Source organism: Citrobacter sp. wls718, from assembly GCF_005280945.1.
GTDB classification, from domain to species: Bacteria; Pseudomonadota; Gammaproteobacteria; order Enterobacterales; family Enterobacteriaceae; genus Citrobacter; species Citrobacter gillenii.
This window is the reverse complement of sequence record NZ_SZWV01000109.1, coordinates 1-49,143: the sequence shown is the minus strand read 5'-3', so window position 1 is coordinate 49,143 and position 49,143 is coordinate 1. Positions and strand designations below refer to the sequence as shown.

Genomic DNA, 49,143 nt, shown 5'->3' with positions numbered 1-49,143 from the left:
TGATAAGCGTAGCGCCATCAGGCGATCAAACGGTTTCTAGCCTGGCGTAGGCGGCAACCAGCCATTTGATCCCCTGCCCCTGGAACGCGACCTGCAAACGACTGTGTTCACCGCTACCTTCCAGGTTGACGATGGTGCCCTCGCCAAATTTGGCGTGACGCACACGCTGACCGAGCTTATAGCCGGTGTCGTTCTCCGCCATCGGCGTACCCATCCGTTGATGACTTACCGGACGGCTGACCGTGGCGCGCAGGCGAACCTCTTCCACGCAGGTCTCTGGTAATTCACCAATAAACCGGGATGGACGGTGGTAAACCTCTTTGCCGTACAGGCGACGCGTTTCGGCGTAGGTCAACGTCAGTTTCTGCATCGCACGGGTAACGCCCACATAGGCCAGGCGGCGTTCCTCTTCGAGGCGCCCACCTTCATCGAGTGACATCTGGCTGGGGAACATGCCCTCTTCCATTCCGACGATAAACACCTGCGGGAACTCCAGACCTTTGGCCGAGTGCAAGGTCATTAGCTGGACCGCATCCTGCCAGGTATCCGCCTGCCCTTCGCCCGCTTCCAGCGCCGCGTGGGAGAGGAACGCCTGTAGCGGCATCAAGTCTTCGTCTTCTTCGTTGTAGCTGAACTGGCGCGTTGCCGTCACCAGTTCCTCTAAGTTTTCGATACGCGTCTGGCCCTTCTCACCTTTTTCCTGCTCGTACATCATGCGCAGGCCGGAGTCTTTTATTACCCGGTCGGTCTGCACGTGCAGCGGCATATCGGCGGTTTCCTGCGCCAGTGCGTCGATAAGTTCCATAAAGCGCTGTAGTGCGCTGGCGGCACGCCCGGCCAGGGCTTTTTCCTGCAGCAGTTCACGACACGCCTGCCACATTGTCAGCTGGCGGTCGCGCGAGGTCTGCCGCACCACGTCCAGCGTACGATCGCCGATACCGCGCGTGGGGGTATTCACCACACGCTCGAACGCGGCGTCGTCGTTACGATTAGCTATCAGACGCAGGTAAGAGAGCGCGTCTTTGATTTCCTGGCGCTCGAAGAAGCGCATTCCACCGTAAATACGGTACGGCATACTAGCCTGCAACAGCGCTTCTTCCAGCACGCGCGACTGGGCGTTGCTGCGATAAAGAATGGCGCACTGTGTCAACTGACCGCCATTGTCTTGCCAGGCTTTGATGCGGTTAACCACAAAACGCGCTTCATCGAGTTCGTTGAACGCGCAATAGAGTGAGATCGGCTCACCGTCGACGCCCTCGGTCCACAGCTTTTTACCCAAACGCCCGTTATTGTTTTCAATCAGGGCGTTAGCCGCGCTAAGGATATTATTGGTCGAGCGGTAGTTCTGCTCCAGACGAATAGTTTCGGCACCGGGGAAGTCGTTGAGGAAGCGCTGGATATTTTCCACCTGCGCCCCGCGCCAACCGTAGATTGACTGATCATCATCGCCGACGATCATCACCTTGCCGGTGTCACCCGCCAGCAGGCGGATCCAGGCGTACTGGATATTGTTCGTATCCTGGAATTCGTCCACCAGGATGTTGGTAAAACGTTCGCGGTAGTGCTGCAGAATGTGCGGTTTGTTGAGCCACAGTTCATGCGCGCGCAGCAGCAGCTCGGCGAAATCCACCAGCCCGGCGCGATCGCACGCTTCCTGGTAGGCCTGGTAAACCTTCTGCCAGGTTTGCTCGACCGGATTGCCGTAGCTCTGCAAATGGTGCGGGCGCAGCCCTTCGTCTTTCTGGCTGTTGATAAACCACATTGCCTGGCGCGCTGGCCACTGCTTCTCATCGAGGTTCATCGCTTTGATCAGACGCTTCAGCAGGCGCAGCTGGTCTTCGCTGTCGAGGATCTGGAAATCCTGCGGCAGGTTGGCATCCATATGGTGCGCACGCAGCAGGCGGTGTGCCAGACCGTGGAAGGTACCGACCCACATACCGCCCTGGCTGGTTCCCATGATTTGACCAATACGGTGGCGCATTTCTGCCGCCGCTTTGTTGGTAAAGGTCACGGCCATAATCGAGTATGGCGAGTTGTTTTCAACCGTCAGTAACCAGGCTATGCGGTGTACCAGCACGCGCGTTTTACCACTCCCCGCGCCTGCGAGAACCAGCATGTTGCTGCGTGGCGCGGCCACAGCCTGGCGCTGTTCGTCATTGAGGCTATCGAGCAGGTAAGAAACGTCCATTGGCACCGCCGGAATCAACAGGGCCCAGCCGGACCCCTGGGAATTTATACAGAGTTGTTGATGATTATATCAGCGAGGTCAGAGATGCCAACTGTGAAATTTCGATATGCGGCAGTAAACGGCTGTCAGCGGTTTGCATCAGGTCGGCATTTTCCGGCTTGATCCAGCAGGCCTGCATGCCACAGCGGATGGCCCCGGCGACATCTGTCGTCAGGTCGTCACCGACGTGCAGGATCTCACCCATGGGCATATTCAGTTTTTCCGCCGCCAGCAAATACATGTCGCTGAACGGTTTTGATCGCCCATCGGGGCCGGCACGCAGTACAAACTCAAAATATTCGCCCAGACCAAACAGCTCCGGCTGCGCGTTACCGTTGGTGATCGCCACCAGCGGCCACTTGCGGGCCAGTACCTTCAACGTGTCATGCGTAGATTGCGGGACGTCGATGCGGCTGCGCCATTTGGCGAAGTTCATCATCGCCGCGTTTGCCCCCATTTTCGCCTCTGCCGCCGACAGGCCAGCCTCCAGCATAGCGCGCTCTACGGCACGATGACGCCATTGGGTGACGTCATGGTAAATATCCGGCTCGGCGTCGCGCACAGCCTGGCGCAGGCGCTGCAGGTCGGTATTTTGTAAGGAGCTCAGCGCCGGGTGATAATTTTGCACAAACGCGAGCGCTTCCTGCTCGGTGCGCGTGATAACGGGACGGTTATCGTAAAGGGTGTCATCAAGGTCAAAGGTGAGCGCAGAAATACGCCCCAAAGGCCGGTAAAAACGCATTATTTCCCCCGTTTGGCGCGCGGATGCGCCGCATCGTACACTGAAGCCAGGTGTTGAAAATCAAGATGGGTATAGATTTGCGTGGTAGAGAGGTTGGCGTGTCCCAACAGCTCTTGTACCCCGCGCAGGTCGCCGCTCGACTCCAGCATATGCGTCGCAAACGAGTGGCGCAGTTTATGGGGATGCACATGGCTATTCAGCCCCTGCTTGATACCCCATTCGGCAAAACGTTTCTGCACGTTACGCGCGGAGATACGTTTGCCCAGTTTTGACAGAAAAAGCGCGTCTTCGTCACTGCCGAAAAGCCCGCGCAGATCCAGCCAGTGTTCAATCCAAGCCACCGCATTGCGGCCAATTGGCAGGCGGCGCTCTTTGCTGCCTTTACCCATCACCCACACTTCGCCGGTGTCGAGATCGAGATGTTTAATATCCAGGCCAACCAGTTCCGACAAACGCAGTCCCGCGCCGTACATCACCTCCAGCATAGCCCGGTCGCGCACGGCGAGGGGATCGTTGAGATCGATATCCAGCAGTCGGTTAACGTCATCCACATCAATATTTTTCGGCAGATGCCGCGGTGCCTTCGGCGCAGAAATACCTTTTGCCGGGTTGGCTTTCAGCTCACCCTGATTCACCAGCCAGTCGAAGAAACTGCGTAAGGCGGAGAGGCGCAATGCCAGGCTCGCCGGTCCCAGACCGTTGCGGCGACTGCGCACAGCAACACTGCGCACCCTTGCAGCATCACATTGTTGCCAGCTTTGCAGGCCGGTTTCTTCGGCTATCGCGATGATGGCATCCAGCTGACGCCGATAATTGAGCAACGTGATGGGACTAAGCTGACGCTCCACGCCCAGATAGCGTAAGAAGCGTGCAACGTCCTGAGAAAGCGGTGAGTCGGTCATACGCGTTCAATCCAGCGCTCCAGCAGTTCCGGCAACATCAGCGAGATTTCCTGCAATAGCTGCGTGCCTTGCCCTTGCTGGTAATGATTAACATCACGGCTGCTGAACAGCATGACGCCAAGGGAACCATCTTGCCCCAACATCGACATGGCTACCGAACCAATCGCTTTCGCCTCCGGCATCATCACCAGCAGTTCCGGGCCATTGAGCGGACCCAGATAGTGCTGTGACTGCCCGAGACGCTGAATACGCAGCGGCTCGAAGGCCTGACGACTTAATGCCAGATGGGTAAACTTTGAAGGGGCGCCAAGCCGCCAGCGATCCGGGAACAGACGAACCGTCGCGCCAGCCAGCCCCAGTTCACGTGCCCAGCGATGAAATCGCATCAGCATATCGTCGAGGCTGCTGGCCGCCGCCAGCCGTCCTTGCAGATTTAACAGGCGATAAAACAGACTTTCGTTGGCGTTAGCCTGTTCCATCAATAGCGTCATGTTCTCTTCAAGCACGTTGATGTGATTACGCGCTCGAGCCATATGCCATTCAACTAAAGAGATCGTACCCCGCACCGGGTGCGGGACGCGCATCGCTTCAACCGCTTGCGCATTACGGATAAAAAACTCAGGGTGACGTTGTAGATATTCGACGACCGCCCGATCGTCAAGCTCCATGAGCGTTTCCTGTAGTTCTTCCCCTGGTTGCTTCATAGATGAATAAATCCGTCGTAGACATGTGCCGCCGGGCCAGTCATATACAACGGATGACCCGGGCCTTTCCAGGCGATATCAAGGCGACCGCCCGGTAGTTCCACGCGCACTTCTTCTGCCAGCAGACCCTGCTGAATACCAACAGCGACAGCAGCGCACGCTCCGCTGCCACAGGCCTGCGTTTCACCCGCCCCACGTTCATAGACGCGCAGCCGGATGTGCTCGCGTTTCACCACTTGCATAAATCCAATATTGGCGCGCTCAGGAAAGCGTTCATGGCTTTCCAGAACCGGTCCCAGCGTTTCCACCGTGGCCGTATCCACATCATCAACCTGAATGACGCAGTGTGGATTCCCCATTGATACCACGCCGCACAATACTGTCTGCTCGGCCGCCCGCATAATATAGGTCTTCTCTGCTTTATTGGCGCGAAAAGGCACCTGCGAGGGTTCAAAATTGGGCTCGCCCATATTGACCCGCACCAGCTCATCATCCGTCACAGTTAATACCATGCGGCCATTCGCCGTACTGACGCGGATATCACGTTTATTGGTCAGCCCTTTCAGGCGTACAAAACGCGCAAAACAACGGGCACCGTTACCGCACTGCGACACTTCGCTACCGTCAGCATTAAAGATACGGTAATGGAAATCCAGCTCCGGATCATACGGAGGCTCAACCACCAGCAGCTGATCAAATCCCACACCAAGATGCCTGTCGGCCAGGCGGCGGATCAGCTCAGGTGAAAAAAAGACATTCTGCGTTACCGCGTCGACGACCATAAAATCGTTGCCAAGGCCATGCATTTTAGAGAATTGCATCGTTCACTCCGTTCACGCGGGTACAGAGACTTCGCTTTAGTAGTTTACCTGGGAAGGCCCATCTCCCGTTGCTCGATCGTTTCGATCGGGCACTGTGGACTGCGATTGCGTTTCAACTGGCTTCGTCGGTGGCGGCGCGGTTTTATCTGCTGGCGGGAAATAGAGTGGACCTTTCAGACCACAGCCCGTCAGGCTGAACAGAGTAAGAAGTACAGCGAGTGCCTGAAACACGTTTTTCATTATGGATTGCCCGTAAAGTTCATACTTTCTGTTTTCTATCATCGCAGGAGAAGACGTAAAAGCAAGAGTTTGGCTAAAACTGCAACGTGAATTCTTTCAGGTTATACTCTCGCCATCATGAAAAAACGGAAAAACACCAATGAACGACAGTGAATTTCACCGCCTTGCCGACACCCTGTGGATGACCATTGAAGAGCGTCTGGACGACTGGGACGGCGACAGCGATATCGACTGTGAGATCAACGGCGGCGTGCTGACCATCAGCTTTGAAAACGGCAGCAAGATTATTATTAACCGTCAGGAGCCGCTGCATCAGGTGTGGCTGGCGACCAAACAGGGTGGCTACCATTTTAACTTGAAAGGTGACGAATGGATTTGCGACCGTAGCGGTGAACGCTTCTGGGATCTGCTGGAGCAGGCTGCAACGCAACAGGCGGGAGAAGCCGTGAGCTTCCGTTGAGGTCTTGTGCCGGATGCGCTTTGCTTATCCGGCCTACCCGTTTCGCGTCAATTGTAGGCCGGATAAGGTGTTTACACCGCCATCCGGCACAATAATCACGAAAAATACTGCTGCAACATCGGCGTGTCATTATCCTGATTAGCCGGCGGGACCGGGTTAATCGGCTGGGTACGGAACGGGATAACCTGCGCGCGACCATCGGTTTTCACAATCTGATAGAACTGCGGCAGATTAAAGTTAATGAAGCTGGAGCCGTAGGTAAAGCGATCGTGCGACGAGGAGTAGAAGCGGCTAACATCGCGAACCAGCTCTTCTTTGCTGCCTTCGCAATGGTGATACACCTCGACCCGATTACTCTCGTCCAGAATGTAGATATTAAAGCCCTGCTCATCACCCGTTTCTTCGAAAAAGAACTGGATGATCCCTTCACTGGCAAAACCATCCACTACAGACGGTAATTTCACGTGATTGGTCTCAACCTGAACGGAAAGACCGTGCAGCTTGTTGTGTGAAATTGCGCCGTAGAATTCAATGGCGTTTTCCAGTTTCTGTACCGACACATTCAAACGCTCAAAGAACAGTCCCCACGTCTGCCCGGCAACGCGCAGCGCTTTGAAGCGACCGGTTTCATGGCGTGTACTGGAAAGGCGCAGCTCAATGCACTCGGACACCAGTTGCTGGACGCGTGTACGGATCAGACCACGTAAATGCTGGCTATAACAGAAGACCTCGACGCTGTCCGGCGGTGCCGCATCTTGATGCATTTTGCCGAGAATCGTTTTTAACGCTTCAATCATCGCCTGCTCGCCGTTGAAGTGCAGCGTACGTACTTCGTTCCACGAGTTGCGGTACAGCAGGTCTACGCTACCGACCAGGCAATTTTGTTCTTCGCCAAAGCTGAAGACGTCCAGCTTACGGAAATCAAAATGCACCACCTGATTGCGGAATGCCGCCGTCGGGTCGTATTCAAGGTTGACGATAATCGCCAGATGGCGAATCTCACACGGGCTGTACAGCGCTTTCGGTGTAGGTGCCGGCAAGCGCAGCGGGAAGTGGTGCGATACGTCAGCGACCATCTCCTGCAGCTTCGGCAGATCGACAATGCCGTTACCCTTAATAAACAAATGCGTACGTGATGTCAGCAGACCGTTAAACCACGCCCACGCCACCAGTTTGTTCAGGTAGCGGTTATATTCCAGCGGCTGATGGCTGATGATCGAATCCATGTTGGGCGCACGGTTGTAGAGATACCAACCTGAACGGTTAGCACGACCCGGCGGCACATGGATAAAGGTCAGATACGGTTCCGAGAGGTCCGGTGAGATCTGCGGGTTCACCAGCGTCACTTTGCCCGGCAGGGCCTCAAACGCAGCGTAAAGCTTACGGGTCAGCACGCCAATGTCCTGCGGGCTGGCGCTGACGCTGAGGTTGTTACGACGCGCGAAGCGGATCAGGTTACGGTAGCTCTGCATCATCGCATCGAGCAGTTCGTTGTGCGCTTCACGAACCTGGTCAATCTTCCAGTTGGCGCGGTTATCCAGCATGGTAAGACGGGCGTCGTCCCAGCCCCACTCTTTCACTAACTGACTTAGCACTTCACGACGCCAGCCCACACAGGCGCGCTCGCGGCTCAGTTTCTCGCACACTTTTAAGTAGAAACATCGACGAACTAAATCGAGGCGCGTCGGATCTTCGATTGCCGTGAGGTACTCGGTCACGCGCTCCAGCATCATGCAGTACGGATCGAGACCAAAAGAGACGATCTCGCCGTCGTGCAGGCGCTGTTTAATGTCTTTCGCCAACAGGCGTGGATTGGGGTATTCCCAGGAATACGCTTCCAACAGCAGCGTTTTCAGCACCGCTTTGTACGGGGAGTCGATACTCTTGTACAACTGCCAAAGGCTGGCGCCAAAGTACTCTTCGGCGGAAAGCGAGCTGAGCCCACCCAGATCCAGCCATTCGTTTGGCGTTAACACCCCCTGTGCGTAGAGCGTCATAACGTAATCGTCGTAATGCTCTTCTTCGTCGCCCGGCACCATATTCCATAGAATACGTTTGCCCGCGAGGCGCACGGCGGTGCGATAAAATTCATCAAGCAACAGGATGTGCTGCGTTGAGCCACAGTCTTCACCACCCAGACTGCCGCTTTCATTGTGACGGAAACGGTTTTCATCAATCAGGAAGAAACTGACTTCCACGCCCAGCGAGGCGGCCCAGCTTTCCAGCAGGCTGCATTTACGCTGCAGCAACTGGCGCTCTTCGCTATCCAGCCAGGATTGATGGCAGACCCAGATATCCAGGTCAGAGGAACAGCTTTGCCCGACTGAAGAGGTGCTGCCCATCGAGTAAACGCCGGTAATCGGCAGCTCACCCTTCGGGGGGTCCTGCGGTGACATGCCGCGGTACAGCTCCAGCTCATTCAGGTAGTGACGTTGGGTTTCATCAGGCGTGTAAAAGCATATGCCTTTGGGAACGTTACCATCGAGGTAACCCGGCATCAGCGGATGGTGGTAGTGCAATAATGTCGGCAGCAGACTGTATACCTGCTGAAAAGCAGGGCCCATGGCAGCAAGCGCGCGATCGACACGCAGTTGATTTATGGCATCCAGTCTCTGTTTCAGAGTCTCAATATAGAGGTACAAGACGTATCGCCTGATTTTGCTATCCGTCATGGTGTCGACTGCTGCAGCGCATGCGCTTACCAACACTCTTCAGCAATTCGGATAAACCGTATGTCAAAAATAACCGTTACCTTTTTTTCTCCGCACTTTTTTTAGGGAGTACAGCCGAAAAAATGGTCTAAAACGTGATCAATTTAACACCTTGCTCATTGACCGTAAAGAAAGATGCGCTACATACAAGTGTAGCACCGTTCGTTGCGTGTAAATTCCTTCATACGGTCGGGAGGTATCTCGTCATTAATCACTGCCAGTGATGATGCAGCGCCTTTTCGTCTCACTACGTTTGAGCGTAACGCTGACATCCCTTTGATAAGGATGTTAGGATGGTTAATGATTGATAATGACGGTAACAAGCATGTTAGACAATGTTTTGAGAATTGCCACACGCCAAAGCCCCCTTGCGCTCTGGCAGGCACATTATGTCAAAGACGCTTTAATGGCAAATCACCCCGGTCTGGTCGTTGAACTGGTCCCTATGGTGACCCGTGGCGACGTGATCCTGGATACTCCGCTGGCGAAAGTCGGGGGGAAAGGTTTATTTGTCAAAGAGCTGGAAGTCGCGCTGTTAGAAAAACGCGCCGATATCGCCGTGCATTCCATGAAGGATGTGCCGGTCGAGTTCCCTGAAGGACTTGGGCTGGTTACTATCTGTGAACGCGAAGATCCACGCGATGCGTTTGTCTCAAATAAATTTAACTCACTGGATGACCTCCCGGAAGGCAGCATCGTTGGGACGTCGAGCCTACGTCGCCAGTGCCAATTGGCGAAGCAGCGCCCGGATCTTGTTATCCGCTCATTGCGTGGCAACGTGGGCACACGCCTGAGCAAACTGGATAACGGCGACTATGACGCCATTATTCTTGCCGTCGCCGGGCTAAAGCGTTTAGGGCTTGAGTCACGCGTCCGGACCGCGCTGCCGCCAGAGGTCTCTCTGCCAGCTGTCGGGCAAGGTGCTGTGGGCATAGAATGTCGACTTGACGATCTACGTACCCAGGCGCTGCTGGCCCCGCTCAACCATGAAGAAACCGCCCTGCGCGTCAAAGCGGAACGCGCCATGAACACCCGCCTGGAAGGGGGCTGTCAGGTGCCTATTGGCAGCTATGCAGAACTCATCAACGGTGAGATTTGGCTACGAGCGCTGGTCGGTGCACCTGACGGGTCGCAGATGGTGTGTGGAGAGCGTCGTGGTGCACCGCAGGATGCCGAACAAATGGGCATTTCCCTGGCGGAAGAACTGTTAGAGAACGGTGCGCGCACCATTCTGGCTGACGTTTATAACGGAGAAGCACCGGCATGAGTATTCTGGTCACCCGCCCGTCTCCCGCAGGGGAAGAGTTAGTGAGCCGTCTGCGCACACTGGGGCAGGTGGCCTGGAGTTTTCCGCTTATCGAGTTTTCGCCCGGTCGGGAACTGGCAACGCTAGCCTCCCGGCTGTCGGCGCTCACGGAAAACGATCTGGTCTTTGCTCTCTCGCAGCATGCCGTCACCTTTGCCGACGCCGAGCTTTCGCAGCAGGGGGCAAACTGGCCCACTCTCCCGCGCTATTTTGCTATCGGTCGCACAACAGCGCTGGCATTGCATACCGTGAGCGGATGCAATATTCACTATCCGCTGGATCGGGAAATCAGCGAAGTCTTGCTACAATTACCTGAATTACAAAATATTGCGGGAAAACGCGCGCTTATTTTACGCGGCAACGGCGGTCGTGAGCTGATAGGCGAAACCTTAACAGCTCGTGGTGCAGATGTTGATTTTTGTGAATGTTATCAACGCAGTGCAAAACATTACGATGGTGCAGAAGAGGCGATGCGCTGGCATTCACGCGGTGTGACGACGGTGGTTATCACCAGCGGAGAGATGCTGCAACAGCTCTGGTCTCTTATTCCGCAGTGGTATCGTGAGCACTGGTTACTACGCTGTCGGCTGCTGGTCGTCAGTGAGCGTCTGGCGCACCTCGCCCGGGAACTGGGCTGGCAAGATATTAAGGTCGCTGATAACGCCGACAACGATGCGCTACTGCGCGCATTACAATAACTCTCATAATGGGATGCCATAATGACGGAACAAGAAAAATCCTCCGCCGTGGTTGAAGAGACCAGGGAGGCCGTGGAAACAACGCCACAGCCAGTCAAAGCAGAAAAAAAGAACCACAACAACACCGCACTGATCCTGAGCGCAGTGGCAATTGCGATTGCACTGGCGGCGGGCGTGGGTCTGTATGGCTGGGCGAAACAGCAGGCAACAACGCAAACAGCAACCAGCGATGCGCTGGCGACTCAGCTCATCGCGCTACAAAAAGCGCAGGAAAGTCAGAAGAGCGAGCTGGAAGGCATTATTAAACAGCAGGCCACACAGCTGGATGAAGCCAGTCGACAGCAGGCCGCGCTGGTCAAACAGCTTGATGAAGTCCAGCAGAAGGTCGCCACCATCTCCGGCAGTGATGCAAAAACCTGGCTGCTGGCACAGGCTGATTTCCTGGTGAAACTGGCCGGACGTAAATTATGGAGCGATCAGGACGTTACGTCTGCGGCAGCGCTGCTGAAAAGCGCCGATGCCAGCCTGGCAGACATGAACGATCCCAGTTTGATTACCGCCCGTCGCGCCATCACCGATGATATCGCCAGCCTGTCTGCGGTTTCACAGGTCGACTACGACGGCATTATCCTCAAGGTAAATCAGCTCTCTAACCAGATTGATAACCTACGCCTGGCGGACAACAACACCGACGATTCACCGATGGATTCCGACAGCAGTGAGCTTTCCAGCTCTATTAGCGAATGGCGCGTCAATCTGCAAAAAAGCTGGCAGAACTTTATGGACAGCTTTATTACCATTCGCCGTCGCGATGAAACTGCCGTTCCGCTACTGGCACCAAATCAGGACGTTTACCTGCGCGAAAATATCCGTTCTCGCCTGTTAGTGGCCGCACAAGCCGTGCCACGTCATCAGGAAGAAACCTATCGCCAGGCGCTGGAGAATGTCTCCACCTGGGTACGCGCCTATTACGACACCGACGATGCAACCACCAAAGCGTTTCTTGATGAAGTGGATCAGCTGAGCCAGCAAAGCATCAGTATGAACGTGCCGGACACGTTGCAGAGCCAGACCATTCTCGAGAAGCTCATGCAAACCCGCGTGCGTAATTTACTGGCACAGCCAACAACCTCTCCAGCCGAGGCTGAAACTGCACCTGCACCTGCACCTGCACCTCAGGCTGACACGCCGGCAACCGCGCCGCAGGGAGAATAATGATGCTAAAAGTATTATTGCTCTTTGTGCTGCTGATCGCCGGGATCGTCGTCGGCCCAATGATCGCCGGTCATCAGGGATACGTGCTGATCCAAACAGACAACTACAACATTGAAACCAGCGTGACGGGTCTGGTGATCATCCTGATCGTCGCCATGGTCATTCTGTTTGCGATTGAATGGCTGCTGCGCCGTATTTTCCGCACCGGTGCGCATACGCGCGGCTGGTTTGTGGGTCGCAAGCGCCGCCGTGCACGTAAGCAGACCGAGCAGGCTCTGCTCAAGCTGGCAGAAGGCGACTATCAGCAGGTTGAAAAACTGATGTCGAAAAATGCCGATCACGCGGAACAGCCGGTAGTCAATTATCTTCTGGCAGCAGAAGCGGCTCAGCAGCGTGGTGATGAAGCTCGCGCTAATCAGCACCTTGAACGTGCAGCTGAACTGGCCGGGAACGATACAATCCCGGTGGACATCACCCGTGTTCGCCTACAGTTGGCCCGCAATGAGGACCACGCCGCGCGCCACAGCGTCGACAAGCTGCTGGAAGTGACGCCGCGTCACCCGGAAGTTCTGCGTCTGGCTGAGCAGGCTTACATTCGCACCGGTGCATGGAGTTCCTTACTGGATATCATTCCTTCTATGGCCAAAGCACGCGTGGGTGATGAAGAACACCGTGCCATGCTGGAACAACAAGCCTGGGTGGGCCTGATGGATCAGGTTCGCGCCGATCAGGGTAGTGAGGGTCTACGCGCATGGTGGAAAAACCAGAACCGTAAAACCCGTCATCAGGTTGCCCTGCAGGTCGCCATGGCTGAGCATCTGATTGAGTGCGACGATCATGATACGGCACAGCAAATCATCATTGAGGGTCTGAAACGCCAGTATGACGACCGCCTGGTACTGCCTATCCCGCGTCTGAAAACCAACAACCCTGAGCAGATAGAAAAAGTGCTGCGCCAGCAGATTAAAGCCGTGGGCGATCGCCCGCTTCTGTGGAGTACGCTTGGTCAGTCGTTGATGAAGCACGGTGAATGGCAGGAGGCAACGATCGCCTTCCGTGCGGCCCTTAAACAGCGTCCGGATGCCTACGACTACGCCTGGCTGGCCGACGCGCTGGACAGACTGCATCAACCGGAAGAAGCCGCCACGATGCGTCGTGATGGCCTGATGCTGACGCTACAGAACAACAATCCTTCGCAGTGATTCCCTCTTGCCCGGTGGCACTTCGCTTACCGGGCAATCGTATACACAAAATCATTCAAGATGCATCAAGACGGCAAGTCTGGGAATCCCCAAGAGCTTACATAAGTAAGTGACTGGGGTGACAAATCTGTCAGGAACAGATTTGAACGCTGTTTGCGGCGGCCCCGTAGGGGTGAGGCCCAGGGATGGGCCGAATAACCCAGGCGTAGCCAACAAAGAGGCAGCTTGAAGGATGACGTGATATGCATAAAAAAACGCCCGCTCTTTTGGAGCAGGCGTTAAACAGGTCTGTATGACAACATAAATGGGTGCTTCACTCAACGTTATGTCCATGGTGTTTGATGAGGCTAACGCGACATCTGTCAGTGGACGATAAGCACCGGAAACGGCTCTGCGTCATTCCTGAGTTTATGAGGCCAGATGGCGAACATAAGAGATGGAATGAGCATCTACACGCATATTATTGCACAAGGCATGCCATGATTGCACTGCAAAAACTAGTTATTCGGACTTTTTAAGACATCAGGTAATTCGGGACATGGCAGCGATATCACACAGGTCTTTCTTTGTGTAAGTGCCTGAAAGAAGAGAAAATCAGAAAACAAAAAACCCCGCCGAAGCGGGGTTCAAAATTGGTCGGCGAGAGAGGATTCGAACCTCCGACCCACTGGTCCCAAACCAGTTGCGCTACCAAGCTGCGCTACTCGCCGTTTTACTGCTTTTTGAATTTTTAGTTCAATTCTTTAAGTCGTGGTGCGAGGGGGGGGACTCGAACCCCCACATCCTAAGGACACTAACACCTGAAGCTAGCGCGTCTACCAATTCCGCCACCTTCGCATTTCACAACTTTAAATTAATGGGGTGGCTAATGGGATTCGAACCCACGACAACTGGAATCACAATCCAGGGCTCTACCAACTGAGCTATAGCCACCACTGCAAATCTTTTACGCGGTATTAAAACCACCGCAGCTCTGGCACCCTACTAAATGGTGCGCCCGACAGGATTCGAACCTGAGACCTCTGCCTCCGGAGGGCAGCGCTCTATCCAGCTGAGCTACGGGCGCTTAGCGCCGTTGCGGGGCTGGATATTACGGAGGTCTCGGTCTGCTGTCTAGTGCTTTTTTAAAATAAATTATCGTTTGGTCACGGAATGTGCGTTTTGTCGCTTATTCCTCCAGTTTTTGGCTTTCCCCATGCCGATTCAGACCAAAAACCTTATAAATGAGCGTCACAGCCAGTATGAAGCCCATACCCACAAACAGCGACATTCGGGTATCTTCATTAAAATACATGCCGATCAATACGCAAATCAGGAACGCCATCGTCAAATAATTCGCCCACGGGAACAGAATGGAGCGGAAAGGATGGCTGGCAATCGCCTCTTTGTGTGCCTGACGAAAACGCAGCTGGCTAATCAGGATAACAAACCACGGTACCATCCCCGGCAATACACTGGCGCTATAGACATACACAAAGACACGCTGCGGATTCGGAATAACGTAATTCAGGCATGAGCCAATCAGCAAGATAGCGATAGAAATCGCTACGCCAGCAACCGGCACGCCATGACGAGAGACTTTTCCAACAACGGCAGGTAGTTGACGGTTCTTCGCCAGCGCGTACAGCATACGACCACAGCTATACATCCCGCTGTTGCAGCCAGACAGCGCGGCGGTCAGGACCACGAAGTTGATAATCCCGGCCGCAGCGGTAATTCCAATTTTGGCAAACGTGAGAACGAACGGGCTGCCGTTGCTGCCAATCTCATTCCACGGGAAGATAGTGACGATCACAAATATCGCGCCGACGTAGAAAATCAGGATACGCCACAGCACTTTCCCTACCGCGCTACGCAATGTGACCTGCGGATTTTTGGCTTCACCCGCCGTGATGCCGATCAGCTCCACCCCCTGGTAGGAGGCCACCACGATACATAACGCGGTCAGGAAGCCTTTCCAGCCACCGGCAAAAAAGCCGCCGTGCTCGGTCAAGTTGCCGAAACCAATCGCCTGGCCGCCATTACCAAAGCCAAAGAAGATAACGCCGACCCCAATGACGATCATCACAATGATGGTGGTCACTTTGATCATCGCAAACCAGAACTCAATTTCACCGTACAGCCGAACCGCCGCCAGGTTTGCCAACGCCACTAACCCGACTGCAATCAGCGCGGGTATCCACTGTGCCATATCCGGGAACCAGAACTGCACGTAGACGCCAATGGCGGTAATTTCCGAGATCCCCACCGCCATCCACATAAACCAGTACGACCAGGCAGTGAGATAACCAAAGAAGGGGCTCATATAACGGTGGGCATACACCGCGAATGAACCGGCAACCGGCTCCAGAAACAGCATCTCGCCCATGGAACGCATAATGAAAAAGACGAACAGCCCGGCGACAATATAGGCCAACAGAACTGATGGCCCCGCCCATTTGAGGGTGCTGGCGGCGCCCATAAACAATCCAACGCCAATAGTGCCCCCAAGGGCAATTAATTCGATATGACGAGCCTCCAGCCCACGCTGTAGCTCAGGTTTACTTTCTGCCATAAATCCTCTTGTTGTGTTTGTATGCTTTCCGGTATGACCGGTTATCGTTATGGGTACATCGTTTTTTTGCCATAACAGGCCATACGGCGCCGACCGCTTGACGGTTGGCACCCAAAACACCACGGCACTATCATGATTGTTGCGAATGGTTTCCTAAAATCACTTAAATGGCAATTAAAGCATTCAAAAAATGAATAGATTGTTTGAGAAAGCAGCGATTATGTTGTGAATAAGTAGCGCACTCAGCAGAATGCGCTACATACCAAAGAAGGGAGGAGATCAGAGATTGCCGGTATAGTGCCAGCGCAGATAACGTAATAAGCGAAGTTGACGCGTGATACGGCTCGGCTGCGACAGCAAGCGGTATAGCCACTCCAGCCCGAGGTTTTGCCAGACTTTAGGCGCACGCTTTACATGGCCAGTAAAGACGTCGTAGGTGCCACCCACGCCCATATACAGCGCATCGGGATGAACCTGGCGGCAATCACGCATAAAGATTTCTTGTTTCGGTGACCCCATCGCTACGGTAACAATCTGCGCACCGCTGGCGTGAATCCGCTCGAACAGCGCCTGACGCCGCTGCGGCGTAAAATAGCCGTCCTGGCTGCCCACAATGTTCACGTTCCATTGTGTACGCAGTTTTGCTTCCGTCTGCGCCAGCACCTCCGGCTTGCCGCCAATCAGGAAGACCGGCGTTCCTTCCCGGCCTGCTCGTGCCATTAAGGCCTCCCACAGATCGGCACCGGCCACACGTGAAACCTGGGCCTGTGGAAATTTTTTTCGCACGGAACGCACGACGCTGATCCCATCGGCGTATTTGAACTCAGCGGCATCGATCAGCGCGCGTACCTCAGGGTTATCTTCCGCTGTCAGCATCTTCTCAGCATTGATCGCCACCAGTGTCCCCTGCCTAAGATGCCCTTCTGCAAACAGGTAATTCAGCGCATGCTGCATATCGCGCCAGCCAATCAGTTGTAATCCGCGCAGTGAATACAACGGCGCAGTGGTGTTATCAGTCATTACTATCCTTCAACCTGTGTCCGGGGCAGCGATTTTATGCGTTTATGAATCAGTCCGGCACTGTCAAACAGCCAGAACAACAGTTTTGCCACCAGCAAACAGACACCAAAAATCACGAGGAAAAAGACCACTCGCGAGACAAACGAATCCAGTCCTTCACGTGCTAACACGATCATATTGAAAATGGCACCGAAACAGAAACTGTGCAAAATAGCCGACTTGTAGCGGTTTGTTTCCCGGTTACCTAACTCGTACAGCCAGTCGAACCATTTGATGATAAGCCCAACCACAATCGCGCCTAACGGGATAAACAACGCCCCGCCCATCACCACCAGCGAGCCAATTAATGTTGGCGAGATAGCCAACCCCGAGTGGTTGTTCAACACTTCCCAGGTAAAGTAGTTCGCCGAATTGAGTACGATGCTCGGTCGCCCAGGCCACAGCCAACTGGGGATAAACACATAGAAGTCACGCACGATCGGCGCCAGACCCTGGAACTCAATATTGTGGTAATTCTGCAGCAACAATGCCAGGTTTTCCCACGGCGAGAAGGTGTCGCGCGTCAGATACAGGAAAGTATAGAACGCTTCGTCTCCGCTGACGTTCATGCCGTAGCGCTTCAGCGCCAGCCAGAACATCCCCACAATGCCCAGCACGCCAGCGGCCGCCAGCATCCACAGCGAAATCCAGCCGCGAATAATGCCGATAAACAGGAAGATGGCAAAGGCGATGATGATATTGGCGCGCGTGCCGCCCACAATCATATAGGTCAGCAAGCCAAACGCGACGGTGCTTACCAGAAAAAACAGCCACGCTTTGCTGTCCTGACGCAGGAAGTACACCACCAGCATCGCTGGGATGAAGAAGTAGAAGAAGCGCTTCAACGCCACACCGGAAACTTCACTGGAGAAGATCTGGCTGTAGGACTGCAGTCTGAACAGCAGGAAGCCGTTGTGCATAAAGAATATGCCCACGCTCACTAGCGCAATCGCCATCAATATTATCCACGTCAGATGAGCCTCAACGCGGTTGATAGTAAACAGTGGCTTACGCGGTCTTTCCGCCGTTCGCCTGCGTAAACGGGTTTTATAGGTCACGTAATAGACAGCATAGAAACAGGCGGCTGACAGCAGCGCCTGCAGCAGAATTTCCGGCGGGGCCACCGCCACGTCGAAGCGGAATACCAGCACGCTGGTCAGCGGAAAGCCAAAGAAAAACGTCAATAAAAACAGCAATGAGAAGAACACATTGAAGTTAAAGCGTACCCGTCGGAACTCAAACCAGGTCAACGTGGCGATAAACAGTGTGGAGAGCAGCCACACCACCAGCAGACCGCTGAATTGCATCAGGCTCATACCGTTTCTCCGGAAGCAATTTTCAGCGCGTTATGCCACGGCTGTAGGTAATTCGGGCTAAAGAAGGTAATGGCGCTCTTATCGACCGAGGCCAGCTGACGCTGCGCTTCGCGCACAATACCTTCATTGAGTTCATCGGTGGTAAACAATACCGGCAAGTTTTGCTCTGCCATATCCTGCCAGAAGGGGTTTTCGCGGTTAAGCACACACGGAATACCGGCCTGGATCAACAGACACAAGGTGCCGATCCCCTGCTGACGAGCAAAAATAAAGTAGCCCAAATCGCACTGACGCAGTAACGCCAGATAAGCCTCAAATTCCAGCTTTTCGCTGAGAATGTGCAGGTTTTCTGCACGAAATAATGCCAGCCCAGCCTGACGAACGTCATCGATATACGCCGCATTATTGGCAGGGTAACCCATGGGCACAATCACGTTCACCGTATCGCCAAACTGCTGATGCACGGCGCGCAGCGCGGCAATATGTTCATTGCTGCGGTCGCCGGAGTTTCCCACCAGAATGGTCATTTTCCCGCTGCGTTCACGCCCGTCGCTCATCGTATTGAGCGATGGATCCATGCGCGTCGGGAAATACAGCAGCTCACCGCGCACGCGCGGATGCAGCCCAGCGAAATAGCGCAAATCACCCCGCGTGGCAAACACGCAGCCCACGCGGTTTTGCGCCAGCCGACGAAGCGGATAAAACAGGCGGAATTTCAGTCCACTGGAGACTTCATACAGATCGGCGCCCCAGATGTGCCAGTAAAACTGCTCGGGTTTAATTCCCCCACTCAGCAGTGCCAGCCATAAGCTGGTATTGAACTGACCGTGAAAGAAGAAACGCTGTTGACGATCCGCTTTCGCTTTCTTAATAACCGCCTCTGCCAGCGCCTTTTTCCCGCTATAGAAACTCAGCGATAACGCCGGGCAACTTTCGCTGAATCCCGCATCCTGCCCGGCAACCATAAACACGCGCGCGTGCTCGCTCGTCGCAGCCAGCGAGTCGTTGAAAAACCGCAATACGGTTTGGTTATGGTGAGGGATATCCGATCCCAGAACGTGAATCAGTACTGTCATGCCCGCCTACGCCAGAGTAAAAATACGCCGCAACAGAGAGAAAAATAGACCACATAGGTTGCCATATATGCCTGGGCTGCTCCCAGAGCGCCATGCGCAGGGATCAGCCAGTGGGCAAATGCCGTCAATAACGTGAACTGGCTAATTTCAGCCAAAATATAAAACCGTAGCGACGCTTTCGCGATCACCAAATAGCCAAAAACGTAAGCCCCTACTTTCAGGACATCGCCCACCAGCTGCCAGGCAAATAGATCGCGCATCGCGGTAAATTTAGCCGAAAACAGCAGCCAGATAGCAAAATCACGCAGCAGCCAGACGGTGAAACTCGCGGCAGCAACCGCCGGTAGCACAAACTTCAGCGACTTTACGACCTCGCGCGAAATGTCATGCTTTTCAGTTAAGCGCGACAGCGTCGGCAGCAAGTAAACGCTGAATGAGGCGGTGATAAATTGCAGATACGCATCGGAAATACTGCTCACCCCCTGCCAGATCCCCACGTCATCCCAGCTGTAATGGGCTGCCAGCAGGTTTCGCATCATTACGTACGCCACCGGCAGCGTCACGGAGGTGATCAACGCCATCAGCGTGAACTTGCTTAACTGCCCGGCCAGACCGTTATCCCAGCAGGGTTTCAGGTAGCGCAGTGGGATAGTTCCACGCTTAATCAACATCGCAGCAGCGGGGATCACTACCAGCGCAGGCACCAGCGCCAGCCCTAACAACGCACCTTCGTAACCCCCGAGACGATAGCAACCATAATAGGCCACCACGCCCACCAGGCTACCGACAATCAGCGATAGCGCATTGCCGGCAGCATCGCGAAAACCTTTCATCAGCGCCAGCAGCAGGTTCGCCCAGGCTATGCCCATCTGTACCAGTGCAACCAGCCGCACTAACCCTTGATAATGCGTATGACCAAATAAACCCTGGCTGATCGGCGCTGCTGCCAGCAGAAAAAGGGCGGCCATCAGCGTGGAGAATCCCAGCACCATCGCCGAAGAGGTACCGACCACACGGCGTAACTGCGCCGGATCGTCATGATGCTGTGCGACGTACTTCGTGACGCCGTTGAATATTCCGGCCCCCGCCAGTACACCGAGCACAGTAACCATCTGGCGGAAGTTACCCGCCTGCCCCACACCGGCCGGGCCAAATGAAACCGCCAGCAGTTTCACCACCAGCAGGCCCGCACCAATTTTTACCAGCGTACTGGCTGCCGTCCACAGGGACGCTTTAGCAAGCGACATATCAGGCGAAGTAGTTCAGTAAGGTCGTAATCACTGTGCGCTGGTTGACCGGCGACAGATTGTAAAACAGCGGCAGGCGCAGCAGACGTTCGCTCTCCTGAGTGGTGTAACGATCAACTCCGGCAAACTCACCAAATTTATCGCCAGCCGGGCAATCGTGCAGCGGGATATAATGGAATACCGCCATGATTTCGGCTTCTTTCAGGAAGTTGATCAGCGCACTGCGATCGTCGATATCGCGCAGCTTGATATAAAACATATGGGCATTTTGCACGCAATCCTGCGGGATGGAAGGCAGTTCAATACGCCCGGCGCGTGCCAGCGGTTCCAGCGCATCATAATAATTCTGCCACAGCGCCAGACGCTGCTGGTTGATACGATCCGCCGCTTCCAGTTGTGCCCACAGATAGGCGGCCTGCAGATCGGACATCAAATAGCTGGAACCAATATCTCGCCAGGTGTATTTATCCACTTGGCCACGGAAGAACTGGCTACGGTTGGTCCCTTTTTCGCGGATGATCTCAGCACGTTCGATTAATTTTTTATCATTAATCAGCGTGGCTCCACCTTCGCCACCCGCGGTGTAATTTTTGGTTTCGTGGAAGCTAAAGCAGCCAATATGACCAATCGTTCCCAGCGCGCGGCCTTTGTAGGTCGACATCACGCCCTGAGCTGCATCTTCCACCACGAACAGGTTGTACTTAGCCGCCAGTGCCATAATGGTGTCCATTTCGCAGGCAACGCCCGCGTAATGCACCGGTACGATAGCGCGGGTTTTGTCGGTGATCGCCGCTTCAATCAGCGTCTCGTCAATGTTCATGGTATCCGGGCGGATATCGACAAAGACGACTTTGGCCCCACGCAGCACGAAGGCGTTGGCGGTGGAGACAAAGGTGTAGCTCGGCATGATCACTTCATCACCAGCCTGGATATCCAGCAGCAATGCCGCCATCTCAAGCGAGGCGGTACAGGAGGGTGTCAGCAGCACTTTCGCGCTGCCAAAATGTTGCTCCAGCCACTGCTGGCAACGACGGGTAAAGCCGCCGTCACCGCACAGTTTTCCGCTGCTCATCGCAGACTGCATGTATTCAAGCTCGGTGCCCACCACCGGCGGTGCGTTAAATGGGATCATGTTGTCACCTGTATAACCAGTACGCGGTGCTTTCTACATTGGCACCGCTCTGTATGTAACGTTTAAGCGCGGCGATATTGCCCATCTGGGTCGCCACGCGCAATGTTGTTTTACCGCGAGCCTGCGCCCAGCACAGCGCAGCCTGCATCAGTTCTGCGCCCGCACTGCGACCAGCCAGTAGGCCAATACGCGCATCGGTCTCATTCAGTTCACGCAGTGAGACATAGCCACGAATATCGCCAGCCTGTGTGCGAAAAACGAGACACTGATGGTCGAACGTGCCCAGTACGGCATTTTCAATCCACTGCGCGTAGAAACGCGCGCTGGCATCGGGCGCATACCACGGCGCACGAAAACGGCTTTGCGCGAACGCCTGCCCCGCCAGCTGGCGTAACGCCGGGATATCTGCAGTTTGTGCGACCTGCGCGCTAGGATTGTCATAAACGCCCGTGACCGACAGCGCTAAATCCACTTCCCCTTCGACCAGCGAGAAACCCAGCTGCTGCAATGCATCTAACTCCTGGGCGTTCGCCGCAGGAATTTTCGCCTGTACCCGCTCCCAGGGCTGCAACGAATCCGCAGTCAGAACCGGCGCATGCGGGTCAACACGCACAATGGCGCTCTTCACGCCAAAGAACGTATTCTCCCAATTCAGCGGCTCAATACTGGCGCGGACGAGCACGGAGTAGCTCCAGCAGATATTGACCATAACCGGTTTTAGCCAGAGAACTGGCGGCACGCTTCACGCCTTCATCATCCAGCCAGCCGTTGCGCCAGGCGATTTCTTCCAGGCAGGCAATTTTAAAGCCCTGACGTTTCTCAACCGTTTGTACGAACATACTCGCTTCAATCAGGCTGTCATGCGTACCGGTATCCAGCCAGGCAAAGCCACGGCCGAGCAGTTCCACCGTCAGGTTACCCGCGTCAAGATACATCTGGTTGATGGAGGTAATCTCCAGCTCTCCACGCTCGGAAGGCTTCACGCGTTTTGCGTACTCCACCACCTTACTGTCGTAGAAATAGAGTCCCGTCACCGCCCAGTTAGATTTCGGTTCTTTCGGCTTCTCTTCCAGCGAGACGGCGCGGAAATTGTCGTCAAATTCCACAACGCCGAAACGCTCAGGATCCATAACCTGATAGCCAAATACCGTCGCCCCTTCCGTTCGGGCAGCAACGTGGCGCAGTTTTGGACTAAATCCCTGCCCAAAGAAGATGTTGTCACCTAAAACCAGACAGGAAGGCTCACCGTTAAGGAACGTTTCCCCGATGATAAACGCCTGCGCCAGTCCGTCCGGGCTGGGCTGCTCGGCATAGTGTAACTCGATGCCAAACTCAGAGCCATCGCCCAGCAAACGCTGGAAATAGCCTTTATCTTCCGGCGTGGTGATAATCAGGATTTCACGGATCCCCGCCAACATCAGCACCGATAGCGGGTAGTAAATCATCGGCTTGTCGTAAATCGGTAATAGCTGTTTCTTTACGCCACGCGTAATGGGGTACAGGCGAGAACCCGACCCTCCCGCCAAAATGATACCTTTCATGCGTACCTCCTCCGGAAATTAACCCTTCAGACCTAAACGTTCACCTTGGTAGCTGCCATCCTGCACGGGCTTCCACCACGCCTCATTCGCCAGATACCATTGCACGGTTTTGCGCGTGCCGCTCTCAAACGTTTCCTGCGGCATCCAGCCAAGTTCACGTGCAATCTTCGACGCATCAATGGCGTAACGTTGATCGTGGCCAGGACGATCGTCAACAAAGGTGATCAGTGAGCGGTACTGCGCAAGGCCCTGTGGCTTGTTGGGGGCCAGTTCTTCCAGCAGACAGCAAATCGTCTCGACTACGTCCAGATTCTTACGCTCGTTGTGCCCGCCGATGTTATATGTTTCCCCCACGGCCCCGGTGGTCGCTACGCAATACAACGCGCGGGCATGATCCTCCACGTACAGCCAGTCGCGAATCTGCTGCCCGTTGCCGTATACCGGCAGCGGTTTGCCCGCCAACGCGTTAAGAATCGTCAGTGGGATCAGCTTTTCCGGGAAGTGGTACGGGCCGTAGTTGTTGGAGCAGTTGGTAATCAGCGTAGGTAAACCGTACGTACGTATCCAGGCACGGACCAGATGGTCGCTACTGGCTTTCGATGCGGAATAAGGACTGCTTGGTGCATACGGCGTGGTTTCAGTGAAAAAATCATCCGTAGAATGGAGATCGCCATACACTTCATCGGTCGAAATATGATGGAAACGAAACGCCGATTTTTTCTCATCGGTTAATACGTTCCAGTAAGCGCGCGCCGCTTCCAGCAGGGTGTAGGTACCCACAATATTGGTTTCGATAAATGCAGCCGGACCATCAATGGAACGATCAACGTGGCTTTCCGCCGCCAGGTGCATGACGCAGTCTGGCTGATACTGTTGAAAGACAGCGTCAAGCGCAGCCCGATCGCAGATATCAACTTTCTCAAAGGCAAAACGGTCATTCTGTGCGACTGGCGTTAGCGACATCAGGTTGCCGGCATAGGTCAGTTTATCGACCACCACCACAGCATCCTGCGTCTCGTTAATGATATGCCGTACAACCGCGGAGCCGATAAATCCGGCGCCACCGGTGACCAGAATTCGTTTCATTATCGCCAGACTCCTTTGGTATCAACCACGTACTGCTGGTGTACCGCATCGCCTTTAATCGCTTTAAATTCATTATGGTCGACCAGCATCACCAGCACATCAGCGCTTGCCAGTGCGTCGTCCAGTTTCGCCAACGTACACAGGCCATCCAGTTTTTTTGGCAGTTGATGAACATTCGGTTCCACCACCAGCGTTTCACCGCCGTGCCACTGGGTGATACTCAGCGCGATACCCATCGCCGGGCTTTCACGTAAATCGTCAATATTCGGTTTAAATGCCAGGCCAAAACAGGCAATTTTCACCTCGCTGGCGCGTTTGTTCGTCTTCGTCAGACAATCCGCTACGGCGGCTTTTACCCGATCAACAACCCAGTGAGGTTTGCCATCATTGACTTCACGGGCGGTGCGGATCAATTTCGCCTGCTGGGGGTTCTGCGCCACAATAAACCATGGATCGACTGCAATACAGTGACCGCCAACGCCGGGGCCAGGTTGCAGGATATTGACGCGCGGGTGTCGGTTCGCCAGGCGAATCAGTTCCCAGACGTTAATCTCCTGTTCGGCGCAAATCAGCGACAATTCATTGGCAAAGGCGATATTCACGTCGCGGAAGCTATTTTCAGTAAGTTTACACATTTCCGCCGTGCGGGCGTTAGTCACCACACATTCACCTTCAAGGAATATGTTGTACAGCTCGCTGGCGCGCGCGGAACAGACGGGCGTCATCCCGCCAACCACGCGATCGTTTTTAATCAGCTCGACCATCACCTGGCCCGGCAGCACGCGCTCTGGACAATAGGCAATATTGACGTCTGCCTGTTCCCCAGCCTGTTGCGGGAACGTCAGATCAGGCCGAATTTCGGCAAGCCATGCGGCCATCTGCTCGGTCGCCCCGACGGGTGACGTTGACTCGAGGATCACCAGCGCACCTTTTTTAAGCACCGGTGCCACTGACTTCGCCGCCGCTTCGACGTACACCATATCGGGTTCATGCTCCCCTTTGAACGGGGTAGGCACAGCGATTAAATACACATCCGCTTCCGTGGGTTTGGTGGTCGCCCGAAGATACCCCTCTTCTACAGCTGTTTTCACCACCGCACCGAGGTCAGGTTCAACGATATGGATCTCACCACGGTTAATGGTGTCCACCGCATGCTGATTAACATCTACGCCAATCACGTGTTTTTGACGGGAAGCAAAAGCAGCTGCGGTTGGCAGCCCGATATAACCCAGCCCAATGACAGAAATGGTCGTAAAACTCATAGCGATATCCGATTGTTTTTTAACGCGTCTAAAATGCGACCACACGCTTGCCCATCGCCATACGGATTATGGGCTCGGCTCATGGTCTGATATTCATCTTCGTCATGCAGTAAACGCGTGACTTCTTCCACAATACGCTGCGGATCTGTCCCCACCAGCCGCACCGTGCCTGCAGTAATGGCCTCCGGGCGCTCCGTCGTTTCGCGCATCACCAGCACTGGCTTACCCAGTGATGGGGCTTCTTCCTGAATACCGCCAGAATCGGTCAGGATCAGCCAGGCGTGGTTCATCAGCCAGACAAACGGCAGGTACTCCTGCGGCTCGATCAAAATCACATTGTCAACGTGACCCAGGATGCGATTAACCGGTTCGCTGACGTTAGGGTTCAGGTGCACCGGGTAGACAATCTGCACATCCTGATTCGCCGCTGCAATTTCTGCCAGCGCATGGCAGATTTGCTCAAAACCGCGACCAAAGCTTTCCCGACGATGACCGGTCACCAGGATCATCTTTTTATCCGCGCTCAGGAAAGGATAATGCTCGGCCAGTTCGGCCCGCAGTTCATCGCTCGCCAGTACGCGATCGCGAACCCAGATCAACGCATCAATCACCGTATTACCAGTGACAAAAATGCGGTTATCGGCAATGTTTTCGCGTAACAAGTTCTGCCGCGAGTTCTCCGTAGGTGCAAAATGATACATCGCCAGACGCCCGGTCAGCGTGCGGTTTGCCTCTTCCGGCCACGGAGAATAGAGATCGCCGGTTCGCAACCCGGCCTCAACATGTCCGACAGGAATACGCTGATAAAACGCGGCCAGACTGGTGGCAATGGTCGTTGTCGTATCACCATGTACCAGTACGACATCCGGTTTAAACTCAGCCAGAATCGGCTTTAACCCTTCAAGGATTCGGCAGGTAATTTCGGTGAGTCCCTGACCGGGCTGCATAATATTGAGATCGTAGTCAGGCACAATGGAAAAGAGGTTCAACACCTGATCAAGCATCTCCCGATGCTGCGCTGTGACGCAAACTTTCGCCTCAAAATCAGGATCTTTTGCCAGCGCATGAACCAGAGGTGCCATCTTGATGGCCTCCGGTCGCGTGCCAAATACAGTCAGTACTTTCACATCGATTCTCTTCGGATTGGCAGCGAGGGCCCAGCCCCTCACTGCAACGGTATTGCTAAATCGGGCGGCGACGGGTTAACGCGACACCGGCACCGATCAAGGCCCCGACAATGCCCCACATAATCATCAGGAAGGCACGGCGCGGGCTATCACGTTTTACCGGTTCTTCCGGCGTCCGCAAATAACGATAGGTCTGAAAACGTGGGTCCAGAGTAGGACCGACGTTCAGCGTATTGAGCATGGCTCTGTTTTGGAAATAATCCAGATCGAACTCTGGACCAACGGCCTGCAAGTTTTCGAGTCGCGCCTGCAGCATAGGACGTCCGAGCAAAAATAGCTCAGAGTCCGGTAATTCATCCGCAGGTACATCGGTTGAAGTGCGAGAAATATTATGTTGCTCGGCTATTTTGAGCGCTTGTTCAATGTTGTGAGCGCGACGAGAAAAGAGTGATTTCGCCACCTCTTCCTGGCGTTTAACCTGCGCTTTCATCTGTACCGTGCGCGCAGCCCACGCGCCTTTTAACTCATCGTTCAGATGGCGTGCTGCACGCTGGCTGGCAAATGCCACATACTGGCGCAGCAGGTTGTTAGCATCTGGCGCCGTTTCCGCAATCAGCTTCACGCTGTCATTAGTGTTGCGCTGTGCATCACCAGGCATAAACTGAATGTTATTAATCAGCTCATCCAACAATGCCGCATCGGCTTTACTGTTGCCGACCATCCGTTGCTTAAAGTAATCGGTCTGCTGCCAAAACTCACGGCGCGTATCCCACGAGGCAACCTGCATGACAAATTCTTTATACGCTTCGTCCATCACCGACGGTTGATCCGCCGGAGCCAGGCTAGCCTTAATATCCAGGTTACGTAAAAACTGCTGCTGAGAGTAATAGCCCCCCAACATATTCACCGTAGGTCGGTCAGAAATGGCGGTCGCACTCCACTCCTGACGCGCAAAAAACGTATAGGCGAGAGCAACAAGCGCAAAGACGAGGGCCATACCGACAATCCACACCTTCCCTGCCCATAAGGTCCGAAACAACCCACGGATGTCCAGTTCATTTTCAGTGTTCACGGCACGCTCTCCCGGTAATGGCTGTGTCATCGCATCCTCATTTACTTGGTTAAGTTTGGTTTGTTTTCGCGGTTTCTTCGTAGCCTGCGTTTCATACGTTTGATAAATCTTGCCACCTTCCAGGCACGCTTGATGCAATAACCGTAGAAGAAGAATGCTAGCAAAAACAGCACCAGCATGACCCATTCAGGGACAAAATGAGAATATTCTGCCAGCACGCCAATGGCGGCCAGAATCGCAGCAGCCAGCGTAATCAGGACAAACGCTTGTCGGGAAGTAAACCCAGCACGCATGATCAAATGATGAATATGCTGGCGATCCGCAGAAAAAGGACTCATCCCCTTACGCAAACGACGGTACATGATGGCTACCATATCCATCAGAGGAATGGCGATAATCCACAGCGCAGTGACCGGGCTAATAGGATGGGTTTTACCCTGTGTGGTTTCCAGCAGGATCCAGATAACGGTGAAGCCAATTAGCGTACTGCCCGCATCGCCCATAAACACTTTGTAGCGACGACCTAACACGCCGAGGTTGAGCAGAATATACGGCAGAATGGCGGCAATCATCGCGAAGCACCAGATTGCCAGGCTAGTTTGTCCATCAAACCAGAGGATCAGGCCCATTGCGGCAAAGGATACGCTGGACAGCCCGCCAAGCAGGCCATCAATACCATCAACCATATTGAAGGCGTTAATCGCCGCCCAGACGGCGAAGAGCGTCAGGAAATAGCCGAACGGACCGAGGACCATCTCCCAAGGACCAAAGATGTAGCCCAGACTGCTGAGATAGAGTTTACCAACCACCATCATAATGACGCCGATGGCCGCCTGAATTGTGGCGCGAATTTTTACGCTGATATCATAACGATCGTCCAGCGCGCCGATAAAAACCAGCACACCGGCACAGGCGAGGTAGAGAGAAGCATGTGGGATATAATAATCGGCGATGATAAACGTAAAGCAAATACCGGCGTAAACCGAGATCCCCCCAACCAACGGTATCAACCCCTGGTGGCGTTTACGATAGTTGGGCTTATCCACTAAACCAATCTTTTTTGCGACCTTACGCGCAAAAAAAAGGAACAGTGTCGTGAATAGAAAAATACTGATGAGATCAGTACTTGCTGTCAGTAAATTCACAATGCGTGCTCTCAGAGAAAATTATTAGCAGAAGTATAACCACGAAGACCTTTATTCAGAAGGGAAACTCCGTTCCGAAATGCCTGTTTTGTATAATTATTAACCACACAACACGAATGACGTATCGAGCGCAAAATAAAGGTGAGTGACATCACTATTGCTTATGTGTCGCTTAGGTTACAGGCATAAAAGCAAAACGCCACGTAAAACGTGGCGTTTTCAGAGGATGCCCGACTTAAGAGCGCTTCATCATATCGAAGAAGTCGTCGTTGGTCTTGGTCATCGCCAGCTTGTTAATGAGGAATTCCATCGCGTCGATTTCACCCATCGGATGAATGATTTTGCGCAGGATCCACATTTTCTGCAGCTCTTCCTGAGTGGTGAGCAGCTCTTCTTTACGGGTACCGGAACGGTTGTAGTCGATAGCCGGGAAGACGCGTTTTTCAGCAATCTTACGCGAGAGGTGCAGTTCCATGTTGCCGGTACCTTTAAACTCTTCATAGATAACTTCATCCATTTTAGAGCCGGTATCGACCAGCGCAGTCGCGATGATGGTCAGGCTGCCGCCCTCTTCCACGTTACGTGCCGCACCGAAGAAACGCTTCGGACGGTGCAGGGCGTTGGCATCAACACCACCAGTCAACACTTTACCGGAAGCCGGTACCACAGTGTTGTAGGCACGCGCCAGACGGGTGATGGAATCAAGCAGGATGATAACGTCTTTCTTGTGCTCAACCAGACGTTTCGCTTTCTCGATAACCATTTCCGCAACCTGAACGTGGCGAGATGCGGGTTCGTCAAAGGTGGAAGCAATCACTTCACCTTTAACCAGACGCTGCATCTCAGTCACTTCTTCCGGACGTTCGTCGATCAGCAGTACCATCAACACGCAGTCTGGGTGGTTGTACGCGATGCTCTGTGCAATATTCTGCAGCAGCATGGTTTTACCGGCTTTCGGTGGTGCCACAATCAGACCACGTTGGCCGCGACCGATCGGAGACGCCAGATCCAGGACACGAGCCGTTAAGTCTTCTGTAGAACCGTTACCACGTTCCATACGCAGACGTGAGTTTGCGTGCAGCGGGGTTAAGTTCTCGAACAGAATCTTATTACGCGCGTTTTCCGGCTTGTCGTAGTTAACTTCGTTAACTTTCAACAATGCAAAGTAACGCTCACCCTCTTTAGGAGGACGAATCTTACCGGAAATGGTGTCACCAGTGCGGAGGTTGAAACGGCGGATTTGGCTAGGGGATACGTAGATGTCGTCTGGGCCTGCGAGGTAGGAACTGTCTCCAGAACGAAGGAAACCAAATCCATCCTGCAATATCTCCAGCACACCGTCACCAAAGATATCTTCGCCACTCTTTGCGTGCTGCTTCAGGATGGCAAAAATAATGTCCTGCTTGCGCATACGAGCCAGGTTTTCCAGGCCCATATTTTCGCCGAGAGTGATCAGCTCAGAAACCGGCGTATTCTTTAATTCGGTAAGATTCATAATGGTGTGAGTTCTTAAACTTGGGGTAAATCTCGAACTTAATGTTGTGAATGGTATGGCAGGGTCATCCATGCCTGTTTACGGCCATCGACTCATGTCTGTTCGCTGTCTGGTCACAGGAAAGTACGCAGAACTGAAACGACAAGACGGATTGAGCGACAAGCCAGGAATCTGTCCACTTCTCGCGCGAGAAACAACGGGAAGCATTGGATAAACAAGATTCAAACTTAATAAGGTATGTTTAATACGAAGTCAACACTAACTTAGCACGACTCAAGTCGGGCGTCCAGTCATCCGAAGCATTTTGGAATCAGGTCGCCCGAACTTGATAATTCCATCTTACGCCAGGTTAGCGTCGAGGAACTCTTTTAGCTGACCTTTGGACAGTGCGCCGACTTTTGTCGCCGCAACTTCGCCGTTTTTAAACAGCAGCAGGGTCGGGATACCACGGATACCATATTTCGGTGCGGTGCCTGGGTTTTGGTCAATGTTCAGTTTCGCAACCGTCAATTTACCCTGATACTCGTCAGCGATTTCATCCAGAATTGGAGCGATCATTTTGCACGGACCGCACCACTCTGCCCAGAAATCAACGAGGATAGCTCCGTCCGCTTTGAGTACATCCGTGTCAAAACTGTCGTCTGTCAGGTGAATAATTTTATCGCTCATAATAACTCCACAGGAAAAAGCCTGGTGTGTTGGTGTAGCATTAACCAACTAAAGGTTGACTTTATTTCACCGTATACGCTTTCGTAAAGCAATAGTAAGCTGATATTCTACCACACTATGAGCAAAACACATTTAACAGAACAGAAGTTTTCCGACTTCGCACTGCACCCACAGGTGATAGAAGCCCTTGAAAATAAAGGGTTTCATAATTGCACGCCCATTCAGGCACTGGCCCTCCCGCTAACGCTGGCAGGTCGTGATGTCGCAGGACAGGCGCAAACCGGAACCGGGAAAACGATGGCGTTTCTGACGTCAACGTTTCATTATCTTCTCTCTCATCCCGCGATTGCCGATCGCAAGGTGAACCAACCGCGTGCGCTAATTATGGCGCCAACGCGTGAGTTAGCCGTGCAGATCCATGCCGATGCGGAACCGCTGGCGCAAACTACCGGTCTGAAATTAGGCCTGGCTTATGGCGGCGACGGTTACGACAAACAGCTGAAAGTGCTGGAAAGCGGCGTCGATATCCTTATCGGCACCACGGGCCGTCTCATTGACTACGCAAAACAGAACCACATCAACCTGGGTGCCATTCAGGTCGTGGTACTGGATGAAGCCGATCGCATGTACGATCTGGGCTTTATTAAAGATATCCGCTGGCTGTTCCGTCGGATGCCGCCAACCAACCAGCGTCTGAATATGCTGTTTTCCGCGACCCTCTCTTACCGCGTTCGCGAACTGGCGTTCGAACAAATGAACAACGCCGAGTACGTAGAAGTCGAACCGGAACAGAAGACGGGCCACCGTATCAAAGAAGAGCTCTTCTATCCTTCAAACGAAGAGAAAATGCGTTTACTGCAAACGCTGATCGAAGAAGAGTGGCCAGATCGCGCCATTGTTTTTGCAAACACCAAGCACCGTTGCGAAGATATTTGGGGCAGCCTTGCCGCTGACGGCCATCGCGTCGGCCTGCTGACCGGTGACGTGGCACAGAAAAAACGTCTGCGCATTCTGGAAGAGTTCACCCGTGGCGATCTCGACATTCTGGTTGCAACCGACGTTGCCGCGCGTGGTCTGCATATTCCGGCTGTTACGCATGTATTTAACTATGACCTGCCGGATGACTGCGAAGACTACGTACACCGTATTGGCCGTACCGGCCGTGCAGGCGCAAGCGGACACTCCATCAGCCTGGCCTGTGAAGAGTACGCGTTGAATTTACCTGCCATCGAGACCTATATCGGCCATTCGATTCCGGTCAGCAAGTATAACCCGGATGCACTGATGACCGATTTGCCGAAGCCGCTTCGCCTGACGCGAACGCGCCCTGGCAATGGCCCACGCCGCACCGGTGGTGCTCCGCGTAATCGTCGTCGTTCAGGTTAAGAAACGTTATGCCATACACAAAATCATTCAGCCTGTATCAAGGCGGTGAGAAAACGCAGCCAACACAGATACAGGTTGAAGGATGAAGTGTATGAATTCTACCTCGTTGTATGCAGCAATCGATCTCGGCTCCAATAGTTTTCATATGCTGGTTGTACGCGAGGTAGCGGGAAGCATCCAGACGCTCACGCGGATTAAACGCAAAGTGCGTCTGGCCGCTGGCCTGAATAGTGATAATGCGCTCTCTGCTGAAGCCATGGAGCGCGGTTGGCAGTGTCTACGGCTGTTTGCAGAGCGCCTGCAGGATATTCCTCAGCCACAAATTCGCGTGGTTGCCACGGCAACGCTGCGTATCGCCACCAATGCCGACATTTTTATTGCCAAAGCGCAAGAGATCCTCGGCTGTGCCGTTCAGGTTATTAGCGGTGAAGAAGAAGCCCGGCTGATTTATCAGGGGGTTGCCCACACCACCGGCGGTGCCGATCAGCGTCTGGTCGTCGATATCGGCGGAGCCAGTACCGAACTGGTCACCGGCTCTGGTGCACAAACCACCTCCTTGTTTAGCCTGTCAATGGGCTGCGTCACGTGGCTCGAACGGTACTTTACCGATCGAAATCTGGCGCAGGAAAACTTTGACGAGGCAGAGAAGGCGGCGCGTGAAGTCTTGCGTCCTGTCGCTGACAATCTACGTTTTCACGGCTGGAAAGTGTGTGTCGGGGCTTCTGGCACCGTACAGGCACTACAGGAAATCATGATGGCGCAGGGCATGGACGAGCGCATTACGCTGGCAAAACTTCAGCAACTAAAGCAGCGCGCTATTCATTGCGGACGTCTTGAAGAGCTGGAAATCGAAGGGTTAACGCTGGAACGTGCGCTGGTGTTCCCCAGCGGACTGGCAATCCTGATCGCCATTTTCACTGAGCTCAATATCCAGTGTATGACCCTTGCTGGCGGCGCATTACGTGAAGGTTTGGTCTATGGCATGCTGCATCTGGCCGTGGACCAGGACATTCGCAGTCGCACGTTGAGAAATATTCAGCGTCGATTTATGGTCGATACCGATCAGGCGCATCGTGTCGCTAACCTGGCAAGTAAGTTCCTCGATCAAGTAGATAAAAAGTGGCATTTGGAAGCTATCAGCCGCGAACTACTGATTAGTGCCTGTCAGTTGCATGAAATTGGACTTAGCGTCGATTTTAAGCAAGCGCCGCAGCACGCGGCCTATCTGGTGCGCAATCTCGATCTTCCGGGATTTACCCCCGCACAGAAAAAACTGTTAGCCACGCTGTTACTCAACCAAACCAACCCGGTCGATCTCTCTTCGCTCCACCAGCAAAACGCGGTGCCGCCGCGTATTGCGGAACATCTTTGCCGTTTGCTCCGTCTGGCGATCATTTTTGCCAGCCGTCGCCGGGACGATTTAGTACCGGAAATTCATCTCGAAGCAAAGAATGAACATCTTACGATAACGCTGCCTGAAGGCTGGCTGGTGCATCATCCGCTGGGTAAAGAGCTTATCGATCAGGAAAGCCAGTGGCAAAGCTATGTCCATTGGCCTTTAGAAGTGCACTAACCCTCAAGTATTGCCGGATAGCCTACGCTTATCCGGCCTACAAAAACCTACTTCTCTTTTGCTTTCGCCATCATTGCCCGAATATTCGCGATGCTGGCTTGTCCTTTCTGCATCCGCTCCTCAGCGCTGACCACTTTTCGCTCCTTCTCCCAGATAATATCGTCCTGCGGTAATTCCAGCAGAAAACGACTCGGCTCCGGGCGCACCAGTTCACCGTACTGACGACGCTCTTTACACAGTGTAAAAATCAGTTCTTTCTGCGCGCGAGTGATGCCAACATAGGCCAGACGACGTTCTTCATCGATGTTATCTTCATCAATGCTGCTCTGATGTGGCAAAAAGCCTTCTTCCATGCCCACCATAAACACGTACGGGAACTCCAGTCCTTTGGAGGCATGTAACGTCATGAGTTGTACCTGATCCAACTCTTCTTCACTCTCGCCACGTTCCATCATGTCGCGCAGGGTAAAGCGGGTAACAACCTGGGTCAGCGTCATCGGTTCATCAATATCACTACCTTCCAGCATTTCCGTCATCCAACTGAAGAGTGTATTGACGTTTTTCATACGCATTTCGGCAGCTTTCGGGCTGGGTGAGGTTTCATAGAGCCACGATTCGTAGTCAATACCGTGGATCAGATCGCGCACAGCCGCAATCGGGTCACGCTCGGCCAGGCGCTGAATTTCACCCAACCACTGTGTAAAGCGGGTCAGCGACTCATAGCCGCGCCCGGTTAGCGTCTGGCTAAGCCCCATATCAAAGCTGGCGGTGAACAAGCTTTTATTACGCGTCATCGCCCACTCGCCCAGTTTTTGCAGCGTCGCTGGACCAATTTCACGTTTTGGCGTATTCACAATACGCAGAAATGCGCTGTCATCATCCGGGTTACTCAGTACCCGCAGATAGGCTAGCAGATCTTTAATCTCCGGACGGGAGAAAAACGACGTGCCGCCAGAAATTTTGTACGGGATGCGGTTCTGCATCAGGAATTTTTCGAACACCCGCGACTGATGATTACCGCGGTACAGAATCGCGTAATCTTTATACTGCGTCTTGTTAACAAAGTGGTGGGCAATCAGTTCGCCGGTCACGCGCTCTGCTTCATGTTCTTCGTTATTGGCGCTTAATACCTTAAGTTCGACACCGTAACCCAGCTCGGAAAAAAGTCGTTTTTCAAAAACATGTGGGTTGTTGGCAATGAGGATGTTTGCCGCTTTCAGGATACGTCCGGAAGAACGGTAGTTCTGTTCCAGCTTAACCACCTGCAACGCCGGGAAATCTTTGCTCAGCAGCACCAGGTTTTGCGGACGTGCACCGCGCCAGGAATAGATAGACTGGTCGTCATCGCCCACCACGGTAAAGCGCGCACGGCTACCCACCAGCAGTTTTACCAGCTCGTACTGGCTGGTGTTGGTATCCTGATATTCATCCACCAGCAGATAACGAATCTTGTTCTGCCAGCGTTCACGGACCTCTTCATTGCGCTGAAGCAGCAGCGTAGGCAGCAAAATCAGATCGTCAAAATCGAGGACGTTACACGCTTTCATGTGCGCGTCGTACAAACCGTAGCAGTGGGCAAAAATACGATCGCGCTCGCCTTTGGCGCTGGCTGCCGCCTGTGAAGGCGTCATCAGATCGTTTTTCCAGTTGGAGATCGTCGAGATCAGCTGTTGGAGGATCAACTTATCGTCTTCGATGAGCCCTTCGGTCAATTCCTTCAGCAACGCCACCTGGTCGGTGTCATCGAACAATGAAAAGTTCGACTTCATGCCCAGCGCTGCGTATTCACGCTTGATAATGTCCAGCCCCAGGGTGTGGAAGGTGGAGATCATCAGCCCGCGCGCCTCTTTACGGCCCAACGTCTGCGCCACACGCTCTTTCATCTCACGCGCGGCCTTGTTGGTAAAGGTCACCGCCGCAATATGCCGTGCCTGATAGCCGCAAACGCGGATTAGGTGCGCAATTTTGTTGGTGATCACGCGGGTTTTGCCGGAGCCAGCACCCGCCAGCACCAGGCAGGGTCCGGTGACGAATTCGACGGCTTGTTGTTGTCCGGGGTTTAAACGCATAAAGATCACTCAATGAAAGTCGGGAGGGGAGATTTAGAGCATGGTAGTATAGCCAGCCTCAACCACCCCACTCAAGGCACGATCATGGCAAAAACAGCAGCAGCACTGCATATCCTTGTTAAAGAAGAGAAACTGGCACTGGATCTTCTGGAGCAAATTAAAAATGGTGCCGACTTCGAGAAGCTGGCGAAGAAACACTCCACCTGCCCGTCAGGTAAGAAAGGCGGCCACCTGGGTGAATTCCGTCAGGGCCAGATGGTTCCGGCGTTTGATAAAGTGGTCTTCTCCTGCCCGGTGCTGGAGCCAACAGGCCCGCTGCACACCCAGTTCGGTTACCACATCATTAAGGTGCTGTACCGCAACTAATAGAAAGCCCGGAGTATAAACCTCCGGGCTTTTTTGCCTGATGACGCTTCGCTTATCAGGCCTACTAAATTCTATAAATATGACATTCTTCTATGCATTTCGTCTTAGCGGAAGGCGGCAAGGAAGTTCATCTCCAGTCACATAGATAACTATGTGACTGGGGTGTACGAACGTAGCCAACGCATCAGCAAGTTGAAAGACGACGGGGAATTAGCCTGCGACGGCGATACGCTTCATGTCAGTCATGTAGCCGCGCAGTTTCTGGCCAACTTCTTCAATCGCATGGCTACGAATAGCATCGTTGACGTCACGCAGCTGAGCGTTATCTACCGCACCTTCAGCAATGGCTTTGCCCAGGTCACCAGTTTGCAGCGTGGTCATGAACTCTTTCAGCAGCGGTACGCAAGCGTAAGAGAACAGGTAGTTACCGTACTCAGCGGTATCGGAAATCACCACGTTCATTTCATACAGACGCTTACGGGCGATGGTGTTGGCAATCAACGGCAGCTCATGCAGTGATTCGTAGTAAGCCGACTCTTCGATGATGCCGGAATCCACCATGGTTTCGAATGCCAGCTCAACGCCCGCTTTCACCATCGCGATCATCAGAACGCCTTTATCGAAGTACTCCTGCTCACCGATTTTACCGTCAAACTGAGCGGCGGTTTCGAACGCGGTTTTACCGGTCTCTTCACGCCAGGTCAGCAGTTTCTTATCGTCGTTAGCCCAGTCAGCCATCATGCCGGAAGAGAATTCGCCGGAGATGATGTCGTCCATATGTTTCTGGAACAGCGGCGCCATGATTTCTTTCAGCTGTTCGGACAGCGCATAAGCACGCAGTTTCGCCGGGTTAGACAGACGGTCCATCATCAGGGTGATGCCGCCCTGCTTCAGCGCTTCGGTGATGGTTTCCCAGCCGAACTGAATCAGTTTTTCCGCGTATGCCGGATCAGTTCCTTCTTCCACCAGCTTGTCGAAACACAGCAGAGAACCGGCCTGCAGCATACCGCACAGGATAGTCTGCTCGCCCATCAGGTCAGATTTCACTTCCGCGACGAAAGAGGATTCCAGCACACCCGCACGGTGACCGCCGGTTGCGGCTGCCCAAGCTTTAGCAATTGCCATGCCTTCGCCTTTCGGGTCGTTTTCCGGGTGAACCGCAATCAGGGTCGGTACGCCGAAACCGCGTTTGTACTCTTCACGCACTTCGGTACCCGGGCACTTCGGCGCAACCATCACGACGGTAATGTCTTTACGGATCTGTTCGCCCACTTCCACGATGTTGAAACCGTGGGAATAGCCCAGCGCCGCGCCGTCTTTCATCAGCGGCTGTACGGAACGCACCACATCGGAGTGCTGTTTGTCTGGCGTCAGGTTAACCACCAGGTCAGCCTGCGGAACCAGCTCTTCGTAGGTACCGACTTTAAAGCCGTTTTCGGTCGCTTTACGCCATGAGGCGCGCTTCTCAGCAATCGCCTCTTTACGCAGTGCGTAGGCGATATCCAGACCGGAGTCACGCATGTTCAGGCCTTGGTTCAGACCCTGAGCGCCACAGCCGATGATGACCACTTTTTTACCCTGAAGGTAGCTCGCGCCATCGGCGAATTCATCGCGGCCCATAAAGCGACATTTACCCAGCTGTGCCAGCTGCTGGCGCAGGTTCAGTGTATTAAAGTAGTTAGCCATGATGGTGTACTCCGTGATGTTGTGTGTCTTATTGTTCGGTTCGCTTTTGCGAGAATGAACCCACTATATGACAGGAAATTTATTGCGGAAATTGATATATTCACAACATCACGTTGCAATTTTTGCAATGTAAAATCGTGGAGTGCGAGCCGTGGATTTACGCGATCTAAAAACCTTCCTGCACCTGGCGGAAAGCCGCCACTTTGGCCGCAGCGCGCGGGCGATGCACGTCAGCCCCTCCACGCTTTCCCGGCAGATTCAGCGACTCGAAGAGGATCTTGGCCAGGCGCTGTTCGTGCGGGATAACCGCACGGTCACGCTGACCGAAGCGGGCGAAGAGCTGCGCATTTTTGCCCAGCAGACGTTATTGCAGTATCAGCAACTGCGCCACACCCTCGATCAGCAGGGACCCTCGCTGTCGGGCGAGCTGCATATCTTCTGTTCGGTCACCGCCGCCTACAGCCATCTGCCGCCAATCCTTGATCGCTTTCGCGCAGAACACCCGTCGGTCGAAATTAAACTGTCTACCGGCGATGCCGCCGATGCGATGGAAAAAGTGGTCACCGGAGAAGCGGATCTGGCAATAGCCGGGAAACCGGAAACCCTGCCTGGTGCGGTGGCATTCTCTATGCTGGAAAATCTGGCGGTGGTGTTAATTGCTCCGGCATTGCCGTGTCCGGTACGCAATCAGGTGTCCATCGATGATCCCGACTGGTCCACTGTGCCGTTTATCATGGCCGACCAGGGCCCGGTACGCCGCCGCATTGAGCTGTGGTTCCGCCGTCATAAAATCAGTAATCCATCAATCTATGCCACGGTCGGCGGTCACGAGGCGATGGTCTCGATGGTGGCGCTGGGCTGCGGCGTGGCTCTGCTGCCGGAAGTAGTGCTGGAAAACAGTCCGGAGCCGGTGCGTAACCGCGTGATGATTTTAGAACGTAGCGACGAGAAAACGCCGTTTGAGCTGGGCGTTTGCGTACAAAAAAAGCGGCTGCATGAGCCGCTGATTGAGGCATTCTGGAGCTTGCTGCCTGGCCACTAATGCCGGATGGCGGCACAAGCGCCTTATCCGGCCTACCCTGCCAGAAAGAACCTGAACGCCGGGTTATGACTCTCATCATGGCAGTCGTAGCCCAGTTCGTTGATCCGCGTTTCAAAATCCGGCTCATGATCGCCCAATTCAAACGCCGCCAGCACGCGACCATAGTCGGTGCCGTGACTGCGATAATGGAACAACGAGATATTCCAGTGGGTCCCTAAGGTATGCAGGAATTTCAGCAGCGCCTCTGGCGACTCGGGGAACTCAAAGCTGTAAAGACGTTCCTGTAGCGGTTTCGAGGGGCGTCCACCGACCATATAGCGCACGTGTAGCTTGGCCATTTCATCATCGGACAGATCCACCACGCTGTAACCGCCGTCGCTAAGCAACTGGAGGATTTCTTTGCGCTCTTCCAGACCGCGGCTCAGGCGTACGCCGACAAAAATGCAGGCATCTTTCGCATCGGCAAACCGGTAGTTAAATTCGGTCACCGAACGTCCACCCAACAGCTGGCAGAATTTCAGGAAACTCCCCTTTTCTTCCGGGATTGTCACCGCTAGCAGCGCTTCACGTTGTTCACCCAGCTCGCAGCGTTCAGACACATAGCGCAGGCCGTGGAAATTGACGTTGGCACCGGACAGCACGTGCGCCAGACGTTCACCACGAATATTGTGCTGGGCGATGTATTTTTTCATCCCCGCCAGCGCCAGTGCGCCAGACGGCTCCGCCACCGCACGCACGTCTTCGAACAAGTCTTTCATCGCCGCGCAGATTGCATCGCTATCAACGGTGATAATGTCGTCGAGGTATTCCTGACACAGGCGGAAGGTTTCATCACCGATGCGTTTCACCGCCACGCCTTCAGCAAACAGGCCTACGCGCGGCAGATCGACCGGGTGGCCCGCATCCAGTGCCGCCTTCAGGCAGGCTGAGTCTTCGGCTTCCACGGCAATAACTTTGATTTGTGGCATCAGCTGTTTAATCAGCACCGCCACACCCGCCGCCAGACCGCCGCCGCCAACCGGAACAAATATCCGATCGAGATGCGCATCCTGCTGCAGCAGCTCAAGCGCCAGTGTGCCCTGCCCGGCAATCACCATCGGGTGATCGAATGGCGGAACCCAGGTGAAACCTTGTTGCTGTGCCAGTTCAATCGCTTTGGCTTTCGCTTCATCAAAATTGGCACCGTGCAGCAGCACTTCGCCACCGAAACTGCGAACGGCATCGACTTTGATATCCGCGGTAGCCGTTGGCATGACGATCAGCGCCTTCACCCCAAGGCGCGCAGAGGAGAAGGCCACGCCCTGAGCATGGTTTCCTGCCGACGCGGTGATCACGCCCTGCGCTTTTTGCGCTTCAGTCAGGCCCGCCATCATCGCGTAGGCCCCGCGCAGCTTGAAACTGTGTACCGGCTGTCGGTCTTCGCGCTTCACCAGGACCACGTTATCGAGGCGCGAAGAGAGTTTTTCCATTTTTTGCAGCGGTGTAACCTGCACCGCTTCATAGACCGGCGCACGCAGCACCGCCCTGAGATATTCTGCCCCCTCAGGAGAGCCGGACAGGGGTTGTGAATCAGCCATGGTATTAGCCCCCCAGCTTCGATTTATCGCGCACCGCGCCTTTGTCAGCGCTGGTTGCCAGGCTGGCATAGGCACGCAGCGCGAAGGAGACCTGACGCTGGCGATCTTTTGGCGTCCAGGCTTTGTCACCGCGAGCATCCTGCGCTTCACGACGGGCCGCGATCTCCGCATCGCTCAACAACAGCTCAATGCCACGATTCGGGATATCAATCGCAATCATGTCGCCATCTTCAATAATCGCGATGTTACCGCCGCTCGCCGCTTCCGGAGAAACGTGACCGATAGACAGACCTGACGTCCCGCCGGAGAAACGACCGTCGGTGATCAAGGCACAGGCTTTACCCAGCCCCATGGATTTCAGGAAGGTAGTTGGGTAGAGCATTTCCTGCATCCCTGGTCCGCCTTTCGGTCCTTCGTAGCGAATCACCACCACATCACCAGCAACCACTTTGCCACCGAGGATAGCTTCAACGGCATCATCCTGACTTTCGTAGACTTTCGCCGGGCCGGTGAATTTCAGGATACTGTCATCCACGCCTGCGGTTTTCACGATACAGCCGTTTTCCGCAAAGTTACCGTACAGTACCGCCAGACCGCCGTCTTTGCTGTAAGCGTGTTCCAGCGAGCGGATACAGCCTTCAGCGCGATCGTCATCCAGCGTGTCCCAGCGACAATCCTGCGAGAACGCCTGGGTGGTACGAACGCCCGCCGGGCCGGCGCGGAACATGTTTTTCACCGCCTCATCCTGGGTCAGCATGACATCATAGCGATCCAGGGTTTGCGGCAGGGTCAACCCCAGCACGTTTTTCACATCGCGATTCAATAACTCGGCACGATCCAACTCGCCTAAAATCCCCAGCACACCGCCCGCGCGGTGAACATCTTCCATATGGTATTTCTGGGTGCTCGGCGCGACTTTACACAGCTGTGGCACTTTGCGGGACAGCTTGTCGATATCACTCATGGTGAAGTCGATTTCAGCTTCCTGTGCAGCCGCCAGCAGGTGCAGAACGGTATTTGTGGAACCCCCCATGGCGATATCCAGGGTCATGGCATTTTCAAACGCCGCCTTGTTGGCAATATTGCGCGGCAGCGCAGAATCATCATTCTGTTCGTAATAGCGTTTGGTCAGCTCAACGATACGTGAACCCGCATTGAGGAACAGCTGTTTACGATCGGCGTGGGTGGCCAGCAGCGAACCGTTACCCGGCTGCGACAGGCCCAGCGCTTCAGTCAGGCAGTTCATCGAGTTAGCGGTGAACATCCCCGAACAGGAACCACAGGTCGGACAGGCGGAGCGCTCAATCTGATCGCTTTGCGAATCAGAGACTTTCGGGTCCGCACCCTGAATCATCGCATCCACCAGATCGAGTTTGATTATCTGATCTGAGAGTTTGGTTTTACCGGCTTCCATCGGGCCACCGGACACAAAGATCACCGGGATGTTCAGGCGCAGGGAAGCCATTAACATCCCCGGGGTGATTTTGTCGCAGTTAGAGATACAGACCATCGCATCGGCGCAGTGGGCGTTCACCATGTACTCCACCGAATCGGCGATCAGCTCACGTGACGGCAGGGAATACAGCATGCCCCCGTGGCCCATGGCGATACCGTCATCCACGGCGATAGTATTAAACTCTTTGGCTACGCCGCCGGAGGCTTCGATCTGTTCGGCAACCAGCTTACCGAGATCGCGCAGATGCACGTGGCCCGGCACGAACTGGGTAAACGAGTTTACGACGGCGATAATCGGCTTACCGAAGTCATCGTCAGTCATCCCGGTAGCGCGCCACAGCGCGCGGGCTCCCGCCATATTGCGGCCATGTGTTGTTGTGGCGGAACGATACTTAGGCATGCTTTATTTACTCCCGTCTGACTATTTAAATGGGACGGTGCGTGCCGTCCCAAATTTATACTTAGTGATTAACCTGATCCAACCAGCCGTATTTATCTTCCGTTTCACCGGTGAAGAGGCCAAAGAAGGCCTGCTGAATGCGCTTGGTGACCGGGCCACAACGGCCTTCACCCACCTGGATACCATCAACGCTGCGCACCGGGGTAATTTCTGCCGCCGTACCGGACATGAACACTTCATCGGCCAGATACAACGACTCGCGAGACAGCACCTGTTCACGCACTTCGATATCGAGGTCTTTCGCCAGTTTGATAATCGCATCACGTGTGATGCCCGGCAGCGCGGAAGAGGTAAACGGTGGAGTAAACAGAATGCCGTCTTTAACTTCAAACAGGTTTTCACCCGCGCCTTCGGAGATGTAGCCGTTCACATCCAGCGCAATACCTTCCTGATAACCATGACGACGCGCTTCGCTACCCACCAGCAGTGAAGACAGGTAGTTACCACCCGCCTTGGCGGCGGTAGGAATGGTGTTGGGTGCGACACGGTTCCAGGAAGAAACCATCGCGTCGATCCCCTGATCCAGGGCATCAGCACCCAGGTAAGCCCCCCACGGGAACGCAGCAATGATCACATCCGTGGTGTATCCCGCCGGTGGGTTAACGCCCATGCCGACATCGCCAACAAACACCAGCGGGCGGATGTACGCACTGGTCAGGTTATTTTTACGGATCACCGCACGGCAAGCTTCCATCAACTCATCAACGCTCTGAGAAACCGGAAAACGATAAATTTTGGCTGAATCACGCAGACGCTGCATGTGCTCGCGATGACGGAACACCACCGGCCCTTTGTGAGAATCATAGCAACGGATACCTTCAAATACTGATGTACCGTAGTGCAGCGCATGGGACATCACGTGAACCTTCGCGTCTTCCCAACGAATCATCTCGCCATTAGACCAAATGAAATCAGCTTTTTTCGTCGTCATTTCTCTTCCTTTTGCGCTCAGGCGCGAATTTGTTGTGATGTGGTTGTGCTCTGGCAGATAGCAACATGTGCAACATCGACCAGTTTACTTAACTGACTAAACAGTAAGTCGACCGACCGTGGGCTGGCAACGGTCAATTCAATATTTATATTCTGCGCATCGCTGGCAGCATTCATATTCATGGAGCACACCTGAAAACCACGATGGCGTACCACGCGCAAAACACGTTCTAACGTTTCCGGATTGAAACGAGCCTCAACGGCGACCTGATGTTGCATCATGATGATTTCTCCAGCATTTCTGAGTTACTGGCACCAGGAGGTACCAGAGGCCAGACATTCTCAAGTTCGTCGATTGAGACATGAAGCAGGTATGGCCCATTACTGTTCAGCATGGTGTCGAGAGCCGCTTCAACCTGGTCTTTACGGGTGATGTGTTGGCCAGGGATGCCGAAGGCGCCGGCCAACATAAGGAAATCGGGATTATCGGTCAGGGTAGTTTCGCTATAGCGTTCCTGGAAAAACAGCTGCTGCCATTGTCGCACCATGCCTAACCGCTGGTTGTCGAGTAAGACGATTTTCAGCGGCAACTGCTTGCGTTTTACGGTGCCCAGCTCCTGCACATTCATCATGAAGGAGCCATCACCGGAGATACAGATGACCGTATCATTCGGACGGGCCACCTGCGCCCCCACTGCTGCAGGTAAGCCAAAGCCCATCGTCCCCAGGCCGCTGGAGGTGATGAAGTTCTCCGGGCGAGTGTAGGTCATGTGTTGTGCTGACCACATCTGATGCTGACCAACATCCGTCGTCACCACGCTATCCTTATGTTTCCTTTCGGACAGCTGTTTTAACAACAGCGGAGCGTAAATAGCCTCCCCCGGATGATCATAGCGCCAGGCATGTTCTGCACGCATGTCGGCGGCATACTGGCACCATTCGTTGATGGCCAGCGGTTGTTGCAATGCAGGTAACAGCGTATTTAAATCGCCTTGCAGCGCAACGTGTGCCAGGCGCAGTTTGTTCATCTCGGCCGGATCGATATCCATGTGGATCACGCTGGCATTGGGGGCGAAAGTGTTCAGCTTGCCAGTCACCCGGTCATCAAAACGCGCACCGACGGCGATCAGCAAATCGCACTCCTGCACCGCAAAGTTTGCCGCTTTGGTGCCATGCATGCCCAGCATACCCAGATAGTACGGGTAATCTGCATCCACCGCGCCAAGGCCTTTCAACGTACAAACCACCGGCACATGCGTTGCGGCGATAAACTCACGCAGCGCTGGAACTGCCTGCGCCATCCCTACGCCACCACCTACGTACAGCACGGGTTTCTGTGCCTTCGCCAACATCTTGCGGGCTTGTTCAATCTCAGCATGTGGGAAAGCAACTACGTTTTCGACGGTGGTGAAATAGGGCTCCAGCGTACCACTGGCTAACTGAATGTCTTTCGGGATATCAACCAGAACCGGACCCGGACGACCAGAGTTCGCCACGTCGAAGGCCTCGGCCATGATACGCGGCAACTCTTCCAGCGACTGCACCAGGAAACTATGTTTGGTACATGACAGCGACATGCCGAGTACATCCACTTCCTGGAACGCATCGGTGCCGATAAACGGGGAAGAGACTTGACCAGTGATCGCCACAACGGGAACGGAATCTAACAGCGCATCTGCCAGGCCGGTGATCAGGTTGGTTGCACCAGGACCGGAAGTCGCGATACAGACACCGGTTTTACCGGTTGAGCGGGCATAGCCAATCGCCGCCATCGCCGCCCCCTGCTCGTGTCGACACAACAGGTGTTCTACGCCGCCGTCGTACAACGCATCGTAAACCGGCATAATTGCGCCACCGGGATAGCCAAAGACGGTTTTCACCCCTTGTGCACGCAACGCATGTACCACCCACTGTGCCCCATTCATAGTTACATCCCCGCCGTAAATCTTGAGAAACAGAATTTTATGCTAGTGTTCACTTTCTGCTCCTCGTTTAAGTTTTTAAGGTCAAAAAAAACCCCCGAACCTTTCGGTGCGGGGGTCTTAGTTCGTTAAGGCTTGTTTTTTAAGCCTTTCCTCGTCCAAGTGCAGCCCCGCACGGTGGGATAATAATCACCACCACGCTAATCACGACCAGGCTAATCACTCGTAGAAGGGCTGTCATTTTTGTATTTTCTTGCATCTTGTTCGAAGGAATACCTAAAGAGTTACCATAGAGTTTCACTATGGCACAAGATATTTCTGCATTCATTTTTCTGACACGGTTAACGGTTTCTATAAATCGCGTTGTTTTTTATACAAAAAATAGAAAATGAAAATATTTCACGTTATTCAGTAAACACGATCATGTTTTCCCTCTGCAGGCGGCGCTTGTGAGCGTTGTTCCAGAGGTTACGTAAAATATTAACCCTTGCATAAAAATACATGAATCAGCATCTAAAAGTATCAATCAAGCAAGATATCGTCGCCATCTATTAAGACATAATGCCTGCATCAGGAGGGGTTATGTCACTGTCGATAGTCCACACGCGCGCCGCATTAGGCGTCAATGCACCACCCATTACTATTGAAGTCCATATTAGTAATGGCTTGCCCGGTTTAACCATGGTTGGACTACCCGAAACCACCGTGAAAGAGGCTCGAGATCGAGTTCGCAGTGCGATTATTAATAGCGGGTATGAATTTCCGGCCAAGAAGATAACCATCAACCTTGCCCCGGCAGATCTGCCTAAAGAAGGAGGGAGATATGATTTACCTATCGCCATTGCGCTTCTGGCTGCGTCAGAGCAGCTTACAACACATAATCTCGATACTTATGAGTTAGTCGGTGAACTAGCGCTTACAGGTGCTCTACGTGGCGTTCCCGGAGCAATATCCAGCGCAACTGAAGCAATTCGCGCAGGTAGGCGAATTATTGTCGCAAAAGAGAACGCTGCAGAAGTGGGGCTAATACACGGCGAGGGCTGCCTGATTGCCGATCACCTGCAAGCCGTGTGCGCATTTCTCGAAGGTAAGCATGAATTAGAAAGGCCTGTTTGCGTAGAGATTCCACCTTCAGGCTCATCTGATGACCTCAGTGACGTCATCGGCCAGGAACAGGGCAAGCGAGGGCTGGAGATTACCGCTGCAGGCGGCCACAATCTCTTGCTCATCGGCCCGCCGGGTACGGGAAAAACGATGCTTGCCAGTCGCCTTCGCGGATTGTTACCACCGTTAAGCAATGATGAGGCTCTGGAAAGCGCGGCAATTCTCAGCCTGGTCAATTCCGACACCATACAAAAACAGTGGAAGCAACGCCCCTTTCGCTCACCCCATCACAGCGCGTCCTTAACCGCAATGGTAGGAGGAGGATCGATACCGGCACCGGGTGAGATTTCTCTGGCACATAACGGCATATTATTTCTGGATGAATTGCCCGAGTTTGAACGCCGTACGCTGGATGCCCTGCGTGAGCCTATTGAATCCGGACAGATTCATTTATCACGCACCCGGGCAAAAATAACCTACCCGGCACGCTTTCAATTGATAGCAGCAATGAATCCAAGCCCAACAGGGCACTATCAGGGAAACCACAACCGTTGTACCCCAGAGCAAACGCTACGTTACCTCAATCGCTTATCTGGCCCTTTTCTCGACCGCTTCGATTTGTCCCTCGAAATACCCCTTCCACCGCCCGGTATACTCAGTCAGCGAGCAGCAAAGGGAGAAGACAGTGAGACGGTGAAGAAACGGGTTATGGCCGCGCGTGAGCGCCAGTATCAGCGGCAAAATAAGTTAAATGCGCATCTGGGCAGCCAGGATATACATCAATTCTGCGTCTTACACAGGGATGACGCACGCTGGCTGGAGGAAACGTTAGCACATCTTGGATTGTCCATCCGCGCATGGCTGCGCTTGATAAAGGTCGCTCGCACAATTGCAGATATTGAGCAATGTGACCAGATCACCCGTCAACATTTACAGGAAGCCGTTGGCTATCGGGCAATAGACAGGTTGTTAATCCATTTACAGAAACTACTGGCATAAAAAAAGGGCTTTCGCCCTTTTTTTATTAATCCTCTGACTCGGTGTAATCTTCCGCACCTTCTACCTGAGGTTTGCCGCCAGACAGCGTGTGGAAACGTTTTGGACGCTTAATACGCGTCATGTATTTAGACCACACACGTTCCGCTTCGGTAACCGGCTCACGTTCACCACGGCATACCGCCACAAACAACTTCTCTTCTTCAGTTACCGGCTCACGCTTGCCCAGATCCAGCTCATTAAAGGCATAACCGTGACGCTCAAGCAGCTGTGCCTCTTTAATGGTGAAATCACCATGACGGGAGAATCCGCGGGGGTAATATTTATTGTCGAAATATCGATTAGTCGTCGTAAAGCTTTCCGCCATCCTGCACGCTCCTAATTCTTTGGCCGAGCTATTTATGGCGCGGAGTATTAGTTACGCTTGACAGAGCGTCAAACAAAAGATTTAAATCATAACGACAAATAATTTTATGGAGTGAGTTGTGGATACGGAATTGTTAAAGACTTTCCTGGAAGTTAGCCGAACGCGCCACTTTGGCCGGGCAGCTGAAGCGCTCTATTTGACCCAATCGGCGGTCAGTTTTCGCATCAGACAACTGGAAAATCAACTGGGTGTGAACCTCTTCACCCGACACAGAAACAATATCCGTTTAACCGCTGCGGGTGAAAAATTATTGCCATATGCTGAAACGCTGATGAATACGTGGCAAGCAGCACGTAAGGAGGTCGCAAATACCTCACGCCATAATGAGTTCTCTATCGGTGCCAGCGCTTCCCTTTGGGAATGCATGCTCAATGGCTGGCTGGGTCGTTTATATCAGTCGCAGGTGCCGCAAACCAGCCTGCAGTTTGAAGCCAGGATCGCGCAGCGCCAGTCGCTAGTAAAGCAACTCCATGAACGACAGCTTGATCTGCTGATTACTACTGAATCCCCAAAAATGGACGAATTTAGCAGTCAACTACTGGGGTATTTCACGCTGGCGCTCTATTGCAGCGCTCCATCACAAACAAAAGATGAACTGAATTATCTGCGTCTGGAGTGGGGACCTGATTTTCAACAACACGAAGCGGGATTAGTTGCCGGCGACGAAGTACCAGTGCTAACCACCAGTTCTGCTGAGCTAGCAAGACAGCAACTTCCTGTACTGAAGGGTTTTAGTTGGCTTCCCGTGTGTTGGGCGAAAACAAAAAGCGATCTCCATATAGTTTCTGACAGCACGACACTTTCACGTCCGTTGTATGCGGTCTGGCTACAAAATAGCGATAAACATACGCTTATCTGCGATCTGCTGAAAACGAATATTCTGGATGATTAAAATGGACGCTGGCAAGGATGCCGGAAACAGGAAATAAACAGTATGAAGGTGGCGTCATTTTCAGATAAAAAAAATCCTTAGCAAAAATGCTAAGGATTGTTTCTGGCAGGGGCGGAGAGACTCGAACTCGCGACACCCGGTTTTGGAGACCAGTGCTCTACCAACTGAGCTACGCCCCTATATTTCTTATCATTAAGCCTGCTAAGGTAGCAGGCTTAATTTTCTAATAAGTGGCGGAACGGACGGGAC

The 49,143-nt window shown here is 53.7% G+C and carries 43 protein-coding genes and 5 tRNA genes; 11 read left to right on the top strand and 37 right to left on the bottom strand.

Annotated features, from left to right (window positions below; genetic code table 11):
• Positions 1-25 precede the first annotated feature (25 nt).
• The 6 genes from uvrD to FDW95_RS21955 all read right to left on the bottom strand — a co-directional run bounded on the left by uvrD (position 26) and on the right by FDW95_RS21955 (position 5,636).
• Positions 26-2,188, bottom strand: coding sequence for a DNA helicase II (uvrD, locus tag FDW95_RS21980; protein ID WP_096758924.1), 2,163 nt, complete (start codon positions 2,186-2,188; stop codon positions 26-28).
• Positions 2,189-2,252: 64 nt separating this feature from the next.
• Entirely contained in the window at positions 2,253-2,969 is a 717-nt protein-coding gene (gene yigB, locus FDW95_RS21975; RefSeq protein ID WP_096758925.1) for a 5-amino-6-(5-phospho-D-ribitylamino)uracil phosphatase YigB, read from the bottom strand.
• Entirely contained in the window at positions 2,969-3,871 is a 903-nt protein-coding gene (xerC, locus tag FDW95_RS21970; RefSeq protein ID WP_115259842.1) for a tyrosine recombinase XerC, read from the bottom strand. Before xerC ends, yigB begins: the two co-directional genes overlap by 1 nt.
• A complete protein-coding gene (locus FDW95_RS21965; protein ID WP_115259843.1) occupies positions 3,868-4,575 on the bottom strand; it encodes a DUF484 domain-containing protein in 708 nt (235 codons plus the stop codon). The genes xerC and FDW95_RS21965 overlap by 4 nt, the downstream gene beginning before the upstream one ends.
• The gene (dapF, locus tag FDW95_RS21960) at positions 4,572-5,396 is read right to left on the bottom strand and encodes a diaminopimelate epimerase (RefSeq protein WP_003017933.1); all 825 of its coding nucleotides are present in this window, start codon (positions 5,394-5,396) and stop codon (positions 4,572-4,574) included. Before dapF ends, FDW95_RS21965 begins: the two co-directional genes overlap by 4 nt.
• A gap of 36 nt (positions 5,397-5,432) precedes the next feature.
• Positions 5,433-5,636 (bottom strand): lipoprotein, encoded by a 204-nt coding sequence (locus FDW95_RS21955; protein WP_115259844.1) that lies wholly within the window; start codon positions 5,634-5,636, stop codon positions 5,433-5,435.
• Between the two features lie 139 nt (positions 5,637-5,775).
• Here FDW95_RS21955 and cyaY point away from each other — a divergent pair, with 139 nt between their 5' ends.
• Entirely contained in the window at positions 5,776-6,096 is a 321-nt protein-coding gene (gene cyaY / locus FDW95_RS21950; RefSeq protein ID WP_096758930.1) for an iron donor protein CyaY, read from the top strand.
• A gap of 95 nt (positions 6,097-6,191) precedes the next feature.
• Here the strand turns inward: cyaY and cyaA are convergent, their stop codons facing one another.
• A complete protein-coding gene (cyaA, locus tag FDW95_RS21945) occupies positions 6,192-8,738 on the bottom strand; it encodes a class I adenylate cyclase (RefSeq protein WP_096758931.1) in 2,547 nt (848 codons plus the stop codon).
• A 394-nt stretch (positions 8,739-9,132) separates the two neighbouring features.
• Here cyaA and hemC point away from each other — a divergent pair, with 394 nt between their 5' ends.
• The 4 genes from hemC to hemY are packed head-to-tail and all read left to right on the top strand — an operon-like array spanning position 9,133 to position 13,228.
• On the top strand, positions 9,133-10,074 hold the full coding sequence (hemC, locus tag FDW95_RS21940) for a hydroxymethylbilane synthase (RefSeq protein WP_135912796.1): 942 nt from the start codon (positions 9,133-9,135) through the stop codon (positions 10,072-10,074).
• The gene (gene hemD / locus FDW95_RS21935; protein ID WP_115259847.1) at positions 10,071-10,811 is read left to right on the top strand and encodes a uroporphyrinogen-III synthase; all 741 of its coding nucleotides are present in this window, start codon (positions 10,071-10,073) and stop codon (positions 10,809-10,811) included. The genes hemC and hemD overlap by 4 nt, the downstream gene beginning before the upstream one ends.
• 21 nt (positions 10,812-10,832) lie before the next feature.
• Positions 10,833-12,026: a uroporphyrinogen-III C-methyltransferase gene (gene hemX, locus FDW95_RS21930; protein ID WP_137363613.1), complete on the top strand. Its 1,194-nt coding sequence runs from the start codon at positions 10,833-10,835 to the stop codon at positions 12,024-12,026.
• 2 nt (positions 12,027-12,028) lie between these two features.
• Positions 12,029-13,228 (top strand): protoheme IX biogenesis protein HemY, encoded by a 1,200-nt coding sequence (gene hemY, locus FDW95_RS21925; protein WP_096759491.1) that lies wholly within the window; start codon positions 12,029-12,031, stop codon positions 13,226-13,228.
• A gap of 633 nt (positions 13,229-13,861) precedes the next feature.
• On the opposite strand, the gene FDW95_RS21920 is transcribed toward hemY, so the two are convergent.
• From FDW95_RS21920 to trxA, 20 genes are all read right to left on the bottom strand, one after another.
• A tRNA-Pro gene (locus tag FDW95_RS21920) sits at positions 13,862-13,938 on the bottom strand.
• Positions 13,939-13,979: 41 nt separating this feature from the next.
• Positions 13,980-14,065, bottom strand: a tRNA-Leu gene (locus FDW95_RS21915).
• Between the two features lie 20 nt (positions 14,066-14,085).
• Positions 14,086-14,161 (bottom strand) — tRNA-His (locus FDW95_RS21910).
• A gap of 56 nt (positions 14,162-14,217) precedes the next feature.
• Positions 14,218-14,294, bottom strand: a tRNA-Arg gene (locus FDW95_RS21905).
• A 102-nt stretch (positions 14,295-14,396) separates the two neighbouring features.
• Positions 14,397-15,782: an amino acid permease gene (locus tag FDW95_RS21900; RefSeq protein ID WP_115259850.1), complete on the bottom strand. Its 1,386-nt coding sequence runs from the start codon at positions 15,780-15,782 to the stop codon at positions 14,397-14,399.
• Positions 15,783-16,061: 279 nt separating this feature from the next.
• On the bottom strand, positions 16,062-16,802 hold the full coding sequence (wecG, locus tag FDW95_RS21895; protein ID WP_115259851.1) for a lipopolysaccharide N-acetylmannosaminouronosyltransferase: 741 nt from the start codon (positions 16,800-16,802) through the stop codon (positions 16,062-16,064).
• A 2-nt stretch (positions 16,803-16,804) separates the two neighbouring features.
• Positions 16,805-18,157, bottom strand: a complete 1,353-nt coding sequence (gene wzyE / locus FDW95_RS21890) for an ECA oligosaccharide polymerase (RefSeq protein WP_096758937.1) — start codon at positions 18,155-18,157, stop codon at positions 16,805-16,807.
• Positions 18,154-19,233: a TDP-N-acetylfucosamine:lipid II N-acetylfucosaminyltransferase gene (locus FDW95_RS21885; RefSeq protein ID WP_115259852.1), complete on the bottom strand. Its 1,080-nt coding sequence runs from the start codon at positions 19,231-19,233 to the stop codon at positions 18,154-18,156. Before FDW95_RS21885 ends, wzyE begins: the two co-directional genes overlap by 4 nt.
• The gene (gene wzxE, locus FDW95_RS21880; RefSeq protein WP_096758939.1) at positions 19,230-20,480 is read right to left on the bottom strand and encodes a lipid III flippase WzxE; all 1,251 of its coding nucleotides are present in this window, start codon (positions 20,478-20,480) and stop codon (positions 19,230-19,232) included. Before wzxE ends, FDW95_RS21885 begins: the two co-directional genes overlap by 4 nt.
• Position 20,481: 1 nt before the next feature.
• A complete protein-coding gene (rffA, locus tag FDW95_RS21875) occupies positions 20,482-21,612 on the bottom strand; it encodes a dTDP-4-amino-4,6-dideoxygalactose transaminase (RefSeq protein WP_096758940.1) in 1,131 nt (376 codons plus the stop codon).
• Between the two features lie 4 nt (positions 21,613-21,616).
• Positions 21,617-22,294, bottom strand: a complete 678-nt coding sequence (rffC, locus tag FDW95_RS21870; protein WP_115259853.1) for a dTDP-4-amino-4,6-dideoxy-D-galactose acyltransferase — start codon at positions 22,292-22,294, stop codon at positions 21,617-21,619.
• The gene (gene rfbA, locus FDW95_RS21865) at positions 22,272-23,153 is read right to left on the bottom strand and encodes a glucose-1-phosphate thymidylyltransferase RfbA (RefSeq protein ID WP_115259854.1); all 882 of its coding nucleotides are present in this window, start codon (positions 23,151-23,153) and stop codon (positions 22,272-22,274) included. The genes rffC and rfbA overlap by 23 nt, the downstream gene beginning before the upstream one ends.
• Before the next feature lie 18 nt (positions 23,154-23,171).
• On the bottom strand, positions 23,172-24,239 hold the full coding sequence (rffG, locus tag FDW95_RS21860) for a dTDP-glucose 4,6-dehydratase (RefSeq protein WP_115259855.1): 1,068 nt from the start codon (positions 24,237-24,239) through the stop codon (positions 23,172-23,174).
• Positions 24,239-25,501, bottom strand: coding sequence for a UDP-N-acetyl-D-mannosamine dehydrogenase (wecC, locus tag FDW95_RS21855; protein WP_115259856.1), 1,263 nt, complete (start codon positions 25,499-25,501; stop codon positions 24,239-24,241). Before wecC ends, rffG begins: the two co-directional genes overlap by 1 nt.
• A complete protein-coding gene (gene wecB / locus FDW95_RS21850; protein WP_096758945.1) occupies positions 25,498-26,628 on the bottom strand; it encodes a UDP-N-acetylglucosamine 2-epimerase (non-hydrolyzing) in 1,131 nt (376 codons plus the stop codon). Before wecB ends, wecC begins: the two co-directional genes overlap by 4 nt.
• A 55-nt stretch (positions 26,629-26,683) precedes the next feature.
• The gene (gene wzzE / locus FDW95_RS21845; RefSeq protein WP_115259857.1) at positions 26,684-27,730 is read right to left on the bottom strand and encodes an ECA polysaccharide chain length modulation protein; all 1,047 of its coding nucleotides are present in this window, start codon (positions 27,728-27,730) and stop codon (positions 26,684-26,686) included.
• A gap of 11 nt (positions 27,731-27,741) precedes the next feature.
• Entirely contained in the window at positions 27,742-28,845 is a 1,104-nt protein-coding gene (gene wecA, locus FDW95_RS21840) for a UDP-N-acetylglucosamine--undecaprenyl-phosphate N-acetylglucosaminephosphotransferase (protein WP_115259858.1), read from the bottom strand.
• 235 nt (positions 28,846-29,080) lie between these two features.
• Positions 29,081-30,340, bottom strand: a complete 1,260-nt coding sequence (gene rho, locus FDW95_RS21835) for a transcription termination factor Rho (RefSeq protein ID WP_096758948.1) — start codon at positions 30,338-30,340, stop codon at positions 29,081-29,083.
• A gap of 78 nt (positions 30,341-30,418) precedes the next feature.
• On the bottom strand, positions 30,419-30,547 hold the full coding sequence (locus FDW95_RS21830) for a rho operon leader peptide (RefSeq protein WP_102191218.1): 129 nt from the start codon (positions 30,545-30,547) through the stop codon (positions 30,419-30,421).
• Positions 30,548-30,679: 132 nt separating this feature from the next.
• Positions 30,680-31,009 (bottom strand): thioredoxin TrxA, encoded by a 330-nt coding sequence (gene trxA, locus FDW95_RS21825; protein ID WP_001280776.1) that lies wholly within the window; start codon positions 31,007-31,009, stop codon positions 30,680-30,682.
• 117 nt (positions 31,010-31,126) lie between these two features.
• Here trxA and rhlB point away from each other — a divergent pair, with 117 nt between their 5' ends.
• Positions 31,127-32,395, top strand: a complete 1,269-nt coding sequence (gene rhlB, locus FDW95_RS21820) for an ATP-dependent RNA helicase RhlB (protein WP_096758950.1) — start codon at positions 31,127-31,129, stop codon at positions 32,393-32,395.
• A 91-nt stretch (positions 32,396-32,486) separates the two neighbouring features.
• Complete coding sequence (gene gppA / locus FDW95_RS21815) at positions 32,487-33,968, top strand: guanosine-5'-triphosphate,3'-diphosphate diphosphatase (RefSeq protein ID WP_115259859.1); 1,482 nt, start codon at positions 32,487-32,489, stop codon at positions 33,966-33,968.
• A 47-nt stretch (positions 33,969-34,015) separates the two neighbouring features.
• On the opposite strand, the gene rep is transcribed toward gppA, so the two are convergent.
• Complete coding sequence (gene rep, locus FDW95_RS21810; protein WP_115259860.1) at positions 34,016-36,037, bottom strand: DNA helicase Rep; 2,022 nt, start codon at positions 36,035-36,037, stop codon at positions 34,016-34,018.
• Positions 36,038-36,121: 84 nt separating this feature from the next.
• Here rep and ppiC point away from each other — a divergent pair, with 84 nt between their 5' ends.
• Complete coding sequence (gene ppiC / locus FDW95_RS21805) at positions 36,122-36,403, top strand: peptidylprolyl isomerase PpiC (RefSeq protein ID WP_015960967.1); 282 nt, start codon at positions 36,122-36,124, stop codon at positions 36,401-36,403.
• Between the two features lie 210 nt (positions 36,404-36,613).
• On the opposite strand, the gene ilvC is transcribed toward ppiC, so the two are convergent.
• On the bottom strand, positions 36,614-38,089 hold the full coding sequence (gene ilvC, locus FDW95_RS21800) for a ketol-acid reductoisomerase (RefSeq protein ID WP_096758953.1): 1,476 nt from the start codon (positions 38,087-38,089) through the stop codon (positions 36,614-36,616).
• A 151-nt stretch (positions 38,090-38,240) separates the two neighbouring features.
• Here ilvC and ilvY point away from each other — a divergent pair, with 151 nt between their 5' ends.
• Complete coding sequence (ilvY, locus tag FDW95_RS21795) at positions 38,241-39,131, top strand: HTH-type transcriptional activator IlvY (RefSeq protein WP_115259861.1); 891 nt, start codon at positions 38,241-38,243, stop codon at positions 39,129-39,131.
• A gap of 32 nt (positions 39,132-39,163) precedes the next feature.
• Here the strand turns inward: ilvY and ilvA are convergent, their stop codons facing one another.
• The 6 genes from ilvA to ilvL all read right to left on the bottom strand — a co-directional run bounded on the left by ilvA (position 39,164) and on the right by ilvL (position 45,716).
• Entirely contained in the window at positions 39,164-40,708 is a 1,545-nt protein-coding gene (ilvA, locus tag FDW95_RS21790; RefSeq protein ID WP_115259862.1) for a threonine ammonia-lyase, biosynthetic, read from the bottom strand.
• A 4-nt stretch (positions 40,709-40,712) separates the two neighbouring features.
• Complete coding sequence (ilvD, locus tag FDW95_RS21785; RefSeq protein ID WP_115259863.1) at positions 40,713-42,563, bottom strand: dihydroxy-acid dehydratase; 1,851 nt, start codon at positions 42,561-42,563, stop codon at positions 40,713-40,715.
• A 61-nt stretch (positions 42,564-42,624) separates the two neighbouring features.
• Positions 42,625-43,554, bottom strand: a complete 930-nt coding sequence (locus FDW95_RS21780; protein ID WP_096758957.1) for a branched-chain amino acid transaminase — start codon at positions 43,552-43,554, stop codon at positions 42,625-42,627.
• Positions 43,555-43,571: 17 nt separating this feature from the next.
• Positions 43,572-43,835, bottom strand: coding sequence for an acetolactate synthase 2 small subunit (gene ilvM / locus FDW95_RS21775; RefSeq protein WP_096758958.1), 264 nt, complete (start codon positions 43,833-43,835; stop codon positions 43,572-43,574).
• The gene (gene ilvG, locus FDW95_RS21770; protein ID WP_115259864.1) at positions 43,832-45,478 is read right to left on the bottom strand and encodes an acetolactate synthase 2 catalytic subunit; all 1,647 of its coding nucleotides are present in this window, start codon (positions 45,476-45,478) and stop codon (positions 43,832-43,834) included. The genes ilvM and ilvG overlap by 4 nt, the downstream gene beginning before the upstream one ends.
• 139 nt (positions 45,479-45,617) lie before the next feature.
• Positions 45,618-45,716 carry an ilv operon leader peptide gene (gene ilvL, locus FDW95_RS21765; RefSeq protein WP_001311244.1) on the bottom strand — a complete coding sequence of 33 codons (99 nt, stop codon included), beginning with the start codon at positions 45,714-45,716 and terminating at the stop codon, positions 45,618-45,620.
• A gap of 341 nt (positions 45,717-46,057) precedes the next feature.
• Here ilvL and FDW95_RS21760 point away from each other — a divergent pair, with 341 nt between their 5' ends.
• Entirely contained in the window at positions 46,058-47,578 is a 1,521-nt protein-coding gene (locus FDW95_RS21760; protein WP_115259865.1) for a YifB family Mg chelatase-like AAA ATPase, read from the top strand.
• 25 nt (positions 47,579-47,603) lie between these two features.
• Here the strand turns inward: FDW95_RS21760 and maoP are convergent, their stop codons facing one another.
• Entirely contained in the window at positions 47,604-47,942 is a 339-nt protein-coding gene (gene maoP / locus FDW95_RS21755) for a macrodomain Ori organization protein MaoP (RefSeq protein WP_096758961.1), read from the bottom strand.
• Positions 47,943-48,060: 118 nt separating this feature from the next.
• Here maoP and hdfR point away from each other — a divergent pair, with 118 nt between their 5' ends.
• Positions 48,061-48,894, top strand: a complete 834-nt coding sequence (gene hdfR / locus FDW95_RS21750; protein WP_096758962.1) for an HTH-type transcriptional regulator HdfR — start codon at positions 48,061-48,063, stop codon at positions 48,892-48,894.
• Between the two features lie 103 nt (positions 48,895-48,997).
• On the opposite strand, the gene FDW95_RS21745 is transcribed toward hdfR, so the two are convergent.
• A tRNA-Trp gene (locus tag FDW95_RS21745) sits at positions 48,998-49,073 on the bottom strand.
• Between the last annotated feature and the right edge of the window lie 70 nt (positions 49,074-49,143).

Excerpts from the sequence above, each read along its gene's own strand:
- uvrD (WP_096758924.1), bottom strand. The coding sequence starts at position 2,188 with ATGGACGTTTCTTACCTGCTCGATAGCCTCAATGACGAACAGCGCCAG.
- yigB (WP_096758925.1), bottom strand. The coding sequence starts at position 2,969 with ATGCGTTTTTACCGGCCTTTGGGGCGTATTTCTGCGCTCACCTTTGAC.
- xerC (WP_115259842.1), bottom strand. The coding sequence starts at position 3,871 with ATGACCGACTCACCGCTTTCTCAGGACGTTGCACGCTTCTTACGCTAT.
- FDW95_RS21965 (WP_115259843.1), bottom strand. The coding sequence starts at position 4,575 with ATGAAGCAACCAGGGGAAGAACTACAGGAAACGCTCATGGAGCTTGAC.
- dapF (WP_003017933.1), bottom strand. The coding sequence starts at position 5,396 with ATGCAATTCTCTAAAATGCATGGCCTTGGCAACGATTTTATGGTCGTC.
- FDW95_RS21955 (WP_115259844.1), bottom strand. The coding sequence starts at position 5,636 with ATGAAAAACGTGTTTCAGGCACTCGCTGTACTTCTTACTCTGTTCAGC.
- cyaY (WP_096758930.1), top strand. The coding sequence starts at position 5,776 with ATGAACGACAGTGAATTTCACCGCCTTGCCGACACCCTGTGGATGACC.
- hemC (WP_135912796.1), top strand. The coding sequence starts at position 9,133 with ATGTTAGACAATGTTTTGAGAATTGCCACACGCCAAAGCCCCCTTGCG.
- hemD (WP_115259847.1), top strand. The coding sequence starts at position 10,071 with ATGAGTATTCTGGTCACCCGCCCGTCTCCCGCAGGGGAAGAGTTAGTG.
- hemX (WP_137363613.1), top strand. The coding sequence starts at position 10,833 with ATGACGGAACAAGAAAAATCCTCCGCCGTGGTTGAAGAGACCAGGGAG.
- hemY (WP_096759491.1), top strand. The coding sequence starts at position 12,029 with ATGCTAAAAGTATTATTGCTCTTTGTGCTGCTGATCGCCGGGATCGTC.
- FDW95_RS21900 (WP_115259850.1), bottom strand. The coding sequence starts at position 15,782 with ATGGCAGAAAGTAAACCTGAGCTACAGCGTGGGCTGGAGGCTCGTCAT.
- wecG (WP_115259851.1), bottom strand. The coding sequence starts at position 16,802 with ATGACTGATAACACCACTGCGCCGTTGTATTCACTGCGCGGATTACAA.
- wzyE (WP_096758937.1), bottom strand. The coding sequence starts at position 18,157 with ATGAGCCTGATGCAATTCAGCGGTCTGCTGGTGGTGTGGCTGCTCTCC.
- FDW95_RS21885 (WP_115259852.1), bottom strand. The coding sequence starts at position 19,233 with ATGACAGTACTGATTCACGTTCTGGGATCGGATATCCCTCACCATAAC.
- wzxE (WP_096758939.1), bottom strand. The coding sequence starts at position 20,480 with ATGTCGCTTGCTAAAGCGTCCCTGTGGACGGCAGCCAGTACGCTGGTA.
- rffA (WP_096758940.1), bottom strand. The coding sequence starts at position 21,612 with ATGATCCCATTTAACGCACCGCCGGTGGTGGGCACCGAGCTTGAATAC.
- rfbA (WP_115259854.1), bottom strand. The coding sequence starts at position 23,153 with ATGAAAGGTATCATTTTGGCGGGAGGGTCGGGTTCTCGCCTGTACCCC.
- rffG (WP_115259855.1), bottom strand. The coding sequence starts at position 24,239 with ATGAAACGAATTCTGGTCACCGGTGGCGCCGGATTTATCGGCTCCGCG.
- wecC (WP_115259856.1), bottom strand. The coding sequence starts at position 25,501 with ATGAGTTTTACGACCATTTCTGTCATTGGGCTGGGTTATATCGGGCTG.
- wzzE (WP_115259857.1), bottom strand. The coding sequence starts at position 27,730 with ATGACACAGCCATTACCGGGAGAGCGTGCCGTGAACACTGAAAATGAA.
- rho (WP_096758948.1), bottom strand. The coding sequence starts at position 30,340 with ATGAATCTTACCGAATTAAAGAATACGCCGGTTTCTGAGCTGATCACT.
- FDW95_RS21830 (WP_102191218.1), bottom strand. The coding sequence starts at position 30,547 with ATGCTTCCCGTTGTTTCTCGCGCGAGAAGTGGACAGATTCCTGGCTTG.
- trxA (WP_001280776.1), bottom strand. The coding sequence starts at position 31,009 with ATGAGCGATAAAATTATTCACCTGACAGACGACAGTTTTGACACGGAT.
- rhlB (WP_096758950.1), top strand. The coding sequence starts at position 31,127 with ATGAGCAAAACACATTTAACAGAACAGAAGTTTTCCGACTTCGCACTG.
- gppA (WP_115259859.1), top strand. The coding sequence starts at position 32,487 with ATGAATTCTACCTCGTTGTATGCAGCAATCGATCTCGGCTCCAATAGT.
- rep (WP_115259860.1), bottom strand. The coding sequence starts at position 36,037 with ATGCGTTTAAACCCCGGACAACAACAAGCCGTCGAATTCGTCACCGGA.
- ppiC (WP_015960967.1), top strand. The coding sequence starts at position 36,122 with ATGGCAAAAACAGCAGCAGCACTGCATATCCTTGTTAAAGAAGAGAAA.
- ilvC (WP_096758953.1), bottom strand. The coding sequence starts at position 38,089 with ATGGCTAACTACTTTAATACACTGAACCTGCGCCAGCAGCTGGCACAG.
- ilvA (WP_115259862.1), bottom strand. The coding sequence starts at position 40,708 with ATGGCTGATTCACAACCCCTGTCCGGCTCTCCTGAGGGGGCAGAATAT.
- ilvD (WP_115259863.1), bottom strand. The coding sequence starts at position 42,563 with ATGCCTAAGTATCGTTCCGCCACAACAACACATGGCCGCAATATGGCG.
- FDW95_RS21780 (WP_096758957.1), bottom strand. The coding sequence starts at position 43,554 with ATGACGACGAAAAAAGCTGATTTCATTTGGTCTAATGGCGAGATGATT.
- ilvM (WP_096758958.1), bottom strand. The coding sequence starts at position 43,835 with ATGATGCAACATCAGGTCGCCGTTGAGGCTCGTTTCAATCCGGAAACG.
- ilvG (WP_115259864.1), bottom strand. The coding sequence starts at position 45,478 with ATGAATGGGGCACAGTGGGTGGTACATGCGTTGCGTGCACAAGGGGTG.
- ilvL (WP_001311244.1), bottom strand. The coding sequence starts at position 45,716 with ATGACAGCCCTTCTACGAGTGATTAGCCTGGTCGTGATTAGCGTGGTG.
- FDW95_RS21760 (WP_115259865.1), top strand. The coding sequence starts at position 46,058 with ATGTCACTGTCGATAGTCCACACGCGCGCCGCATTAGGCGTCAATGCA.
- maoP (WP_096758961.1), bottom strand. The coding sequence starts at position 47,942 with ATGGCGGAAAGCTTTACGACGACTAATCGATATTTCGACAATAAATAT.